Raw genomic sequence first — 53887 nt, 5'->3', positions numbered from 1 at the left:
GTGACTCCCTCGGTGACGGCACAATCGCGAGTAGCTGTTAGTTCACTCGAGTAACTGTTGCGTAGGGGAAAGTAGGAGTTGGATAGGAGTGCGTGTTTCGGGTAGCGAGGCCATAGACCGCCCGTAAAATCGAGATTCGGTCGTCCATCGTTGTCGTAATCTCAACCCAGTTTTGGTATGGTGGTCACGATCGACCGATTGTCTGTAATTTCGAATATCAGTCGAAACAGTGCGGTCAAACTCGAGATATCGGCTGAAACCGTGGTTTGGGTTCATATGAACCACCGGTGAGAGCCTCGACCGGGAGACGCGCCACGAACGGCGGGTGAATCGCGGATGAAGACGACCAGCGGCAGCCATCCGCGACGAACCGTGTCCCGTCCGACCGCACGTGCGCGTCCACCCGGACAACCAAAAACCATGAAACGACACACAGTACTGACGCTCGTAGTCGTCGGAAGCCTGCTGCTTGTTGGCTTCGCCGGAACGGCGGCTGCAGGCGCTGACGGAGATACATCGGATGGCGACCACGCAGTTGCAACCGTCGATCAGGATCAGGACGTGAAACAGGGGAACATCGTCGTACAGAACGCTGACCAGGATGCCGAGCAGGAATCCACTGGACTCGAGGTCGACGTCGATATAAGTGAGGATGACAACAACAACGGCCAAACTTCTGCTGCGGGGACCTCGAGTCTCCTGGATCCGAACGATGGCGACGGATTTAACCTCGAAATCGGCACCACTGGTGACCAGACGGTGAACCAGAACGTCACCCAGAACGCCGATGCGTCGAACAGGAACAGCCAGACCGGCACCGCGACGGCTGTCAACCTCGGCTGAACCGATTTCCCCGATCGATTAGCGATTTTATTTTTTGCCGTCTGATCGGTCCCCGAACTATCGCTGAGTAACACGAATTGATAGCTTGACTCGCCAATCGACGTTACCTCGAGACGCCGTCGAGTGGCGTCGTCGGACCGTCCTCGAGCGGTGTAGCCAGCCCCTCGAGTCGGAAGGCACTCGTTGACGTGGTGTGATGTGTCCGCCTTGAGGTAATGACTGACACGGCTACTGCGTCGACGACGAATCACCCGTTCGGTTCGTCTCTCACCGACTCGACGTGAGACGCGTGTAGCAACGGTCTATACGCTGACAGAGATGTTATAATTACAGTGATATAATCCACAGAAGCGATTGAATGTCTGTAATCTGGGACAATTCCCGAATCAATACGCCGACAGAGACCGTATAATTCCAGTAACTGAACAGTATGAAACTATCGAACGTCTGTAATTTCGGATGGTAATAGGGATTGAATAATATAGTTAGTGGATATCAGTTTGAACGGTGTTCAGCCTTCATATGGCCTGCTACGGTCGATTTCGACCGGGAAACGCGCACGCGACGCAGGGTGCAGAGACACGATCGGCAAATTACGCGCGGTGATCTTCGCCGATCCGCGTTCCATCGAATCACCTGCCGAGTGCGTGTGCGTTCACCCGGACAAACAAGAACTATGAAAAGGTCAATCACAGTGCTACTGACGCTCGCGCTCGTCGGCAGCATGGTGTTCGCAGGTTTCGCCGGCACAGCTGCCGCAGGTGGCGACAAGCACAAGACTGGCGACGGCGACAAGCGGTCGTCAGCGGCTGGCGTCTCGCAGTCCCAGGAGGTAACGCAGGCGAACACGATCGAACAGAACGCGAATCAAATCGGTGTCCAGAACGCATTCGGCGATCTCGTGGATGGCGATAACGGCGATAACGGCAACGGAGCGCCGTTCGAGGGAACGGTCCTAAACTGTGACTACCCTGACGGCGCGGCGATTAGCAACATCCAGTTCTACGATACGGATGGCGACCTCCTCGTGAAATTCGAGTGGAACGGGAACGAGTTCGTTCCAGAAGGTGGCGACGATATGGGCGTTACGATTACCGACGTCCAATTCAAAGAACCGAACGAACCGAATCAGGCCAGTTGGACGTCTGAAGAGCCAATCTCGGAGGTTATAGTCAAAGCAGGCACTGACGAGTGTACGTTCCCGGGTGATACGTCCGCTGACGGCGACGGAGATGGCGACGGCGACGGCGACGGCACCACCGGCGACCAGACGCTCGACCAGACGATCGAGCAGAACGCTGACGCCTCGAACGTCAACGAGCAGAACGCCGACGCGACGTCCACGGCCGGCGACCTGACCACGCTCATCTTCGGCTGAGACGGTCGCTTCCCGACCAATTGGAACACCTCTTTTTATTTGGTATCGGCCTCGAGTCGACGGAACGACGCCGATAGCCGACCGGTCGTCACGCGACGCGAGGAGTGCCGTCTCGAGCAGCGGCCACGTAACAGCCGACAGGGTCGTACTCGAGTCACCGATCGTCTGCCTCGAGCAGACCTCGAGGAATCACTCCGCCGTACGATCGGAACGGACGGTCGCCTCTGCTCGCTCCGCTACGACTCGAGTCGGCAATCCGGTCTCTCGTGCGACGGCTGCCGCGTCGTCGTACTCTGCGCTCACGTCGTATATCGTGCCGTCGGCGTCACTCGCCACTTTCACCGTCACCTCGTGGGTCTCGCCGTCGACCTCGAGGTCGACCGTCTCGAACGCCCGGTCGGCGATCCAGCGGGAGGTCACGCCGGTATCGCGAACGCCCAGAGTGCCCGTCTCTTCGGCGAGTCTCCGGGCGACGCGCTCGCTGTCTTCGGGTTTGCAGATCACCTTCACGAGGTGGCCGGGGCGGGACTTCTTCATCGTCGCCGGGAGGATCGAGACGTCTCGTGCGCCCGCGCCCGCGAGAGATTCTTGCAGGCCGCCCAGCACCTCCGGGGTCGCGTCGTCGACGTTCGTCTCGAGGACGGTGATCTCGTCGCGGATCAGCTCGCCTTCGGCCTCGCCGACGAGCGCCCGGAGGACGTTCGGGTGCGGATCGAGGTCGTAGCCGCCCGCGCCGTAGCCCGACGACTCGAGGTCGATCGCGGGCAGGGAGTCGACGCCGTCGGCGACGTGCCCGAGGATCGCCGCGCCCGTGGGTGTGAGCAGTTCGGCCTCGACGGGGCCGCCCTGGAGCGACCAGTCCGCGCGTTCGGCGATCTCGACGACCGCCGGCGTCGGGACGGGGTACTCGCCGTGGCTCATCGTCGCCGTGCCGCCGCCGGTCGACAGCGGCGTCGTCACGACGCGCTCGGGTTCGAGGTCCTCGAGCAACAGCGCCGCGCCGACGACGTCCGCGATGGCGTCGTCCGCGCCGACCTCGTGGAAGTGGGTCTCCTCGAGGTCGGTGCCGTGGACGCTGGCTTCGGCCTCGCCGAGCAGTTCGAAGATCGCGAGGGCGTCGCGTTCGACCGACGCGGGGAGGTCCATTCCGGCGACGATGTCGACGACCTCGCGATAGCTGCGGTGGGGGCCATGCCCTTCGGCGTGGACGTGGTCGTGCTCGTCGTCGCCGTGGTCGTGGTGGTGATGGTGGTCCCCGTCGTGCTCGTCGCCGGCTTCGTCGTGATGGTGATGGTCGTGATCGCCGCCGTGATGGTGGTGTGCGTGACCGCCATCGTCACCGTGCTGGCGCTCGTGGTGTCTCTCGCCGTGTGCGTGCTCGTCATCGCCGCTCTCCTCGTCGGTCAGCAGGACGTCGACGGTCGTCGACGTGATCCCGCACTTGGTCGTCGTCCCGATCCGGTACTCGAGGTCCAGTGCATCTTCGACCGGCTCGAGTGCGTTGGGATCGCCGCCGGCCGCGAGCAACGCGGCGAGGATCATGTCGCCACTCGCCCCCATCCGTCCGTCGAACGCCAGTAGTCGCATGGTTCCACTGGGGTAAGCAGTGCCAAAAACCCACCTCTGTCCAGCGAAAACACACCGACATCGGCCGGGGTCGGTACTTCTATGTACTTCCGTCCCTGACCTCTATGTGACAGTGACTAGCACGGGACTAAAACTCAACCCGAGCAAAAAACCTATCCGACCCCGAGTCGGAGTCACGAACATCGTCGCCACTTTGCAATCATGAATGAAGTCCAACTGGAGGTCGCGAAGGCGTACCCGAACGATTCGGGTCGTGGAATCGCCCGACTCGACCCGGACACGCTCCTGCATTTGAAGCTCAGTCCGGGCGATATCATCGAGATCGAAGGGGCCGATACCACCGCCGCGAAGGTGTGGCGGGCCGACCGGCAGGACTGGAACACCGATACGGTCCGCATCGACGGCTTCACCCGTCAGAACGCCGACGTCGGCATCGGAGAACGCGTCACTATCCGGAAAGCGGAGGCGACGAAAGCCAACAAGCTCGTCCTCGCTCCGCCAGAGGAGGCGTCGGTGCAGTTTGGCTCCGACGCTGCCGGGATGGTCAAACGCCAGATCCTCAAACGGCCCGTCGTCGGTCGCGACATCGTCCCCGTCATGTCCTCGACGAATCACCCGTTCATGCGATCCCCGGGCCAGGCCATCCCGCTGATCGCCGTCGAGACCGATCCCGAAGGCGTCGTCCTCATCACCGAGGACACCGACGTCGAACTCCGCGAGGAGCCGATCAGCGGCTTCGAGAAGACTGGCGGGGGGATTACCTACGAAGACATCGGCGGGCTCCAGGGTGAGATCCAGCGGGTCCGGGAGATGGTCGAACTCCCGATGAAACACCCCCAGATCTTCAAGAAACTGGGCATCGAGCCGCCACAGGGCGTCCTCCTGCACGGCCCGCCCGGGACGGGCAAGACCTTACTGGCGAAAGCAGTCGCCAACGAGACCTCCGCGAGTTTCTTCTCTATCGCCGGCCCCGAGATCATCTCGAAGTACTACGGCGAGTCCGAACAGCAACTCCGGGAGATCTTCGAGGACGCGAGCGAGGAGTCACCTGCGATCATCTTCATCGACGAACTCGACTCGATCGCGCCCAAACGCGAGGACGTCACCGGCGAGGTCGAACGCCGGGTCGTCGCCCAGCTGTTGACGATGATGGATGGCCTGGAGGCCAGGGGCCAGGTCATCGTCATCGCGGCGACCAACCGCGTCGATAGCGTCGACCCCGCCCTGCGCCGGCCGGGTCGGTTCGACCGCGAGATCGAGATCGGCGTCCCCGACGAGACGGGCCGCGAGGAGATCCTCCAGATCCACACCCGCGGGATGCCGCTGTCCGACGACGTCAACCTCTCGCACCTGGCCGACGAGACCCACGGCTTCGTCGGCGCGGACATCGAGTCGCTGACGAAGGAGGCGGCGATGAAGGCCCTGCGGCGGTACCTCCCCGAGATCGACCTGGACGAGGAGGACATCCCGCCGAGTCTCATCGATCGGATGATCGTCAAACGCGAGGACTTCCGCGGCGCGTTAAACGAGGTCGAACCGAGCGCGATGCGGGAGGTCCTCGTCGAACTCCCGAAGATCTCGTGGGACGACGTCGGCGGCCTCCACGAGGCCAAAGAACAGGTCCAGGAGAGCGTCGAGTGGCCGCTGTCGTCACCGGAGAAATTCGACCGGATGGGGATCGACCCGCCGGCCGGCGTCTTGCTGTACGGCCCGCCGGGGACGGGCAAGACGCTGATGGCCAAAGCGGTCGCCAACGAGACCAACGCCAACTTCATCTCCGTGCGCGGTCCGCAACTGCTCAGCAAGTGGGTCGGTGAGTCGGAGAAGGCGATCCGCCAGACCTTCCGGAAGGCCCGGCAGGTCTCCCCGACGGTGATCTTCTTCGACGAGCTCGACTCGCTGGCACCGGGCCGGGGCGGTGACGTCGGCTCCAACGTGAGCGAACGGGTTGTCAACCAGCTGCTGACGGAACTGGACGGCTTAGAGGAGATGGAGAACGTGATGGTCATCGGCGCGACCAACCGGCCTGATATGATCGATCCCGCACTGCTGCGCTCGGGTCGGTTCGACCGCCTCGTGATGATCGGCGAACCCGACACCGAGGGTCGCGAGCGCATCCTCGAGATCCACACCGACGATACGCCGCTTGCCGCCGACGTCAGCCTGCGAGAGATCGCCGAGATCACCGAAGGCTACGTCGGCTCCGACCTCGAGTCGATCGCCCGCGAGGCAGCCATCGAGGCCCTGCGCGAAGACGACGACGCCGACGTCGTCGAGATGCGCCACTTCCGAGCGGCCCTGGAGAACGTCCGCCCGACGATCACCGACGACATCTTAGACTACTACGAGCGGATGAAAGAGGAGTTCAAAGGCGGCACGAGTACGGTCGAACCCGGCGCTGGCCGCCGAGGCAGCCGGATCGGCTTCCAGTAGTCGGCCGCCGTTTTCGCGTCTCGTCACGACTCGAGTGTTCTGCCATCGGTTCGATGTCCTCTCAGAGCCGGCGTTCCGTCGGCAGGCACCGTCTTCTCCCGGTGATAATCACGGTGACGAACCTCTCAGATCGGTTACCACCGTCATAACGTCGCGATCGTTTGATTCAACGTGGTATTGCGTGTCATTCACTCACATTGATCCTGTAGAGAGTGGAGGGACGGTTATAAATCGTTTCGTTCGATCTCGAACTGTCTTTGGAACACGTTAACCGCCGTGTATTCGCGTGAATCGGCTACAACCTCTCGAAACGCTCGGGGGCATATATGTGACAGTATTAGGAAAATGTGATATGTCTCCAGGTGTTCCAATGCCGGGTTCCCCAACCACGCACGACCGCCCCACGTCCTCGGTTCGCGAGGCATCGTCTGACCCGAAGCAGTCCGACCAGGGCAGACTCGAGCGCGTCTCTCCAGCGCTTGCGAAACCAGTTCGAATGACGAGTTTCTGGACAGCGATCGTACTACCGTTCTTGCACGTCCCGTTGCTCGCGACGGGACTGTCGAACGCTGCCGAGACGTTCACGTTCGTCGGACTCCTCGCGTTGAATCTCGTCGCGCTCTACGTCGGCCACTCCTACCGCCGCTGATCGGCCCTCCGTTCTGTGCGTCCGCCTCTAACTACGAAATTCGAAGTAATTTGATTCGAGATAAAAAGTAACGCTACCCTCCCGAGCGTAGCCGTCGGACGTGGCTGAACTCCTCTCGCAGCGCCCGACGTTTGACGAGCACGAAACCGACGGCGATGACGACGAAGCCGGCCGCGGTCGCGACGTCGACGACCTCTCCGAGGTAGAGCCAGCCGAAGACGGCGGCGAAGATCGGCGCGACGTACGAGACCATGTTGATCTCGACGGCACCGAGGCGCTCGAGCAGGTCGAAATAAAGCAGGAAGCCGAGCGCGCTGGCGACGAGTGCGAGGTACGCGAGCGCGCCGAGCGCTTCGGGCTGGGTAAACGCCTCGAGGTCGACCGGTTCGCGGAGGGCGAGGCTCACGACGTGCATCACGACGGCGCCGCCGACCATCGACCAGGCTTCCATCGTCTCGATCGGCAAGGTGGCGTCGATGCGCCGGGTGAGGACGCTCCCGAGCGCGAACGACGCTGCGGCGAGGAAGACGAGCAGTTTCGCGACCACGTCGGTAGCGAGCAGGTTCGACGGGTCGGGACGAGCGATGATGGCGACGCCGACGAGTCCGATCAGGACGCCGACGACGCCTACCGACGACAGCGCGTCCGACGGCACGAGCGCCCGGGCGAAGCCGGTCGTCAGCACCGGCGAGAGGCTCACCAGCACGGCGGCTGCGGCCGCCGTCGTGTGCTGTTGGCCGACGAACAGGAACGCGTGATAGGCGGCGATCATCAGGACCGCACCGGCGGCGACCGTCGCCCACTGGTCGCGCCCTCGTGGGATCGGGTCGTCGACCGCGTAGGCCGCGTACCCGAGCATCAGGACGCCCGCGACGTCGTAGCGCAAGGCGGCGAACAGGACCGGCGGAAAGTACTCGAGTCCGGCGCTGATGGCGACGAAGGCCGTTCCCCAGACTGCAGCGAGCACCAGAAAGAGGACGAAGCTTCGATAGCGGCTCACAATCGGTGTCTCTCGTTCTCGCTCCTATCTGTTTCGCTTCGAAATGGCGTGGTCGTCGACGGTGGCTGCCAGTGTTTGACATCCTCCTCCGCGTTCACGCGGAGGAATCCCGAGCGGTGGGAGTTTCAGGTTTGCAGTCCAATCGGCGGACTACCAGCCCTTTTGGGTACGGGTAGTCCCACACTCTTGGACTGGTGGACTGCTGGCGGTGCCAAACCGCCGTTACTCCTATCCTCGACCGTGTACGGCGTCCCGGTGTTGTTTTTGCCACGGGGACGCCAGCAGGCGTCAGCAGAGTCGGAGGTATCGTGGTGCTCGCTTTGAGCAGTCGGCACGGACACACTCTTCTGGAATATGCGTTCACCGGCTGCCCTTTTCGGATATTGCCTCGTTACGTGGGCGGACAGGCCGCCTCCGTAGGACGGTTCGGAATCCGCTCCGTTCCGACCGATTCCTGCCTACTAAGGGGGTCGCCTGTCACTTAAACGTCATCGTGGCAAACTCGGAGAAGCATTTGAACGGTGGTCCGTTACCACAAGTGACGGCGCGTACCCACGCCGTGAACGGCGTGGTATTGCGCCTGTTTCCCCGTATAACTGTGTCATGCGAGACGTTACCGTAGACAGTACAGTTAAGTAGCCCTGTGGCTTACAGCCGATTATGGCCGCTCACGGCCGCCCCGCACTGCGGGATCTGTTCGACGAGTCGCCGACGCCCCACATCGCCCACCCCCCTCGCACCCATCACCGTGACTTCTACGTCGCCACCGACGGGTCTTTCCGCGAGTCTGGTGGGGGACTGGGTGCCGTGATCGAAACGCGCGACGGGACTCGCGTCGCTCGCGTCGCGACGACCGACACGCCGCCGGACAACAACGTCGCCGAGTACCGGGCGTTGCACCTCGGGCTCGACGTTCTCGCGGCTCGTGCCCCGCCCGACGCCCGTGTCGGCGTCCTCGTCGACCACGACGATCTCGCCAGCAACGTCAACAACGCCGTCCTCGCCGCCGGCCATCCGGATCGAAAGCCGCCGCGCCCGTTCTCGATCCCGCCGGCCAGCACGAACCACTGGCGTGGCATCCGCGCTCGAGTCAACGGCTTCGAGGAACTTCGCGTCGCGCGCATCGACAGCGACCAGAACCCCGCACACCCCCTCGCGAACGCACCCGATCAGTACGCACACGTCAACGACGAACTCGACCGGTGTGTCCTCCCGGAGTGTCCGGAACCCACGGCAGCGGAGTTTCCGCCGCCGTCGCGAGCGAACCGTAACGGCAGCGGTAGCCACGCCTCCGACTAGCGTCTGCTGGCTGTCGTTCGATCGTTCGATCCAGTAAATCGCCAGCGTTAACCCGACGGCTCGCAGATTCCGTGGCGATGAGCCTCCGCGTCGCCGTCGCAGCGCCGTTCAAACAGAACGGCACTCGAACGCTTCGAGAGAACGAGTTCGTCGTCGCGCTCTCGCTGGACAGAGACTGGTTCTCGCCCGACCAGTCGAAGCGACTGATCGACGTCGCGACCGAACGGGAACTCGTAGAGCGAGACGGTGCCGAACTCCGCGCTGCATTCGACCCCGCGGCGGTGACGGTCCCCGAGGAGTTCACCCCTGACGAAGACCTGCTGCGCGAGCGATCGGCGTTCGAGCAGGTGCTCGACGCGCTCGTGGCGGAGGGCCTCGAGAAACACGAGGCCGTCGGCGCGATCAACGCGTTGCAGGGCGACCTCGGCGTCACAATCGAGGTCGCAGCGGTCGTCTACGCTCGCCGACAGGGACTCGACGTCTCGGAACTCGTTCCCGTCGCGCGGTCGGCGCTGACCGAAGACGATTAACGACGGGCGACGGAGGGACGGGTATGGTCGAAGATCGGATCACGGACGGTCGACGCATCGCCGAACTGCTCGCCTCGGAGATCGACGGGCGCGAGGACGGCGAACTGGCCCACTTTGCCGTGACCAACGCCGACCGCGACGTCGAACCGACGGTCGACGGCACTCGCGCGTACGACGTCGAGCGAGACGGCGACCGCTTCGCACGCGCGTTCGTCCACGAAGACAGGGCTCACCTCGAGCTCGAGGCGGGTCGCGACGCGACGCTCGAGGCCGCCGAAGACGCCGACCTCCGGGTGCGACCGAAGGCGACGACGCCGCCGAAGACGCTTTTGTTCGTCGAGAGCGGTGCGGAGGTAAAGCGAGCGACGAGCGTCCTCGAGGCCGCGAGTCGGGCGGCTGGAACCGACGGAGACGACGAGTAGCTGCGAGCGGCGACGACGCGACGATCGGGGACGTCTCGAGGCTGCCGGCTGTGAGCCGGCGCGGCCTCGGCGACTCGTCCCCGGCCCGTATTTTTACGTGACCCGCCGCCGTCTGTCTCCCTCGAGTACGCTACGATGGATGTTCCCCGAGAAGGAGACGTTCACACGGTCGAGCGGACATTTACGACCGAGGACGTACGCCGGTTCGCAGAACTCTCCGGAGATACACAGCCCCAGCACGTCGAGCCCGACGAGGACGGTCGACTCGTGGTTCACGGACTGCTGACGGCGACGCTGCCGACCGCCATCGGCGGCGACCTCGAGGTGCTGGCCCACACGATGGAGTTTACGTTCCACCGGCCGGTCTACACGGGCGAGTCGATCACCTGCACGTGGACCACCGAGGACGTCGCGGAACGCGACGATCGCTACGAACTCGCGGTGTCGATCGCCTGTCGAAACGACGCCGACCTCGTGTTGAGTGGCTCGGTTACGGGACTGATCTGGAAGTGACATCCTCCTCGCCGTAAACGGAGAGGGATCGAAGATCCCTCAGGCAGTCGGGCTACGCCCGACGACGGCGAGGCTTCCCGTACCGCAGGTTGGGATATTTGCTGGTCTACGATACGGCCTGTTCTCTCGTTTTGAACGTCCCGCTCTCGCGGTCGAACAGGTGTACCGATGGCTGTGCCACACAGCCGTTACTCCTATCCTCACCGTGAGGACTCGGAGTTATCTTCTGACGCATATTCTCCGCCCCGTTACAATCCGCGTTCCCGACCAACTCGCACGACGAGCAGACGTACAGCCCACGTTCGACCCGGTTTGATTTCGTGTCGTCTCCACACCGTGAGCAGGTCTTCGACGTCTCCCACTCGTTCTCTTTCAGCACCTCGACACCACGAATCTCGCCCTTGTATTCGAGGTACTGGTAGATACGGTCAAACGCCCACGAGTGCAACTTCTTGTTACCGGTCTTGCCCCAGTCGGACTCTCGCACGTCTTCGGGCCAACTCACCGCGAGTGTTCCAACACCGCGTTCGACACACTCCGTGATGATGGTGTCCGTGAGAACGTGGTAGAAGTGTGTCTCTCGGTCAGCGAGTTTCCGGCGTGCCCACCTCGACTTCTCCGAGGGGCCGTTCTCCCCTTCGGTGTCGTACTCGGCACGTTTGAAGTAGTGCTTGTCCTGTTTGAGCGAGTTGCCTGGGTACAGGACGTACTCGTCGGGGAACGCGACCGTGGCGATGTTCTTGATGCCGAGGTCGATCCCTGCCACGCCATCTCCTGATGAGTCGTTGGTTTCGAGTTCGACTTTGCAGACGAAGTGCAGTTCCCACTCGTCGCCGTTCCAGACGGCTCGAACGTTCTGCACGCTGTTGACTTCTGTGAGGTCAACGTCTGGGCGTGTCAGGTACTCGCAGAGGATGAAGTCCGACCAGTTCTCTTTCAGGTTCGAGCCTTTCGAGAGGCGGACGCGGTTGTTCTCTGGATCGTGTTTGAACCCGTCTGCCTTGAACGTGACCGTACTCCTGGGGCGTGTGTCGCCATGTTTGCGGTAGCCGGGCGGATTCGCCTCGTCGTCCTTGTGTCGCAGGTCGAACCACGACTGAAAAGCGTCAGAAAGTTCTTCGGTGACTTTCTGACTGGATTGTGCGTTCAGGTCTTTCCAGCAGGGTTGGTTCTTCATGTACGCTTTCAGCGTTCCGTCATCGGGGATTTCGCCGGTTACCTCCCAGAGACGATCAGCTGTCCAGCGTGCGACGTTCCAGATCTTCGAGGCGGAGTCGCCGAGCGAATCGAGGCCATCGCTGACCTGCTGGTGGTTCTGGATGGAACCAACGTAGGTGCGCGTGACCTCAATCGCCATACATAGCCCATGTAGAGAAATTTACTTAATGGTTTGGGTTAACGTGGAATATCCGGTCTGCTGTCGAGCGGTGGTTCGCGTAGTTGAGTGACGCGATTCACGCCCGGCGTAAACGCCGGGATTCTCTCGCTGTAAGAAGATAGCTCGTCCCGTCGCCCTGTCGTCTCATTCGAGCCTGGCGACGACCGCCGGCACTTCCTCGGGAACGGCAGGCTGGTCGACGTGTGCGACCGCCCGCGGGTCTGGAGCGGGGCCGTCCTCGAGTAACACCTGGACGGCGTGCATGTCGGCGTTGGTCGCGCCATAGACGTCGGCTTCGACCTCGTCGCCGACGTACACCGCGTCCCCGGGGGCGACCTCGAGTTCGTCGAGCACCGCCTCGAACGCCCGTCGGTCGGGCTTGCCGGCCTCGAGTTCGCCGGTCACGACGGCGGCGTCGAACGTCTCCTCCCAGCCGAGCGTCTCGAGTTTGTCCCGCTGGGCGCGGACGGGGCCGTTCGTCAGCAGGCCGACGCGGTACTCGCGTCCGAGGTCCTCGAGCATCGCCTCGACGCCGGGAACGGGCGCGAGCGCGTCGGCGATCGTCTCCCGGTAGGCCGCGGCGACCGCACCGGGGTCGACGTCCGCGTCGCAGTCCTCGAGCAGGTCGGCGAAGATCGGGCGGCGGGTCTCGCGGGTGAGGTTGTGCCGGTGTGCCTCGAGGTAGGCCTCGCGCGAGAGCGGCGGTGCACCGGCCGTCCGCGCCGCCTCGGCGAGGATCGTTTCGCGGTCCCGGTCGGGGACCGCCAGGGTGTAATCGAGGTCGAAGACGACCGCCCGTGGCATGTGTCTACGCATACGGCCGAGAGGATTTGAAGATGTCTGTTCTGCGCGTTAGACCGTCCCGTCCGACTCGAGCCACGGGACGACGCGCGACTCGATCGGACTCGAGTACTGCATGAGCGAGGTCCCGAGGATACTCATTACCAGGACGTAGCCGACCGCAAAGGCGTAGATCGTGTTTGCAACGTCTTCCGGAAGGCCCTCGCCGGCGCCGGTGAGGGCGATGCTCGCGATGATCAGCGAGAACTCCCCGCGCGTGACCATGCCGAGTGCGACCCGCGTCGACCGGCGCGCGTCGAGGTCGTAGATACGCCCGCCGAGGTAGCCGCTCGCGAGTTTCGTCGGCGTCGTCACGAGCGCCGCGATCGCGACGAGCGACGCCACGCCGGCGAACAGCGTCGGGTCGGTGACCAGCCCGATCCAGAAGAAGAAGACGGCGGCGAAGGTGTCCCGAACGGGCTCTAACAGTCGCTCGAGTTCGTGGACGTGGTCGGTCGAGCTGAACGCCATGCCGACGAAGAAGGCGGCGACGGCCTCACTGACGCCGAGGGCGAGCGCACCGCCAGCGATCAGGGCGGTGATGCCGACCGCCCGGAGGACGACGAACTCGTTCGAGTCGGTGTCGAGGCTACGCTGGAACAGCGCCGTGCCGAAGTACACGAGCAGGGAGAGCCCGAGCAGGAACGCCATCGCGAGGCCGATCGACCGTGCGGCCTCGCCGACGCTCCCCCCGCCGAGGACGAGCGCGGCCGCGATCGAGAGGTAGACGGCGATGACGAGATCCTCGAAGACGAGCGTGCCGAGCATCGGATTGGCCTCGTCGTTTGCGATCCAGCCGAGGTCGATCAGCGACTTGGTGATGATCGCAGACGAGGAGATGTAGACGACGCCCGCGACGAGGAAGGCGGGCAGGAACGCCCGAAAGAGCGCGTACCCGACGACCAGGCCGACGCCGAAGTTGACGACCAGGTCGACGACGCCGGCTCTCCCGATGCGGTCTCTGGCCGCCAGGAGCCGGTCGACGTTGAACTCGAGGCCGAGGAACAAAAGCAGGAAGACGATCCCGAGTTCGGCTCCGAGAGCGACGAAGTCGGTCTCGGCGAGCGCGAGGGAAGATCCGTGCGGCACGGCGTCGGTCCCGAGGAGCGCGGGGAAGTCGAGTCGTCCGAGGACGTGCGGGCCGAGTCCCATGCCGACGAGGATGTAAAACGGGATGACCGACTGATCGATCCGGTTCGCCACGAGGCCGGCGAGCGCGACGGCCCCGAAGAGGACGCCGACGTCGACCAGGGCGGTTTCAGTAGCCACTCTGTCTCACCTCCGACGGTGTCGTCATCGTTCGGTCACTGTTCGTCGCTGCTCCCGAGTCGTTTTTCGAACTCTTTGCAGTCCTCGCGCGAGCCGACGACGACGAGCGTGTCCCCGACCTCGATTCTCGTCTCGGGCGTCGGCGGCGTGATCACCTCGTCGTCACGCTGGATCGCGATGATCGAGACGCCGGTCTCCTCGCGAATCCTGGCGTCGCCGATGGTCTGGCCGGCGAGTTCGCCGTCCGACGCGACGCTGTACCACTCGATGTACGTCCCCTCGGTGAGCAGCGTCTCGACGCGCTCCGTCTCGACGGGCTGGAAGTACGCCCCCTCGAGTATCGTCCCGACCGTCCGGGCGAGCCGATCCGACAGTTCGAAGAGTTTGTCGGAGTCGGCGTCGGCCTCCGGCTTCAGGAACACCTCCCGCTTGCCCGTGTTGTGCGTGACGACGACGAGCCGCTCCCCGTCCTCGAGTTCGATCTCGTACTTCTTTCCCACGCCGGGGAGGTCGCTCTCGTAGACCGTCATACGAAGACGACGGGCGGGAGACATAATAAAACGCGTGACGACGGGACGGCCAGACCGGTCGCGCTGGCGCTTCGAGACGATCCGCGGCAAACGAGTCACAGCGTTTATGAGTGGTCTGCGAGTCTACGCAGATACGGCAGACCGCGCCGACGTCGACCGGCGGGGTGTGGACGCAGTTCGACGACACCGTTCGATCCAGACGAGAACCGATGAGCAGGAACCTACACGTCGATTATCGCTCGAGTGTCAGTTACGTCGGGACGGTACTGAAGTACCTCTCGCTGACGCTCCTGTTTCCGACCGCCGTCGCAGTGTACTACCGCGAGAGCCCCGTGCCGTTTCTCGTCGCGCTGGTCGTCGCCGTCGCGGTCGGGCTGGCGCTCGAGCGCCTCGAACCGGAGCCGATGCTCGGCCACCGGGAAGCGTTCTTGCTGGTCTCGCTCACCTGGCTGGTCGTGCCCCTCGTCGGGACGATCCCGTACCTCGTCGCCGGTCAGGGGACCGTCGCCCACCCGGTGGACGCGCTGTTCGAGAGCATGAGCGGGTTTACGACGACCGGCGCGACGGTTCTCGGCGAGATTTCCGTCGAACGCCACTCCCGGTCGATGCTGCTGTGGCGACAGCTCACCCAGTGGCTCGGCGGCATGGGAATTCTCGTGTTGATGGTCGCGATCCTCTCGGAGCTGTCGGTCGGTGGCACCCAGCTCATCCGGGAGGAGGCCCCCGGCATCGAGGTCGAGAAGCTCACGCCGCGCATTCGAGACACGGCGCGGGCGCTCTGGGCGATCTACGCCGGGTTCACCGTCCTCGCCGTCGCCGTCTACTACGGGCTTCACCTCGTGGGGCTGGCCCCGAACATGACCTTCTACAACGCGGTCGCACACGCGCTCACGACGTTGCCCACGGGCGGGTTCTCGCCCGAGGCGCGAAGCGTCGAGGCGTTCACGCCGGCCGTCCAGTGGGCCGTCATGCTGTTTATGATCGTCGCGGGGACGAACTTCGCGCTGTACTGGTACGCGGTACGGGGCCAGCCCGACCGACTGCAGCGAAACCCCGAGTTCCGCACGTACCTCTTCGCGATGGGCGTCGTCGGCGTCCTCCTGTCTGGCCTGCTGTTTCTGGGCGTCGGCCTCGCCGAGACGCCGGCGATCGACCCGCTCCCGGGCGACCTCGAGCACTCGCTTCGTCAGGGGCTCTTCCAGGCGATCGCGATCGTGACGACGACCGGCTACGCGAGCATGGACTTCAACACCTGGGACCCGTCGACGAAGGTGATCCTCCTGTTCGCGATGTTCCTCGGAGGATCGGCCGGTTCGGCGGCCGGCTCCGTCAAGATCGTCCGCTGGTACGTCATCCAGGCCTCGATGCACCGCGAGATGTTCAAGATCGTCCACCCGCAGGCGGTGCGTCCGGTTCGAATGGGCAAGGCTGGTGACGTCGTCGACGAGGACACGATCCACAGCATCTTCGTCTTCGTCGGGCTGTTCCTGACGCTGTTCGTGGTCTCGACCGTCCTCCTGTTTCTCGACGCCCATCGCACGGGACTGTCGCTGTCGGCGCTCGAGGCGACGAGCGCCACGATCGCGACGCTCGGGAACGTCGGCCCGGGGTTCGGCCTCGTCGGGCCGATGGAGAGCTACTACCCGTTCTCGAACGCAGCGAAACTCTACATGGTGTTTCTCATGTGGATCGGCCGCCTCGAGATCCTCTCCGTGCTCGTCATCTTCACGCCGGCGTACTGGCGGTCGTGACCGTGACGTGGCGTGCACGCGAAGGTCGACCGCTCGTCGACCATCCGTGACGTCGAGGCGGCCGTCGCCGATCGACTCGCGTCTCGAGTGTCCCCCGAACCGGGCCACGGTCGGGTTCGTAACCTACTTGGAACGCACGCGCGCTACCTCGTTCATGAACTTCTTCGACCGGCTGCACGACCGCATCCGGACGGTCGACAGCGTCGTCTCGGTCGGTCTCGACCCCGACCTGGATCGCATCCCCGATCACCTGCGCGACCACGACCTCCCCCGGTGGGCGTTCAACCGCCGGATCATCGACGCCACCCACGAACACGCCGCCGTCTTCAAGCCCAACGCCGCCTTCTACGAGGACCCCGACGGCTGGCGCGCACTCGAGGAGACGATCGCCTACGCCCACGGCAAGGACGTCCCCGTCCTGCTGGACGCGAAACGAGCGGACATCGGAAACACGGCCCGCCAGTACGCGAAGACCCTCGAGACGGCCGACGCGATCACCGTCAACCCCTACATGGGACGGGACTCGCTGCAGCCGTTTCTCGCCGACGAGGAGTCGGGCGTCTTCGTCCTCTGTCGGACCTCGAACCCCGGCGGGGCCGACCTGCAGGACCTCGAACTCGAGACGGGTGAACCGCTCTACGAGCGTGTCGCCGCCCTCGCCGACCTCTGGAACGAGAACGACAACGTCGGCCTCGTCGTCGGCGCGACGAAGCCAGAAGAACTCGAGGACCTCCGCGAGCAGGTGCCCGACCTGCCGTTTCTCGTCCCCGGCGTCGGTGCCCAGGGTGGCGACGCCGAGGCCGCCGTCGAATACGGCCTCGCAAACGGCGTCGGCCTCGTCAACTCCTCGCGCGGGATCATCTTCGCCGGTGAAGACGCAGGTGAGGAGTTCGCCGCCGTCTCCGGGCAGGCTGCAAAGCGGCTGAAACAGCGGTTGAATCAGTACCGCGACTGATCGGCGCGTGGAAACCGGTCGTCGCCTCGACGACCACGCCGGTCCCTACATCGTCGCGGTCACGACGACGGCGATACCGGTGACACCAGCGAGAACGCCGACCGCCCGCGCCAGCTGTTCTCCCCGCGCGACCGTCCGCTCGAGCGAGAGCGCGACTGCGATGAGCGCCATCCAGACGACGTTCATCGAGCCCACGATCACCATGAACGCGAACAGCGCCCAGCAACACCCGACACAGAACACGCCGAACTGCCAGCTCGTCCGGACGGCACCGCGAACCCCCGATCGGTGGTGGCTCATGAGAAAGCCGAGCGGCGACCGACAGTATCGCAGGCACCGGTACTTGTACGGCGAGAGCTGATAGCCCGACAGGAGGAGCAACGTCCCGCCCATCAGGAGTCCGCCGTGGGCGTTCGCGAGGGTGGCGATCGGCACCAGCGCGTTGACGGCGAGCGGGACGACTCCCGTCAGCGTCCACACGAGCGAGTACGTTCCGACGAACGCCCCGACGCGTACCGCTTTCCCCGCGGTCGTCGTTCCCTCGAGCGTCCTGGCGTATAGCCGAAACAGCGGGACCGACGACGGGTACATCATGGCGATCATCATCACGCCCCACATGCCCAGGTAGAGGCCGATACCTGTCGCGCCGTTCGAGAGTGCCATCGCCTCCGGCACTCCCGGATCGGACATTCGCATCCCCGTGCCCATCTCGCCGCCTGGCATCGGAAGCCAGCGGCCGACGACTGCCGTCCACGCGAGCAGCGCGGTCACGTAGGTAACGAGCGCGACGATCGGGCCGGGACGGACGCGAACCCAGTCTCGAAACGAATCACGTGTCCCCATGGCTGATCGGTTGGATCGGTGCCCCGCCCGCCCTCATCAGGCGTTCGCCAGTTCGAAGTCGCCGAGGTAGGCGTTGTTCTCCGAGACGTCCCACGTGAACCGGTCGTCGTAGGAGACGGTCGCCGTCGTCGACTTGCCGGTCTGCATCTCGTGGTTTGCCGTCAGCGGGTGGGGTGCGATCGTGCCGACTTCCTCGTTGAACCCGACCACACCGCTCGCGTCCATCTCGACGACGTCCCCGACCTCGACGGCGAAGTCCGATCCGTCCCTGGAGAACCTGATCGGCACGGTCGCGACGTCGGCGGACCTGACGTGCGCGTCGGCGACGGCCGCCCAGATTCCGCCGGCGCGACCGAAGTAGATGTCCTCGAGGGCCTCGCGCTGGTCGTCGTCGGCCGTCTCGTCGACGAGGAGTACGACGTCCCACTCCGTCTCGGGATTGAACATGACGCCCTCCTCTGTCGAGATGAGCATCCCGACGTCTAACCCGTCCAGGTCCACGTCGCCGTAGCGTCCCTCTTCGATGTGCCACGCCAGCGAGGCGTTACAGACGCCGTCGTCCGGTTGCTCCATCCAGATACACTGGCACGCGACGTCGCAGTTGCAGGCTTCGACGTAGTCCCCCTTGAGGGTCCATTCCTGCGTCATTGGTGAAAACCATGGCACACGACAACGTGCAACACGATAAAGCTATCACCCCCCTCACTGCGCCAGAACTGGCGGCGCTCTCACCGCTCACTCGCAGTGACGCCGACGCGATCCCCTCTGGTCGAGTCGTCGTCGCACTCGAGTCCGACGACGCGGCCGGCGATCCGGTCGTCGACGATCCGGCCGACGATCTCGACCTCGACCGGGTCAGTGGGCGGGCGTTCCTCGAGCCGCTCTACCCCCTCGACGACGGCGACGTCCATCGGACTCGCGGCGTACGGGTGGTCGGCGACGAGCAGGTCGTCTCGTTGCTCGAGTTCGAGACAGAACGTCTCGCCGATGGCGAGCGACTCCGACAGCAGGTCGCGAATCGAGACCATCAGAACCGGTAGGTGTCGGTCTCGTCTCGCTCTCGAGCGGGCCGCGCCTGGGCGGCGCAGTCTGCACACAGGCCGAGGTCGGCGTCGTAGTGTACCTCACAGACGAGGGCCCCGCAGTTGTCACACCGGTGTTCGGCGGAGCGGGATTCGCAAATCTGGCACAGGCCAGTGATGCTCATGGCGAGACGTACGGTCTCGAGCGGCTTGAAACCGGGCCGTAGTCACCACCTCGCGGCGCGAACGCAACCCGCCTCGAGGTGCGACCTCGTCGCCGCCTATCCGGCCGTTGGCGTGAACTTTAGGAGTGTGCACTCCGAAGAATAGGTCGTGCAACGGTCGCCGTTCGTTCTCGCATTGGCCGCGGTGTTCGCAGGCATGGCAGCGCTGCTGGTAGGCGGCGCTGCCGTCAGTGGTCAGCCGTTCGCGCTGGTCGTCGCCGTCCCGCTCGGACTGACCAGTTACTTCATGTACTACCACGGCAGCGGGAAACTCGCGGAGGCAGTTTACCAGCGACAGCAGGGCCGCCGTCGCGACGACTTCGAGTCGCAATCTCGCACTCGATCGCGTGGGGGTTTCGGTGCGGGACCGCGCTCGCGCGGACGTGCTCGCACTCGAGCCGAACGCGAGGCGCGTGCCCGGTTCGGCGTCGGGGCCGACTCGAGAGCACGCAGGGGCGGTGCCCGGAATCGTCCACCCCGCCCGGAGCAGGGCCCGTCGCGTGCCGAAGCCCGGAAGGTACTCGGCGTCAGCACCGACGCCGATCCCGCGGAGATCAAACGCGCCTACCGCCAGAAGGTCAAGGAGGTCCACCCCGACCGCGGCGGCGACGAGGAGACGTTCAAACGTGTGACCGCAGCGTACGAGCGTCTCAACGACTAGCTCGGGACCGCAACTGTGTCATCGATTGACGAACGACGGGAAGCCTTTTGCTGTGTGGCCCTCTAGCGGGGCACATGAGCCGTGACCGGGCCCTGCTGGAGCGGGCCCTGGAACGTGGCGAACAGGACGGTGGCAGCATCGAGTTCAAGGAACGACTCCTGCAGGACGTCCACCTCGCGGACGGCCGACGGGAGAGTCTGGCCGCCCAGCTTCGACACCGCGTTCTCTCCGGCGACGGCGAGGCGACGTACGTCGTCGGTGTGACCGACGACGGCGGCCTCGCTGGTATCGATCCCGACACCTTCTCCGAGACGATGGACGTCCTCTCGCTGCTGGCCGAGGAGGCCGGTGCCCACATCGACGACGTCCAGACGTGGGGCGTCAAAGACGGACTCGTCGGCGTCGCGACGATCTGTGACGGTGCCGTTCTCGAGACCGACGACGAACACGTCGTCGTCGGGACGGCCGGCCACGTTGACCACGGCAAGAGCACGCTGGTCGGGTCGCTGATCACCGGAACCGCGGACGACGGCGACGGCGGGACGCGGGCGTACCTCGACGTCCAGCCCCACGAGGTCGAACGGGGGCTCTCCGCCGACCTCTCGTACGCCGTCTACGGCTTCGACGACGACGGGCCGGTCCACGTGCGAAACCCCGACCGCAAGGCCGACCGCGCACAGGTCGTCGAGGAGGCCGACCGCCTCGTCTCCTTCGTCGACACCGTTGGCCACGAGCCGTGGCTGCGGACGACGATTCGCGGACTCGTCGGGCAGAAACTCGACTACGGCCTGCTCGTGGTCGCCGCAGACGACGGACCGACCCGGACCACGCGCGAACACCTGGGCGTCTTGCTCGCCACCGACCTCCCGACGATCGTCGCGCTCACCAAGACCGACCTCGTCGACGACGAGCGGGTCGCCGAGGTCGAACGCGAGGTCGAGCGCCTGCTGCGCGACGTCGGCAAATCCCCACTGCGGATCGAGCGCCACGGCGTCGACGCGGCCGTCGAGGAGATCGGCGACACCGTCGTCCCGATCGTCGAGACCAGCGCCGTCACGATGGCGGGACTCGAGACGCTCGACGAACTGTTCGATCGCCTCCCGAAGACCACCGACGACGACGGCGAGTTCCGGATGTACGTCGACCGAAGCTACTCCGTCACCGGCGTCGGTGCGGTCGCCTCCGGCACCGTGATGGCCGGCGAGGTCGAGGCCGGGGACGACCTCCTGCTCGGCCCGATGCCCGACGGTCACTTCGAGGAAGTCGAAGTGCGCTCGATCGAGATGCACTACCACCGTGTCGACCGGGCACAGGCCGGCCGGATCGTCGGCATCGCGCTCAAGGGGATCAAAGAGTCCGTCATCGAGCGCGGAATGGTTCTTCTCCCCGCCGACGCCGACCCCACGCCGGTCCGCGAGTTCGAGGCCGAGGTGATGGTGCTCAACCACCCGACCCGGATCGGCGACGGCTACGAACCCGTCGTCCACCTCGAGACGATCGGCGAGGCCGCGGCGTTCTACCCCGAAGACGGCCGCCTCCTGCCGGGCGACAGCGGGAAGACCCGCGTTCGGTTCAAGTTCCGGCCGTACCTGGTCGAGGAGGGACAGAAGTTCGTCTTCCGTGAGGGCCGGAGCAAGGGCGTCGGGACGGTGACTGACGTCGACCCGGTCGACTGACGGGCCGACTACGCCGCCGTCCGTTCGCGACGATACCCGCTTTCGCTACGCTCGGCGAGATCCAGCACGACCGCCCACTCGAGGATCCGCTCGACGCGCTCGCGCCAGATCTCGTCGACCCGGTCGCCGTACCGGTACTGCTCGTACTGGGGAATCTTCTCGCGAAATCGTTCGTACACTTCGTCGGCCGCCAGCGGCCCGTCGGCGGCCTCGAGCGTCTCGAGGACGTCCTCGACGCCGTAGATCTGTTCGCGAACCGTTCGACGCAGGTCCTCGGGGTCCGGATCGCGCTGCGTCCGGGTGAATCCGGACGACCCCTCCTCTGCCAGCCCGAGCGCACGCAGGAAGGTGAGCCATGTCCGGGCCTCGTCTCGCGGCGCGATCTCGGTCCGGCGCATGATCCGCGCACAGCAGTCGTCCTCGTTCGCGGGGATCAGCGGCACCGCCTGCTGGACGGCCGCGACAGACTCGAGGTCCTCGGGCGCCTCGGGAACGAGTTTGAACTGCACGGTTACAGGTCGAAGGAGTCGGCGACCAGCGACTCGTTCGTCTCGCCGTAGACGTGCGTCGGACCGCCCAGCACGTCGACGGTGACTTTCGCCGGGGCGAACAGCTCCGCGGGCGTCTCCGCGAACGACCACTCGAGATCCTCGAAGATTTCGGCGAACGGCCGGCCGTGTTCGTCGGCTGCAGTCGAGGGAATCTCGTCGAAGCGGTCGAACTCCTCCCGGACGACGAGGTGGGCCGTCCCGCCGTATGCGAGCGCGTCGTTCGTCCGCGCGATGGCCGCTCGTTCGTCGGCCGCGACGGGTGCGACCGGCGCACGGCCGGAGGCCGAGACGACGTCGAGCGGGTCGTAGCCCAGTTCGGCCAGCCGGAACGTGGCGAGTTCGGCGGCTCGAGCCGCGTTCGTGACGCTCCCGACGAGGCTCGCGGTCGGGTAAGCGAGCAGGAAGACCCCGTTCGTCTCGACGTCGGCGAAGTCGGCGACCTGTTCGGCTGCCGCCTCGGTCGGGTGCTCGTCGGTCTCGACGGCGAGTGCGGTCAGGTCGAATGCGTCCGTGTAGCCGATCCGCTGGAACTCGTCCTCCTCGGCGACGAGCGCGCGGGCCGGACCGCTGCCGAGTCCCTCGAAGTCATCGGTCGCCAGCTCCCAGCCGGCCTTCTGGGAACACAACAGCGCGAGCGCAGGCTGGTCCGTCGAGAGCTCTACGTGCGGGATCGGTGCACCGTCGAGCTCCGCCAGCTCCCGCGACGGCGTCGCCAGCCCCGCCGTCTGAATCTCGGCCGCCAGCAGACCCGCCTCGAGTCCACCGTCGAACTCGACGCCGAAGTCGAGCACCGTCGCCTCGTTCTCGAGTTCGTACGCGCCGACGTTCAGCTCCTCGGCGTACTCGAGGGCTTCGTCGACCAGCTCGATCGCCATCCGGTTGAGACTCTCCATGAACGGAGGTTCTCCCTCCCGCCTAAAACAGTTTGCCAGTTCGTCTGTTGGCGAGACGCGTCGGGCGACGTGCCCGTCAGTCCGCCACGTCGTATCCGGCGTCCTCGATCGCGTCGCCGATCGCGGCCTCGTCGACCGTCGACGGGTCGTGTTCGACGCGGAATCTCGTCGCGCTCGTGGTCTGCCGTCGCCGAGGAGACGCCCGAAATCGCCTCGAGTGCGTCGCGGACGTTCTGTTCGCAGCCGCCACAGGCCATGCCGTCGACCTCGAGTGTCGTCTGTTCCATATCGTGACTCTCGTCCGATCTGTTTTGAGCGTTCTGCTCTCGTCTGCTGGCCGGAAGGCGATTCCTTTTGGGCCATCGAGGCACGGCGTCGTCGACTGGATCGGTCGCGCTCGCCCGGCCCGCTTTGGGGAGTTTGATATATCTCCTCTCTGTGGTGGCGCACATGTACCGCGTACTGCTGCCGATCGACGCCGACGAAGCGCGAGCGAGTGCACAGGCGGAGGCAGTCCTCGATCTGCCACGGAGCGCCGACGAGGTGCGCGTCGACGTCCTGTACGTTTACGAGGAGATCGACGCGCCAGCCGACGAAGCCGGGTCGTCGTACATCGACGAGATCAACGCGAACATCGAAGACCTCCAGGGACTCCCGGACACCGCAGATCTCGTCACCGACCTGTTCGCCGACGCCGGCGTCGAGTCGACCATCCACGACGTCGCCGGCGATCCGGCATCCGCCATCCTCGAGCTGGCAGGCGAGTTCGACGTCGACACGATCGTCCTCGGCGCACGACGTCGATCGCCCGTCGGGAAGGTACTGTTCGGGAGCGTTACCCAGGCAGTCATCCTCGACAGCGACCGGCCGGTGACCGTCGTTCCGGTGTGACCGCCGTTCCCCGCCGTGGCGACGCCGGTGGCAGTACGCATCCGGCCACTTGTGTACCGTTCGTGGCGAGACGGACTACTCGAGTGAAGACGATGAGAGACGACCAGAGAAACGACAACGCCAGTCGACTGGAATCCGAAGCACAGGTACGCAGACGATGAGCGGCGTGTTCGAAACCGGTGTTCGAGTCCGAGGGTGGAAGGGGTACACGGCGCTAATCCTCCTCTGGCAGGTTACCGCCAGCGTCTGCTTTTACGCGATGTACGCGGTGACGCCGTTCGTCAGGGACGAGTTCGGCGTCTCGGCGACGTTCGTGGGCGTGATGTTGACGGCGCTGACGTTCGGGTATACGCTCTTTCTGGTCCCGGTCGGGTCGATCACCGACGAGTACGGCGAGGATCGGGTGCTGGTCGTCGGACTGGTCGGCCTCGGAGTGGGCGCGGCCGGGGTCACGCTTGCACCGTCGTACCTCGCGCTGCTCGGTGCGGTGTTCGTGCTCGGTGCGTTCTACGCGACGGCGATGCCGGGGACCAACAAGGCCGTGTTCAACGCGATTCCGCCCGAGCGGCTCAACACGTCGATGGGGATCAAGCAGGTGGGCGTCACCGCCGGAAGCGGGATCAGCGCCGTCCTCGTCCCGTGGTTCGGCGCGACGCGATTCGGCTGGGAGGTCGCCTTCCTGCTCGCAACGGCGGCCGCAGCGATCGTGAGCGTCGTTTTCTGGGCGGTCTACGAGGCGAGCGGCGACGGCGGCGATACCGACTCGGTCGGCATTCGGAGCCACTTCCGGAACCGGGCGTACGCACTGTTGACGGCTGCGGGCTTCTTCCTCGGGGCGGGGCTGTTTACGACGATCGGGTACACGATCCTCTACGTCGAAGAAGCCGTCGGCGCGAGCGTCGTCTTCGCGGGTCTCACTCTCGCCGCTGCACAGGTCTTCGGGAGCGTGGGTCGCGTCGGCTTCGGCTGGCTCGCCGACAGGCTCTCGGTGCCGCTTACGACCTCGACGCTGTACATCCTCGTCTCGCAGGCGGGCGCGTCGTTCCTGCTCTTTCTTGCGGTCACGGTCGTCGACACGCCACCGCTCGCGCTCGTCCTCTTTTCGCTACTCGGCTTTTTCATCCTCGGCTTCACGGGGATCTACTACTCGTGTATCGGATCGCTCGTCCCCACCGAGGGTGTCGGCAGTGCGACCGCGGGCGGCCAGATCGCGCTCAACTGCGGGGCCTTGCTCGCACCGCCGGCGTTTGGCTACCTCGTCGACGTCCGTGGGTACGCGACGGCGTGGACGATGTTGGCTCTGGCGGCGCTCGTGGCGCTCGTCCTGCTCGTGGCCCTCGTCTATCGCCACTAGCGGGCGATCTGCGAACTCTTATAATCGGTCCAGATACAGCGTCTCTATGGAGCTCATTCACACCGCACTGTGGGTCGACGACATCGACGCGGCGAAAACGTTCTACCTCGACGTGCTCGACCTCGAGAACACGTGGGGATTCACCGGCGACGACGGCGTCGAGAACGTCTACGTCGGCACTCCCGACGGCGCGGAGATCCAGTTCAAACACGATCCCGACGAAACTGCTCCCGAACCCGCGGGTATCGATCACGTCGCGATCGGCGTCGAGGACACGGATTCGGTCGTCGACCGCGTCCGCAAGGAGACCGACTGTGCGATACTCGAGGAACCGACGACGATGACCGAGATCGATCGGCGAGTGGCGTTTGTCCGAGATCCGAACGGATACGTCGTCGAGTTCGTTCAACGCGTCTGAATTTTGCGTGAAATCTGACGTCGGTAACCGTTCGACGAGTGAATTTGATATTTATCTGGGTATTGATGATATTACTCGGGAGCCGGAGCCGGCTTCAGCACGAGTATATTGCTTGAAATTTCGTGGATACCCACACCTATAGGCGAATATTGATGTAGATATTTAACGATTTTCTACTCGGAATTCAATATGCTTAAATCGGAGAGGCGTCTGGATCAGTCCAGATGGCAACGATGAACTCATCTACCCGACGTGATATGTTGAAGGGAATCGGTGCAGCAGGCGTCATTAGCCTTGCAGGCTGTCTCGGTAGCGACGATACGATTACCGTGACGATCGGTGCGACGTCGCAGAACAGTTCGAGTCAGGCGGCTGCTCAGGCGCTCGCTCGCGGTCTCAACGAACACAGCGACACGGTGCGGGTCGATCCGCAGGTCACGAGCGGATGGACGGCGAACCTCCAGGAGTACGACGGCGGCAACATCCCGGCGATGGCCGTCGACAACAATTCGCTGTCGAAGGCGATGAACGAGGAGGGGCCTTTCGCGGACAATCCCGTCGACGAGTTGCCGATGCAGGGGTTCGTTTTCACGCAACTCCAGATCTACTGGGTCGCGACCGAGGACTCGGGCATCGAGTCGACCGCCGACCTCGCCGAGGGCGGCTACACGATCTACCCGATCCAGCCCGGCTTCGGTACCCGGCTCCTGACCGAGGAAGTGATCCAGCGTGCCGGCCTCTGGGAGGACAACGAAATCTACAACGGTGACACGACGGACGTTCCCGGCACCGTCGAGGAGGGCAACGTCGACGCACTGTGTGTCTACGGCGCCAACGGCGTCGACCTCTCGGGCTGGGTCCAGGAAGTCGACGCGCGTGCGGACGGTCTTCGGGCGATCGAAGTCGACGAGAACTTCGAGCAGGCAATCGACGACACGCCCGGCGCGCTCAAGCAGACGTTCGAACCCTACGGCTGGAACCAGGACGTCACCGGGATCACGAACGAAGTCACTAGCTGGGCACTGGCCGCCCAGTGGGCGTTCGGTCCGGATATCCCCGCCGAGGCGACGAAAGAAATCGCTCGCGTCGCCAGCGAACACCACGATACGCTCCGCGAGTCCGACCCGACGACGCTCGACCACTCCGACCCCGAAACGATGACCGCGGCGGTCATGGAGGGCCTCGAGGTCCACCCGGGCGTCGCCGACTTCTTCGATGAGGAAGGCGTCTGGGACGACGCCTGGACCCGCGGCGAAGCCGAGTAACGGGCGTTAAACTGCATCATCGATTGTTTAGCTATGCTGATAACTGATAGACAGTCAACTGCTGGCGGCATCGCGCGCACGATAAGGTGAAATAGGTATGGGTACTCTCGATACCGAACGGAACCAGCGACCTCTCGACACCGTACTCACTATCGGTGCACTCCTCTTCTGGGTCGGCGTCATCGCCTACGCCCACACCCAGATGATCGCTACGGCCAAGTACGGGATCGCGTTCCTCGGGGGTGTTCTGATCCTGTACGTCATCGACGACCTGCGGGACGTCATCGAAGAGGAGAACTATCTCTCGCTGGCGTTGCTCGCGGTCTCGTCCGTCGTAATCGTCATCACGACGGCGTACATGTTCTCCAACTTCAAGTCGTTGTACCAGGAGACCCTCGGAACTGCGACGACCCCCCAGCTCGCGCTCGCACTCGCGTTCACGCTCGTGATCGTTTACCTGACCTGGCGGTCGTTCGGAATGACCTTCCTGGTCGTTTTGCTCGCCGGGATCGCGTACGGGCTGTTCGGTGACCTCGTTCCGGGTATGCTCGGACACGGTGGAATCACCCCCGAACGGATGCTCCGGACGCTCGTCCTCGAGGTCCAGGGCTTCTTCGGATCGCTCAACCGCCTCGTCGCGACCTGGATCGCCCTGTTCTTGCTGTACGCCGGTCTGCTCAAAGGGTACGGCGCGTTCGACCTCATCCTGCGACTCGCGGTCCGTTCGGCGAAGTACGTGAGTTCGGGCGTCGCACAGACGGCGGTCATCGCGAGCGCCGTCATCGGCTCTGTCAACGGGAGCCAGACCGCAAACGCCGGGATGACCGGTTCGTTCACGATCCCGATGATGAAAGAAAACGGCGTCAAACCGGCGACCGCAGGCGGAATCGAAGCGGTCGCGTCGACGTCGGGACAGGTGCTGCCGCCCGTCATGGGTGCGGCGGCGTTCATCATGGGCTCGCTGATCATGGAGATCACGTACGTCGACGTGATCGTCGCGGGACTCATCCCCGCGGCCATCCTCGTCGTCTCGATCGCCGTCGCGGTCCACTACGTGGCGGCACCCCAGATCGACGATCCCGAGATGGAAGGCTACTTCGAGGAGGCGAAGTCGACCGGCGAATTAGCCTTCGACGGTCTCAAGTTCCTCATCCCGCTCGCCGTCCTCATCTACGTGCTCGGGATCATCCAGTACACGGTCCAGACTGCCGCGCTCTACACCACGATCGCGATGATCGCGACCGGGACGACGTTCCCGATCGTGAAATCCGTCTACAAGGGCTCGGACGTGACGGCGGCGTTCGTCGACGTCCTCAAGCAAACCGTCGACGGTGCTCGCGAGGGTGCAGTGGTTCTCGCGCCGGTCGCGATCATCCTCGCGGCAATCAACGGCGTCGTCGACATCCTGATGACCACCGGCGTCCCGACGTCGATCTCGCTCGCGCTGATGGACCTCTCCGGTGGTGTCCTGCTCGTCGCGGCGATCATGTCGATGGTCATCTGTATCATTCTCGGCCTGGGAATGCCGACCACCGCGGCCTACACCGTCGTGGCACTGCTGGTCGCGCCGACGCTGGTGAACCAGTTCATGCTCCCCGATCTCGCGGCCCACTACTTCGTGTTCTACGCGGCGATCCTCGCGGGACTGACGCCGCCGATCGCCACGTGCGCCGCCGTCGCCTGCGGCATCGCAGGGGCGGACTTCATGGAGACGGCCTGGGAAGGGCTCAAGATCTCGGCACCGCTTTACGTCCTCCCGTTCGTCTTCATCTACCACCCCGAGGTCGTCTCGGGCGAGTTCACCACGGCCTCACTGTCCGCCGGATTCATCGCCATGCTCGGTGCCCTGGCGATCATCCACGGGATCAACTACCGGTTCTCCTTCGGCCGAGGCGGCACCGCGGGTTCCCGGGTCATCTTCTTCGTCCTGGGTATCGTGGCCATGGTCCACCCCGATCTGTTCGTCCAGATCGGCGCGCTCGTCGCTGCCATCGGCCTCTACGCGGTCCAGAAGGTTGTCGGTGAACCCGAACTCGATGCGGCGGGGGCTACCGCGACCGACGGACGGAGCGATCCGTCCGACACCAACCGGTAACGCTCGAGTCGGTCGGACTCCACTCTTTCGCCGTTTCTCCGCGATCGACCGGATTCCCACGACGTCGTCGCTCCCCAGCGCTGTGGCTCCGATCGCATTCGAACGAGAAAATCCGCGGCGGCGATTCCCGGACGTTACTCGTCGCGATTCGTCGCTTCTCTCCCGAGGTGTTCCTCCACCGCCGCGACTTTCTCCTCGGCGGTTCCCTCACTCGTTCGTTTGTCGTCGATCTTCAACACCGTACTCACCCGGTCTGCGTCGACTGCCTCGTGGGCCGCCCGTGCGGCGGCGAACAGTTCGGCGACGTCGTCGGCTTCGATCGTCGTCCCCATCGGCGTCGTCTCGTAGGCGACGTCGAACTCGTCGAGTGCGTCGACTGCCTTCGCGACCTCGCCGGCCATACTCCCCTCGACGACCGGTGCGACGCTCAGAAACGCGATGACCGTCATACGAACCTCGAGAACGTCGAGGGGAAAAGACCTGTCGGAGGGGTGGCCGGACTACCGTCGTCTGCGGCCGTCGTCAGCGGGGAGGGGTGGGCGGGAGGCGTCAGCGGGCGGGTACACGAAGATGTCGCCGTTCGCGTACACGTAGACGTCGTGATCGAGGGCGGTGAACGCGACGTGTCCGATCGTTCGCTCCGATCCGTCGGCTTTCGAGCCGAAGATGTGCTCGAGTGCGTCCGGATCGACGCAGTCGTACAGCGAGAACTCGCCCTGGGTGACGTTGATGTCCGCGATGGCTGCGAGCCCGTGTACGATCGTCGTCGTTAACGTCGCGCTACCGTCCTCGTCGTAGTGGAGGACGTACCGATCGTTCGCTCGGTCGTACCGGGGACCGTACTGCTCGTCCGTGGAAGATACTTTCGTTTGCATTGCGATTCCTATCGTTCAATCGTCCATTGATGCGTAGAGACTCATACTACAAAAGTCAATCGGCGACGAGATTAGTGACCGAACGTTACATTCGTGATGTCATTACTATCGTTCACACATGGCTTTCAGCAAGTTAATACTGTTTCGACGGCCGAACTCTCGGTTGCCGACGACGACACAGACGTGTGAAACCCTGACGAAATACGTTGTTACTCGAGTGCGAGCGCCGACGCTCGCGGGTAATCAATTCTTTCTCGGCTGGTCGGCTCTGGTCGGCCCCCCCGAGTCGTTTCTCGGGTGGGACACTCGAGACGCGTATCGCGGTCGCTCGTGGGATTGAATTCAGAGAAGTGCGCTGGCTGGGATTTGAACCACACCGAGACGCTCCGGGCGTGTGGCTCGCTTCGCTCGCCATTCCGGGCTGCGACTCGTCTGATTCAAATTCAAAGCCGATCTATCCGAACACGAATACTCGCGTTGCTACGCAACGCTCGTGACGTTGTGTTCGGAGAAATGCGCTGGCTGGGATTTGAACCCAGGTTGTGACCATGGCAAGGTCACGTGATACCACTACACTACCAGCGCCCTACTTCCTTGCTGCACTCTCATCTAATTCGGCATGGATGTATAAGGGTTGCGAATCGGTCGGGCTGTGGATGGCGACGACGTATCATACCAGATCGCCGATTCGATTCTTTCGAATTCGCATCAGACAGCTATCGTACCGCTGTCTCGTGGTTTCGTGGCGCTCCTCGAGTCGCTCGTGGGTCGTGATGACAACCTGCGAGACGAGACGTGAGAAGCAGCCGGTAGCAAACGGTGTCAGCCGAAGAACGCGCGCGACTGGCTACTGTTCTGGCTCGAGTGCGTCGTCGACCAGCGCCATGAACCGATCGACGAGGCGGTCGACGGTCGACGGCGTGACCTCCTCGAGGAGGTCTCTGGTCTCGTCGGGCCGGGTCAGGTCGAGGATGACCCCCTCTGCGGTGTGGCGTTTCCTGACGACGTCCTGTTCGATGAGGCGATTCAAGTGCCACTCGAGTGTGCTCCGGGCGATGCCGATCGAGTCTGCCACGTCGTCGGGCCGGGCAGGACCGTTGGCGAGCAGATAGCAGAGGAGTTCGCGGCTGGTTTCGCGGCGGAACAGAGCGATGGCGGCCCGCTCCCATTCCGAGTACGTCGGCGGATAGTAGTGGGTCTGCCCGTAGACGTGCTCGTCGACGATCTCGCTGGCACGGCTGAGTTTGCGGACGTGGTACTGTACCTGTCCCGACGCGAGGTCGAGCTCGCGCACGAGCGCGTTGAAGTGAATGCCGGGATTGGATTCGATGTAGTCGTGGATCTGTCGGCGCGTATCTGTCATGGGTCAGCTCTCAGGGTCGGTCCGTATGCGTGGCCGAGAGCGCAGTCGCGGTAGACGTTGGGGACGTCGACCACCGACGAGATCGACTGCCATCGGTGGCTGGTCGCTCTTGGCCGTTATGCGAATCTTGTAACCTCTTTAGAGTAGGTCTGACGCGCATTTTCACTGCGTGGGAATCGGAAGACAGGTTAATGTCGAGTTAGTACGAGAACCAACATTGAAAATCGTCGAGTGCTGGTGGCGAATGTTCGGCGTTATCGATGCGACGATGCCGCTCGGTGCCTACCCGGAAGTGAGCGGGTCACCCCTGCTGATTTCGGTGATACTGCTGGCTGCGAGTGGGACTGGTGCGCTGTTCGTCGTCGGACTCTTCGCATGGTACAGACGCCGAAGCGTCACCTACCTGCTGATCACGACGGCGCTTGGACTCCTCGTACTGCGCGCCGTCGTCGGACTCGGAACGGTGATGGAACTGGTGCCGATGTTCGTCCACCACCTGACTGCACACCTGTTCGACTTCCTGATCTCGCTTTTGCTGCTCGGTGCGGTGTTCGTCGGTCGGAGGGAACGTCGACGATCGTGACCGTCTCTCGTTCTATCGTGACCGTGCCCCGAATTATCACGAATTCTGGACTGTGAACCGCTCACACCCGGAAACGAATCCGCTACCCTTTTAAGACCCTGTACGCAAGAATCGCTACAGTCTAGTGACGAGGCGCCGAAGCGTCACGGCATGACCGTCAGCGTACTCGTGCCGTCGTCGCTCGCTCGAGAAGCCGAGGACAAACGCGAGGCGACTCGCAAACTCGGCTACGTCGCCCGCGCGGCGACGATCTTCCGGGCTGATCGCCTGGTCGTCTTCCCCGATCGGGACGGCGAATCCGGGCGATTCGACGGCGGGTTCGTAAGCACCGTACTGCGGTACGCCGCGACGCCACCGTACCTCCGAAAGGAGGCGTGGGGCAAGCGGGACGAACTGGAGTACGCGGGCGTCTTGCCGCCGCTCCGCGCCATGTCACAGACCGGCTCCGAATCGAACGGTTTGGGGTCGTTAAGACAAGGAATCGTGACCGAGGTCGGACCTGATCAACGCGTGCGGGTCAATTGCGGCTTGCAACACCCGATCTCACTCGTCGTCCCGCCAAAAATGGCGGTCGACGAGGGAGAGCGCGTGACCGTCAGGATCTCTTCGCGACGACCGGTCCGGGCAAAGCTCGTCGACGAGCCCCTCCCGGGGTTTGCAGTCGAGCAGACGGACCTCTCCGCAGCACTCGGCCGTGAGGACGCCGGCGTCTGTATCGCCGCCTCCCGATTCGGTGAGGAACTCACCGTGGGACGGCTCGAGACGCTGGCCGGGCGCGTCGACCGCGACGGGATGACCGTCGCGTTCGGCGCACCCGAGCGAGGGCTGCCGGACATCCTCGGAGTCGAGGCGTCGACCGTCGGCGTCGACCCAGCGGGGCGACGAGACGGCGACGACAGCAACGTCGAACCCACAGCGGATCCGGGGTTCGACCTCTGGTTGAATACGGTTCCGAACCAGGGCAGCGAGGTGGTGCGAACGGAGGAAGCGATGTTCGCCACCCTCGCTGCTCTCTCACTGAGAGCGTGATAGAATGCCACAACAACACGCACCACGCAAAGGCTCACTCGGGTTCGGCCCACGGAAGCGGGCGACCAGCGAGGTCCCTCGCTTTAACTCGTGGCCGGACGACGAAGGACAGCCGACGCTCCAGGGCTTCGCGGGCTACAAGGCCGGCATGACCCACGTGGTGATGATCGACGACGAGGCTAACTCGCCGACTGAAGGGATGGAACAGACCATCCCCGTCACTATCGTGGAGACGCCGCCGATGCGCGCCGTCGCCCTGCGTGCGTACGAAGACACGCCGTATGGAATGAAGCCGCTAACCGAGGTCTGGACCGACGAGTTCGCTCCCGAACTCGACCGCGTCCTGGACCTTCCCGGAGACGACTACGACGCAGACGCCGCGGAGGACGAACTCCGTGGCTACCTCGAGGGGGGTCGCGTCGCGGACGTGCGGGTCATCACCCACACTGTTCCCGGCGAGATCCAGTCGGTGCCGAAGAAGAAACCCGACGTGATGGAGACCCGTGTCGGCGGCGGCTCGATCGACGAGCGCGTCGACTTCGCACTCGAGGTCCTCGCCGACGGCGGCGAACACGTCATGAACGACGTGTTCCGCGCCGGCGAGTATCTCGACGCGAGCGGCGTCACGAAGGGGAAAGGGACCCAGGGTCCCGTCAAACGCTGGGGCGTCCAGAAACGCAAGGGCAAACACGCCCGGCAGGGCTGGCGCCGCCGCATCGGGAACCTCGGCCCCTGGAACCCAAGCCGCGTCCGCTCGACGGTCCCCCAGCAGGGGCAGACCGGCTACCACCAGCGGACGGAACTGAACAAGCGCCTCATCGACATCGGTGACGGCGCGGACGCGACGGTCGACGGCGGCTTCGTCAACTACGGCGAAGTCGACGGCCCGTACGCGTTGATCAAGGGCTCGCTCCCCGGGCCACAGAAGCGTCTCGTGCGCTTCCGCCCGGCGATCCGACCCGGAGACCAGCCGCGCCTCGATCCCGAGGTTCGGTACGTCTCCACCGCATCTAACCAGGGATAAGCCATGGACGCAACAGTACGCGACCTGGACGGTGCCGACGCGGGAACGGTCGAGCTCCCGGCGATCTTCGAGACCCAGTATCGCCCGGACCTCATCGCCCGCGCCGTTCGCGCCGCCCAGGCCAACCGAAAACAGGACTACGGCGCCGACGAGTTCGCCGGCCTTCGAACGCCGGCCGAGTCGTTCGGCAGCGGTCGCGGTCAGGCACACGTCCCCCGACAGAACGGGCGCGGTCGCCGCGTCCCCCAGACCGTCAGTGGGCGACGGGCCCACCCGCCGAAAGCCGAGAAGGACTGGACTGAATCGCTCAACACGAAAGAGAAGAAGCTGGCCGTTCGCAGCGCCATCGCTGCGACGACCGACGCCGACCTCGTCGCCGAGCGCGGCCACGAGTTCGACGACGACGCCGAACTGCCGGTCGTCGTCGACGACGAGTTCGAAGACCTACAGAAGACGAAGGAAGTCGTCGCGTTCCTCGAGGACGCCGGCCTCGCGGACGACATCGAACGCGCCGACGAGGGTCGCAGCGTCCGCTCGGGTCGCGGGAAAACCCGCGGTCGCAAGTACAAGACGCCGAAGTCGATCCTCTTCGTCACCTCGAGCGAGACCGGCCCGTCGAAGGCGGCCCGGAACCTCGCCGGAGCCGACGTCGCGACGGCGGCGGAGGTCAACGCCGAAGACCTCGCACCTGGCGCACAGCCGGGTCGGCTGACTGTCTGGACCGAAAGCGCACTCGAGGAGGTGGCAGACCGATGAGCGTGATCGACTACCCACTCGTGACCGAGAAAGCGATGAACGACATGGACTTCGAGAACAAGCTCCAGTTCATCGTCGACGTCGACGCCGCCAAACCCGAGATCGCAGCGGCTGTCGAGTCGCAGTTCGACGTCTCGGTCGAGAAGGTCAACACACAGGTAACGATGGACGGAACGAAGAAAGCAACCGTCAGACTCTCTGAGGACGACGACGCCCAGGAAGTCGCCTCGCGGATCGGGGTGTTCTAACGATGGGACGACGCATCCTCGGACAACGACGCGGACGCGGCACGCCCACGTTCCGGGCGCCGTCGCACCGCTACAAGGCGAAGCTCGACCACAAAAAAGAAGAAGACGACGACGTCGTGCGTGGCACGGTCGTCGACATCGAGCACGACCCCGCTCGCTCGGCGCCCGTCGCGGCCGTCGAGTTCGAAGACGGCGACCAGCGACTCGTCCTCGCTCCCGAGGGCGTCGCGGTCGGCGACGAGATCCAGGTCGGCATCTCCGCGGAGATCAAGCCGGGCAACACGCTCCCGCTCGCGGAGATCCCCGAAGGGGTGCCGGTCTGTAACGTCGAGGCCAAGCCGGGCGACGGCGGCAAGTTCGCCCGGTCGTCGGGCGTCAACGCGGACCTGATCACCCACGATCGGGACGCCGCGGTCGTCCAGCTGCCAAGCGGCGAAGTCAAGCGGCTCGACCCGCAGTGTCGCGCCACGATCGGCGTCGTCGCCGGCGGTGGCCGCACCGAGAAGCCGTTCGTCAAGGCAGGGAACAAATATCACAAGATGCGTGCACGCGGCACGAAGTGGCCGCGCGTTCGCGGGGTCGCGATGAACGCCGTCGACCACCCCTTCGGTGGTGGCGGTCGCCAGCACCCCGGTCGCCCCAAGTCCGTCTCGCGGGACGCTCCGCCGGGACGGAAGGTCGGCGACATCTCCTCGCGCCGTACCGGCCGAGGTGGTAACAAATGAGTCAGGAGTACAGAACCGGCCGCGAAGGTGAGGAGTTCACCTACCGCGGCTACACGCTCGACGAGCTGCAGGAGATGGAGCTCGAGGAAGTCGCGGAACTGCTGCCCGCACGCAAGCGGCGAAGTATCGAACGTGGGCTCGGCGTCGAGCACCAGAAGCTGCTCGAGAAGGCCCGCGAGAAAGACGAGCAAGAGACCGCCAACTCGCCGATCCGGACGCACCTGCGCGACATGCCGGTGGTGCCGGCGTTTGTCGGACTGACCTTCGAAGTGTACAACGGTCAGGCCTTCGAGCGCGTCAGAGTCGAACCCGAGATGCTCGGCCACTACCTCGGCGAGTTCCAGTTGACCCGCAAGTCCGTCGAACACGGACAGGCGGGGATCGGCGCGACCCGCTCGTCGAAGTTCGTCCCACTGAAGTGATCTACGCATGGGAATCAACTACTCGGTCGACGCGGATCCGGACACCACCGCGAAAGCGATGCTCCGGGAGCGTCACATGAGTCACAAGCACAGCAAGGAGATCGCCCGCGAGATCAAAGGGCGAACCGTCGGCGAGGCTGTCGAGTACCTCGAGGCCGTCGTCGCCGGCGAGCGCTCGGTCCCGTTCAAGTCGCACAACACCGGCGTCGGTCACCGATCGGACGTCGACGGCTGGGACGCCGGCCGCTACCCCGAGAAGGCGAGCAAGGCGTTCCTCGAACTCCTCGAGAACGTCACCGCCAACGCGGACCACCAGGGCTTCGACGGCGAGTCGATGGAGATCGCTCACGTCGCCGCCCACAAGGTCGGCGAGTCGGTCGGCCGCAAGCCCCGCGCGATGGGGCGTGCGTCGGCGTGGAACACGCCGCAGGTCGACGTCGAGATCGTCGTCGAGGAGCCGGAGGACGAACGAGCGGAGGGTGACGACTAATGGCAGACGAACACCAGTTCATCCAGGACGGCCTGCAGCGGTCACAGATCGACGAGTTCTTCGCAGAAGAACTCGGTCGCGCAGGCTACGGCGGTATGGACGTCGCCAAGACGCCGATGGGAACCCAGATCGTCCTCAAAGCGGAGAAGCCGGGGATGGTCATCGGCAAAGGCGGTGAGAACATTCGGAAGGTCACCAGCGAACTCGAGGAGCGGTTCGACCTCGACGATCCGCAGATCGACGTCCAGGAGGTCGACGAACCCGACCTGAACGCACGTATCGTCGCGGATCGGCTGGCGAACGCACTCGAGCGCGGCTGGTACTTCCGGAAGGCCGGCCACACCACGCTCGAGCGGATCATGGACGCCGGTGCCCTCGGTGCGGAGATCGTCCTCTCCGGGAAGGTCACGGGTGCGCGCTCGCGCGTCGAGAAGTTCAACGCGGGCTACATCAAGCACAACGGCGAACCCGCCGAGGAGATCGTCGACGAGGGCCAGGGCGTCGCCGTCATGAAGCTCGGGACCATCGGCGTGACGGTCAAGATCATCCCGCCGGGAGCCGAGCTGCCCGACGACTTCCGTATCCACGAGGACATGGACCCCGAGGAAGTCGTCCCCGAGGCCGTCGAGGCCAACGAGGGCGTCGAGGAACTGCTCGAGGCCGAACCCGAGGCCGAGGCCGAGGAGGTCGAGAAGGCTGAAGCGGAAGCGGAAGCCGAAGCTGAAGCTGAAGCCGCCGACGAGGAAGTCGTCGAGGAAGTCATCGAGGACGAACTCGAGGGCGACGAAGACGAGGAGTTCGAGGACGTCGACGTGCCGACCGACGAGGACGTCGAGGAGGACCTCGAGGAACTCGAAGAGGACGTCGAGGCCGAAGCTGAAGAACTCGTCGCCGAGATGGAAGAGGAAGACGAAGACGAGGGAGGTGAGGACTGATGGCGATTCTCCACACCGAAGAGATCCGCGACATGACGCCCGCAGAACGCGAGGCGGAACTCGAGGAACTCGAGACGGAACTGCTGAACGCCAAAGCAGTCCTCGCAGCCGGCGGCGCGCCGGAGAACCCGGGCGAAATTGGCGAGCTGAAACGCACCATCGCGCGGATCAAGACGATCCAGCGCGAAGAGGGCGACCTCGAAGAAGCAGACGAATAATATGGCACTGACACCCGAGACGCTGCCGCGACACGAACTCAACGGCCTGCCCGTGCGAGTCGCCGAGAGCGACGACCCCGGGACGGTCGGACTCGAGGGGATCGTCGTCATCGAGACGACGAACACCCTCCAGATAGAGGTTCGTGACGACGGCGGCTCTCGGGTGGTACAGGTGCCGAAATCGGGCTCGGTATTCGAGTTCGCGATCACAGATGACGCCGCCGATCTCGAGAAGGGATCGGGGACCACGTTCAAACTGGCCGACTCCCAACCCGATTCGTCCGGACTGCACTCGGACGAATCGGACCGAGCTGGCGAGGGCGTGGCCTACGTTACGGTCGATGGATCGCGGCTGCTCTCACGACCCGCCCGACGCACCGAAACGAACGGTGATTCACCATGGCAATAGGACTGGACGTAGAAACCCCTCCGGAACCTGAAAACCCGGAGGAATACGACTACGAGAAGTGTCCGTTCTACGGCGAGCTGTCCGTTCGAGGTCAGATCCTCGAGGGCACCGTCGTCTCGACGGACATGGACAAGACCGTAGTCGTCGAACGAGAGTACGATGTGGCGGTTCCGAAGTACAACCGCTACATGAAACGTCGCTCGCGCATTCCGGCACACGTGCCGGGCGTGCTCGAGCCGCTCTCGGTCGGTGACACGGTCAAGATCGCAGAGTGCCGACCACTGTCGAAGACCAAATCGCACGTGGTCGTCGAAGTAACCGAAGAAGCGACTGCGGAAGACATCGCCGAACTGACCCGCCAGGCCGAACCCGAGCGGGAACTCGCGAGCGGCGACGTCACCGAAGGCGCAGAAGAAAACGCGGGTGATCAGTGATGGAGGCGATGAAAGCCGACGTCACGCAGGGTCTGAAGAAGGGCTCGCTGGTCACCTGTGCCGACAACACGGGCGCGCGAGAGCTGAAGGTCATCAGTGTCTCGGGCTACCACGGCACCAAGAACCGCCAGCCGAAGGCGGGGATCGGTGACAAAGTGACCGTCTCGGTCACGAAGGGTACCCCCGAGATGCGCCGGCAGGTCCTCGAGGCCGTCATCGTCCGCCAGCGGAAACCGATCCGCCGGCCGGACGGCACGCGGCTGAAGTTCGAGGACAACGCGGCGGTCATCGTCGACGAGAACGAAGAGCCCCGTGGCACGGAGATCAAGGGCCCGATCGCCCGCGAGGTCGCAGAGCGCTTCGGAGCAATCGCGAGTACAGCTACGATGATCGTATGACCCGACAACCACGCAAACAGCGAAACAACGCAGAGCGTGCCCCGCTGCACCAGCGACAGAAGCAGCTTCACGCGACCCTCTCCGAGGAGCTCCGCGAGGAGTACGACACACGTCGAACCCGCGTCAACGCGGGCGACACGGTCGAAGTCATGCGCGGCGACTTCGCCGGAGAGGAAGGTGAAGTGCTGAACGTCGATCTCAGAGAGGAGGTCATCCACGTCGAGGACGTCACGATCGAGACGGCCGACGGGGAGGAAGTCCCCCGGCCGCTCGAGCCGTCGAACGTCCGGATCACGGACCTCGACCTCGAGGACGACCGTCGCGAGGCACGCCTCGAAGGTGATAACGAATGACGAACCACCAGAAGCGACTCTCGGTACCGAAGTCCTGGCCGGTCGAGCGCAAGACCGACACCTTCACCGTGAAAGCCGGCGCCGGCCCACACGGTGAGGACGGCGTCCCGCTGCTCATCTTGCTGCGGGACGTGCTCGGCCACGTCGACTCCCGGAAGGAAGCGCGCTACGCGCTCAGTCAGGACGCGATCCTCGTCAACGGCCAGCCGGTCAACGACGAGGGCCGTCCGATCGGGATGTTCGACATCATCGCGCTCGAGGGACTCGAAGAGTACTACCGCGTCTTCCCGGACGAGGGCGGACGGCTCGCACTGACGCCGATCGACGCCGACGCCGCGGACAGCCGCCTCGGCAAGGTCGAAGACAAGCGCCAGGTCAAAGGCGGCGACACGCAGCTGTCGCTACACGACGGAACGAACGTCACCGTCGACTCCGAGGAGTACGGCGCGAAAGACTCGGTCGTCATCGACAACGAGAACAAGGAAATCGTTGCCCACTTCCCCTACGAGGAGGGGGCGCTCGTGACCGCCGTACGCGGCAACCACGCCGGCAAGATCGGCGAGATCGCGTCGATCGACGTCACGCTCGGCAGTGGCTCGAACACCGTCACCGTCGAGACCGACGACGGCGAGTTCGAGACGATCGAGGAGTACGTCGTCGTCATCGACGAGAACTTCGTCGGAGGTGAGGACGATGAGTGAAGCCGAGGCCGACTTCCACGAGATGCGCGAACCGCGCGTCGAGAAGGTCGTCGTCCACATGGGCGTCGGTCAGGGTGGCCGCGACCTCGGCCGTGCCGAGGACATCATCGAAGACGTCACCGGCCAGCAGAGCGTCCGCACCCAGGCGAAACGAACCGAACCCGACTTCGGCATTCGCCAGGGCGAGCCCATCGGCACGAAGGTCACGCTTCGCGGTGAGGACGCCTCCGAGTTCCTCGAGACCGCCCTGCCGCTTGCGGACCTCTCGTCGAATCAGTTCGACGAGACGGGCAACTTCAGTTTCGGTATCGAGGAGCACACGGACTTCCCGAGCCAGGAGTACGACCCGAACGTCGGGATCTACGGACTGGACGTCACCGTCAACCTGGTGCGCCCGGGATACCGCGTCACCAAACGCGACAAGGCGTCCCGATCGATTCCGTCGAAACACCGCCTCACTCCCGAGGACGCGATCGCGTTCCTCGAGGCGAACTTCGACGTGGAGGTCACAGAATGAGCGAAAGCGAGAACGAGCAGACGGGCGAACACGCCACGAAGCGAACGGGCCAGGACGAAGAGTGCCCACGCTGTGGCCGCAAGCAGGGGTTGGTCGGTAAGTACGACATCAACCTCTGTCGGCAGTGCTTCCGCGAGATCGCCCGCGACATGGGATTCAAGAAGTACAGATGACAGGGAACGATCCACTCAGCAACGCGCTCTCGGGGCTCGACAACGCCGAGAGCGTCGGGCATCTCACCCACGAGGTACAGCCCGCCTCGAACGAGATCGGCAGCGTACTCGAGGTCTTCTACGACCGCGGGTACATCGACGGCTTCGAGTTCGTCGACGACGGCAAAGCCGGTCGATTCGAGGTCGAACTGACAGGAGCGATCAACGAGTGCGGCCCCGTCAAGCCCCGTTACTCGGCCGGCGCCGACGACTTCGAGAAGTGGGAGAAGCGATACCTCCCGGCTCGAGACTTCGGCGCGCTCGTCGTCACGACGAGCAGTGGCATCATGAGCCACTACGAGGCCCGAGAGCAGGGGATTGGGGGCCAGGTGATCGCGTACGTCTACTAACCATGCGAGTTGAACTCGAAATACCCGAGGACGTAACCGCCGAGGTAGACCACCTCGATCTGACCGTCGAGGGACCGAACGGCAGCGTCATGCGCCGTCTCTGGTACCCCGATGTCTCCGTCGAGGTCGAAGACGACCACGTGGTCATCGAGAGCGACGCCGACGACGCGAAGACGAACTCGACCGTCGGCACGTTCGAGAGCCACGTCGAAAACGCCTTCCACGGCGTGACCGAGGGCTGGGAGTACGAGATGGAAGTCTTCTACTCTCACTTCCCGATGCAGGTCCGCGTCGAAGGTGAGGAGGTCGTCATCGAGAACTTCCTTGGCGAGAAGGCAGAGCGACGAACGACTATCCACGGTGACACCGACGTCTCCGTCGACGGCGAACAGCTGACGCTGTCGGGCCCGAACAAAGAGCACGTCGGGCAGACCGCCGCCGACATCGAGCAGTTGACGAAGGTGAAAGGCAAGGACACCCGCGTCTTCCAGGACGGCGTCTACATCACCCAGAAGCCACAGAAAGGAGGTGCCTGATAGATGGCTGACGACGAAAACGGTGCCGAGGAATCGGGACCACAGGAACTAGAAGACATAAGCGGTGTCGGCGCGAGCAAGGCCGAGGCGCTCCGCGAAGCCGGCTTCGAGTCCATCGACGACGTCAAGGAGGCGTCCCAGGACGACCTGGCCGAAGCAGACGGCATCGGTAACGCACTCGCCGCCCGTATCAAAGCCGACGTCGGTGACCTCGAGGTCACCGAGGAGACCGAGGCCGAGATCGAAGACGAGGCCGCCGAGGAGGCGGAGCCGGAGGAAGAAGTCGAGACGGAACTCCGTCCGCGCGGGCTCACCGAGAAGACGCCCGACCTCTCCGAGAACGAACAGCGGCTGCTCGATCGGCGCAAGCGCGAGGGCAAACCGCAGTTCAACCGCCAGGACTACCACATGAAAAAGCGCACGCCGGAGTCGTGGCGTCGCCCCCGTGGTGGGCTCTCGAAGCAGCGCCGCGGAATCAAAGGCAAGGGCCCGAAGGTCGAAGCCGGCTACCGCACGCCGACGGCGGTTCGCGGCAAGCACCCGAGTGGCTTCGAGGAGGTCCGCGTCGAGAACGTCGACGATCTGGAAGGCGTCGACGGCTCTCGTGAGGCGGTTCGTATCGGTTCCTCGGTCGGTGCGCGCAAGCGCGAGCGGATCGAGGAGGAAGCCGAGGACGCGGGCATTCGCGTCCTGAACCCGACCTACGTCGAAGTGGAGGTTGACGAATGACTGACCTGAGCGCACAGAAGCGGCTCGCGGCCGACGTCCTGGACGTCGGGAAGAACCGCGTCTGGTTCGACCCCGACGCCCAGGCCGACATCGCCGAGGCCATCACGCGCGACGAGATCCGCGATCTCGTCGACGACGGCCTCATCAGGGCGAAAGACGCCAGCGGCAACTCGCGCGGTCGCGCCCGCCAACGAAACGAGAAACGCGCCTACGGCCACCAGAAGGGGCCCGGCAAGCGCCGCGGCAAGAAAGGCGCACGCCAGAACCAGAAAGAACAGTGGCAAAACCAGATTCGCGCACAGCGCCGGAAGCTCCGAGAACTCCGTGACAAAGGCGAGATTACGCCGACGCAGTACCGCCAGCTCTACCGGAAGGCAAGCGGCGGGGAGTTCCGTAGCGTCCGGTACCTGTTGAACTACATCGACGACAACTACGGTGACGAATAATGGCGACAGGACCACGATACAAAGTGCCGATGCGCCGTCGCCGCGAGGTCCGGACGGATTACCATCAGAGGTTGCGCCTGCTGAAATCGGGCAAGCCCCGGCTGGTCGCTCGCAAGAGCAACAAGCACACTACGGCGCAGCTGATCTCCCCCGGCCTCCAGGGCGACGAGACGCACGCGAGCGCACACTCGAGTGACCTTGCAGAGTACGGCTGGGAAGCCCCGACGGGTAACCTCCCAGCAGCGTATCTCACCGGCCTGCTGGCCGGCAAGCGAGCGCTCGAGGCGGGCGTCGAAGAGGCTGTGCTCGACATCGGCCTCAACACGGCGACGCCCGGCAACAAGGTGTTCGCGGTACAGGAAGGAGCGATCGACGCTGGCCTCGAGATCCCGCACAACGACAGCGTGCTGGCCGACTGGTCGCGTACTCGCGGCGAACACATCGCCGAGTACGCCGAACAGTTAGACGAGCCGCTGTACGGCGGTGACTTCGTCGCCACCGAACTACCCGAGCACTTCGACGAAGTGCGAGAGGCAATCCTAGAATCATGAGCGGAAACGACTACGAAGACGGGTGGCAGCCCGTCACCCGACTCGGCAGGAAGGTACAGGAGGGCGAGATCGACACGATGGAGACCGCCCTCAACTCGGGGCTCCCGCTGAAGGAACCCGAGATCGTCGACCAGCTCCTCCCCGGACTGGACGACGAAGTGCTGGACATCAACATGGTCCAGCGGATGACCGACTCCGGCCGGCGGGTGAAGTTCCGCTGTGTCGTCGCCGTGGGCAACCGCGACGGCTTCGTCGGCTACGCCGAAGGCCGCGACGACCAGGTCGGGTCTGCCATCCAGAAGGCAATCGGTATCGCCAAGCTGAACATGATCCAGGTTCCCCGCGGCTCCGGGTCCTGGGAGGACCGCTCTGACCGACCGCACTCGCTGACCCACCGGACGACCGGGAAGGCAGGTTCCGTCGAGGTCGAGCTCATCCCCGCACCCGAAGGACTGGGACTGGCCGCGAGCGACACCGTTCGCGCCGTCCTCGAGCTCGCCGGGATCGAGAACGCCTGGACCAAGAGCCACGGCAACACCCGGACCACGGTGAACCTCGCGAAGGCGACGTTCAACGCACTCGAGAACGCCTCGCAGTCGCGCCGACCGCAGACGCGTGAGGTGGTCGAACGATGAAAGCGATCGTCCAGCTTCGCGGTGAAGTCGACCGATCAGGAGCCGTCGACGACACGCTCGACATGCTCAACGTCCCCAAGGTCAACCACGCGACCGTCGTGCCGGACACCGACGCCTACCGCGGGATGATCACGAAGGTCAACGACTACGTCGCCTACGGCGAGCCCAGCGCGGACGTCCTCGAGACGGTGCTCACGAAGCGCGCCGAACCGCTCGAGGGCCGACAGTCGGACGTCGACGAGGAGTGGCTCGCCGAGAACACCGACTACGACGACTTCGCCGACCTCGCCGAGGCGCTGTTGGCCGAAGAGACGACGCTTCGCGAGCAGGGGCTGTCGCCGACGCTGCGACTGCACCCACCGCGTGGCGGTCACGACGGCATCAAACACCCCACGGTCGAAGGAGGCCAACTCGGAAAGCATACAACCGAGGAAATTAACGCCCTCCTAGACTCGATGCGATAACCATGACGAGCAAGAAACGACGCCAGCGCGGCTCGCGAACGCACAGCGGCGGCACCCACAAGAACCGCCGTGGTGCAGGCCACCGTGGCGGACGCGGTCGCGCCGGGCGGAGCAAACACGAGTTCCACAACTACGAACCGAAGGGCAAACACGGCTTCAAGCGGCCACACGACATCCGCGATGAGGTCCTCGAGATCGACGTCCAGAAGCTCGACGAGGACGCGATCCTTTACGCCGCAGACGGCCTCGCCGAGGAGACCGGCGACGGCTACCAGATCGACGCTCGTGACGTCGTCGAAGACGGTCACGAGGCCGACGTCGTGAAGGTACTCGGCGGCGGCCAGGTCCGCAACACGCTCGAGGTCACGGCGGACGCCTTCTCCGAGGCGGCCCGCGAGAAACTCGAGGCGGCCGGCGGCGAGGCGGTCCTCTCCGACCGGGCGGAAGAAGCCGCCGACGAAACAGAACAGGACGAGGAGTAAACTATGGGATGGAAGGAAGCTGCCGAACCGGTCCTGACGCGGATGCCCGCGGTTCGTCGTCCGGAGGGGCACGTCCCCTTCAAGCGCAAGCTGGCGTGGACGGCGGGCATTCTCGTGTTGTACTTCTTCCTGACGAACATCGCGCTGCTCGGTCTGCAGACCGGCGAAGCGAGCGACCTCTTCGGTGAGTTCCGCTCGATCCTGGCCGGTCAGCAGGGCTCGCTCCTGCAGGTCGGTATCGGACCGATCGTCACGGCGAGCATCGTCTTGCAACTGCTCGGCGGGGCGAACCTGCTCGGCCTCGACACCGACGATCCGCGTGATCAGGTGCTCTACCAGGGCCTGCAGAAGCTGCTCGTGATCGTGATGGTGGTGCTGACCGCGCTGCCGATGGTGTTCGCCGGCGGCTTCCTCCCAGCCCAGCCGTCGCTCCAGCTCGGCGGGCTCTCGCTCGGACAGACCGGCGTCCAGCTGTTGCTGTTCGCCCAGATCTTCGCTGGCGGTGTCCTCATCCTCTACATGGACGAGGTCGTCAGCAAGTGGGGCGTCGGCAGCGGTATCGGACTGTTCATCATCGCCGGCGTGAGCCAGAAGCTCGTCACCGGTCTGATCCAGCCGAGTACCGGCGGGTTCTTCTACAACTGGTACGCGATCATCACCGGCCAGATTACCGTCGGGTCGATCGTCGGTGGTGACGGGCTGAACACGCTGTTGCTCGGCGAGGGACAGATCGTCGCGCTGGTGACGACGGTGCTGATCTTCGGCATCGTCGTCTACGCGGAGTCCGTCCGCGTCGAGATTCCACTGAGTCACGCCCGGGTCAAGGGCGCTCGCGGTCGCTTCCCCGTGAAGCTCATCTACGCGAGCGTCCTGCCGATGATCCTCGTTCGTGCAGTGCAGGCGAACGTCCAGTTCATGGGCCAGATCCTCCAGAGTCAGTGGGCCGGTATGCCCGCCTGGCTGGGAGTCTACTCCGAGGGCCAGCCCGTGAGCGGGTTCTTCTACTATCTGGCACCGATCTACTCCCCACAGGACTGGATGTGGTGGACTGGCGCCGTTACCCAGGAGTGGTGGATGATACTGATCCGCGTCGCGATCGACGTGACGGTCATGGTCGCCGGCGGCGCGATCTTTGCCATCTTCTGGGTCGAGACGACGGACATGGGTCCGGAAGCGACCGCACGGCAGATCCAGAACTCCGGGATGCAGATTCCCGGCTTCCGCCAGAACGTCGGCGTCATCGAGAAGGTCATGGAGCGGTACATTCCGCAGGTGACCGTCATCGGCGGCGCGCTCGTCGGCCTGCTCGCGGTCATGGCCAACATGCTCGGCACCATCGGGGCCGTCACCGGGACGGGACTGCTGCTCGCCGTGTCGATCACCTACAAGCTCTACGAGGAGATCGCCGAAGAGCAACTCATGGAGATGCACCCGATGATGCGCCAGATGTTCGGAAACGAGTAACGGCTTCTCTCTTCGCTTCTCGTCGGCCACATACTCGAGCGTCGCGACGGTTCGCGTTCGAAAAATCGAGTTATGCCATCAGTGCAGCGTCGGCCCAGCTATCGGACTGGATCCAGGCGTCTTCCTCCCGTTCGTCGTAGACGATCAACTCGAGGTCGTCGGTCTCGACGGCCGAGTAGTACTCGAGTGAGACTGCGTCGACGCCGACCGACGGGTGGTGATCGGTGTGGTCGCGGGTGTCGAGTGTCATGGTTTTTCTCCCCTCGTAGGTTACCCTACAGTACTAGCTTACGTGTGGTAACTCATAAGCACTCGCACACCCCGGAGTAAGGTGGTTACCGCCGGGAAAGTCGGTCGACGCTGGCAGTCGATCACTCGCTCGCCGGGGGACTCGAGACGGTGTAGATCGACTTGCGCGCGTCGCGGAAGTAGACGTCCTCACTGACGATGCTGGCGTCGTCGAGGCGACCGAGGGCATCCCGAACCGTTCGCGGGTTCAGGAGCGTCGCATCGGCGATCGCCCCCTGTGTCATGGGGCCGTCGACCTCGAGGACTTTGAACACGAGTTTCGAACTCGGTGGGAGTTCGAGGAGTCGGTCGGACGCGTGTGTCACGTTCGACGGGTGGGCGGAGACGTCGAAGTCGCTTCGCCGCTCTGGCGTCGCGCGTACACGACCGTCACGCGAGGTCGTCGAGCTGCGCCAGGAGATCGTCGACGGTCGGTCGATCGGCCGGATGGCTCCCGCGGTGGATCCATTCGATCGTCGGCGCGTCCGACCGCGCGTCGACGACGACCGCTTCGGGCATCCGGCCGACCACGTCGTGGATCGAGCCGAGGACGCCAAAGCGCGTCGGCTGATCGTACTGGTCGCTCGTCGTCTTCGATTCGTCGGCGAGCAGCGGATACGGAAGGTCGTACTGTCGTTGCCATCGCCGGACTCGTTCGACTGGCTCGGGGAGAATCGACACGACCGTCGCGTTGCGAGCGCGAAACTCGTCGTACCTCGAGGCGACCGTCTGTACCTGCTCGCGACACTTGAGACAGTGGTAGTCCCGCTGGAAGAGCAAGACGATGGCGTCCGTCTCGGACGCTGCGGCGTGTTCGGACAGTCGAAACGGATCGGTGCCGGTCGCGACGTTCGGGAGTTCGAAATCGGTGGTCGTGGTCATGGTAGATCAGCGACGAAAGGGGGGTGGAGGCCCGAGACGTGTGCACGGCAGTGCGTACCGACGGCCGCTTCGGTTCGGCCGTCGACGGCGCGGCGGGATCGTGCATGGCGAGTCCGGGAGAATGCGACGGGCGGATCGTAACGGCTGCTGTACTCGTTTCCGGCGCAACCGTGACCGTTCGGCGGTTGCGCCGGAAAATAGCGACAGCAGGCATTATCGGTGGTGGTTCGACGTGGCTCGAAACCGCGCTACTGTGGCCGGTCGCGAGCTCGCCGTGTTCGTCGTCGACGGGTGCCTCCAGTCGACGGTACGAGTCCGTGGACGATAAATGAACGCTAACTGATGAGTAAGGTCGTTACGCACCCGTACCCGATCGAGTAGCGGGAAGACCACGAGACGCGACCTGAGGCCGGTCGCGAGTATCGAGCACCGCACCGTCGCGGGCACAGACCGATTACCGTCGAACGCGTACGAGCGGTATGCGACCGAACGCGTACCGAACGCCGGACGGAGTTGGCGTACCGGCAGTCACCGCCGACGAGATGCGCGACGTCGACCGAATCGCGACCGAAGACCTCGGGCTCTCGCTCGCACAGATGGTCGAACACGCCGGCCGTACCCTGGCTCGTCACGCACTCGAGTTCGACGGCGGGCCGATCGTCGTCCTCGCTGGCGGCGGTGGTAACGGGAGCGGCGGACTCGCCTGTGCTCGCCACCTCGTCAATCGAGGACGGCCCGTCACCGTCGTCCTCGACCGCGATCCTGCCGATCTCGAGGACGTCGCCGCGAGCCAGCACGGTATCCTCGACGCGATGAACGTCCCGGTTCGCGTCGACGCCGACGAAGTGCCGGGCCCGTCGCTCGTCGTCGACGCGCTCGTCGGCTACGGCCTCGAGGGAACGCCCCGTGGGACGGCCGCGTCGCTGGTCGAGTGGGTGAATCGGTCGGGTGCCGACGTCCTCGCGCTCGACGTCCCCACTGGAACGAACGCGACGACCGGTGAGACGCCCGGCGTCGCGATCGATCCCGATCGGACCCTCACGCTCGCGCTCCCGAAGACGGGCCTAGACGAGACGGTCGACGAGTTCTTTCTTGGCGATGTCGGCATTCCGCCGCTCGTCTACGACCGCCTCGAGATTCCATCCGTCGTACCGTTCGGGCGAGCGTTTTCCGTTGCACTCGAGCGCGTTCGCGAGTGACCGATCGGCACCGCACTCTACGCGATCGAACTGTCCTTGTCGCTTGCAGGCTCGAGGTACTCGAGTCCCCAGTCGCGCATCTCCATGACGATCGACTCGAGGGATTCGCCGAGATCGGTCAGCGAGTATTCGACGCGAACCGGCTTCTCGTTGACGATCTCGCGGTTTACCAGCTGTTTTTCCTCGAGGTCGTCGAGCGCGTCCGAGAGCACCTTGCTCGAGATCCCGTCGACCTCCTCCTTGAGAGCGTTAAAGCCCAGTGGACCGTTCACGAGCAGCCGATGAATGATCACGCAGTGCCACTTCTTTCCGATAAGCGTCGCCGTCGAGGTGAGCGGGCACCACTCCTCGCCCTCGCACCAGACAGCGACTCGTGGTCGACTTTCGTCCATACGCTTCTGTCGTGTCCAACGCCCAAATAGTTACCTCTAGAAATCAGGTTACGTATAGTAATTACATCGTGATGCATCGGTCGCGACGTCAGTAGCGCGAGAACCGACGCGAGTGGGACTCGAGCTCGTTCGCCGACGATCTGACGTCGCGACCGCTGTTCGCCAGAATCACGCTCGTTCTCGTCAGAGCCCCACTACTCGACGACGACCGCTGTGTTCCGGATTACCGTCCAGTAACCCGACTACCAATCGGTTAGCTGATACTTATTACTAACCGGAGGTAACCCAGTTACAGATGGTGACTCAAGACGCGACTCGATCCGACGAGGAATCTGACACCGACAGCTACGAGGTGGTCGTCGTGGGCGGCGGTCCGGCGGGGCTCACGACCGCGCTCTACACGGCTCGACTCGGCCACGAAACGGCGGTGATCGACCGCGGCGGCGGTCGCACCGCGATGATCCTCGACACGCACAACGTCCTCGGCGTCCCCGAGTCCGTCTCCGGCAACGAGTTCCTCGAGACGGCCGTCGAACAGATCCAGTCCTACGGCGCCGACTACCGTCGGGAGTTCGTGACCGCGATCGAGCGCCGTGGTGGTGACGACCCGCGGTTCGAACTCGAGACGACCGATGGCTCCGTCGTCGCCGATCGGGTCGTACTCGCGACGGGGTTCTCGGACGGTCGTCCCGATCCGCCGTTGCCCCGAACTGGTCGCGGACTGCACTACTGCCTGCACTGTGACGCCTACCAGTTCGTCGACGAGCCGGTGTACGTGATGGGCCACGGCGAGAGTGCTGCCTACGTCGCGATGATCATGCTCAACTTCACCGCCGACGTCGACCTCCTCCTGCGCGGCGATGAGCCGACGTGGAGCGAGGACACTGACGCCTTGCTCCGGGCTCATCCGGTCGACGTCGTCGAGGCCGAGATCGACGCGACGTTCGCGGACGACGACGATCCGACCTGGCTCGGCGGTTTCGAGTTCGCCGACGGGACACAACGTGAGTACACCGGCGGCTTCGCGATGTACGGGGCCGACTACAACGACGACCTGGCAGCGGCGCTCGGTGCCGAACGCGACGAGAGCGGTGCCGTCGTCGTCGACGATCACGGCCGAACCACCGTCGACGGACTCTACGCCGTCGGCGACCTCACGCCGGGCCACAGCCAGATTCCCGTCGCGATGGGTCAGGGCGCGAAGGCCGGAATCGCACTCCACAAAGGGTTGCGGACGTTCCCGAAGTCGCTCGCCGACCTCGAGGCGGACGAGACGGTTTCGACCCGGGACGTCCCGGCCATGTCGCTGGCGCTCCGCGAGCAAGCGAGACATCGATCGTCGATCGCCGACGACTGACCCTGTCGGTGCGCTCGTGTTTGTAGGCGTCTCTGTGTCGTCCTCGAGGGAGCGGGTCCACGTCACGGCCATCGACGACCGCTCACAGCCGGGAAGCCAACCGACGAAACGCCTCGCCACCGCCTGGAGAGATCGGCTCCCCGTGGCCGACACACGCGATCTCGAACGACGGCGCGTCGGCATCCAGCCGCTGGATGCTCTCGCGGACGTCGTCCGTATCGTAACTGACGAACCAGCTCGACGCCTCGAGGTCGCCGTCCGACTCCCGGACCAGGTCGCCGAGCATCGCGACCTCGAGGTCGCGGCTGACGTACGCGACGTGGCCCGGCGTGTGCCCGGGCGTGTGGTAGGCGGTGAACGGACCGAGGGCGGCGCCGTCGGCGACGGGTTCGATCGCGAGCGACGGGTGGGTGCTCGCCACGCCGAGGACACGCTGGAGGGCACCCTTGTGGTTCGTCCACGGCGGTTTGCGCCGGTTCGCCAGAATTTCGGCGTCGAACCTCCCGGCGGCGTGGACCGTTGCCTCGAGGTCCGGCGTCAGCGCAGCGAGCGTGCCGACGTGGTCGAGGTCGTAGTGCGTGAGCAGAACGCGGTCGATCTCGGCGACGCCGACGCTGGCATCGGCGAGTTCGTCCCGGATCCGGTCGCCGTCCCAGGGGGTTCCCGCGTCGATCAGCGTCGTGTCGTCACGGTCGACGAGGTAGGCGTTGACGCCCCGGAGGCGTAACCACCAGATGCCAGATGCGAGTTCGACTGCCATTGGTCGTTGTCGACCTCGCGTCACTCCTCGCCCAGCGCGGGGGCCGTCTCCGGCGATCGTCGGGGGTCTACGGCCTGTTCGTAGGCGTAGGCTAACTCGAGCAGTCGCGGCTCGTCGTAGGGTCGTCCGAGGAGTTCGACGCCGACTGGGACGCCGTCGTCAGTGAACCCGCCGGGGATCGAGACGGCCGGACACAGCGTCTGCGCGCCGATGACCGTGTTCGTCGGGAAGGTGGCCGTCGTGTACGTCTCGCCGAGTTCGGCGTCGGTCGGCGGTACCACCTGCACGTCCGGGAATAGGATCGCGTCGAGATCGTGGTCGGCGATGGTGTAGAGCAGGTCGCGCCGGAACGACCCCTGGGCGGCGACTTTCCGCCAGTAGCCGGGCTCGTCGGCCGGATCCGCCGGTCCCTCGGCGATCGCCTCGAGCAGATCCAGCCCCTCGTAGTACTGTCCACTTTCGTAGATCTCTTCGACTGACCCCACGGGTGCGTCCTCGCGGTCTGCCAGAAACTGGTCGAGGTCGTGTTTCGACTGTAAGACGTACAGCATCGTCTCCTCGATCTGCCCCATCAGGTCGGGGACGGAGACGGGATCGACCAGTTCGGCACCCGCGTCCACCAGTTCCTCGAGTGCCTGCTCGACGACGTCGTTCACCGGGGCGGCATTGGGATCGTCGTCCGACCCGAAGGCGTCGCGCAGGACGCCGATTCGCGCGCCCTCGAGTCCCGCCTCGTCGAGGTGGTCGACGTACGATCCCTCCACGCGAGCCAGTTCGGTGGCGGCCGTCCATTCGTCATCCGCGTCGTAGCCGACGAGAACGTCGAGTAGTAACGCCATGTCACGAACCGTCCGCGCCATCGGGCCGGCGGTGTCCTGGCGCGTTACGAGCGGTGCGAGGCCCGTCCTGCTGATCAACCCGGTCGTCACGCGGATGCCAAACAGGTTACAGAAACTCGAGGGGAGGCGAATCGAACCGCCGGTGTCTTCTCCGATGCCGACGGTTCCGAGGTTCGCGGCGACGCCCGCGCCGGTGCCGGCGCTCGAGCCCCCGGGGTCTCGATCCAGCGCGTACGGGTTTTTCGTCCGGCCGATCACAGACGAGGTGCCAAACCACGAGGACGCCCAGTCCGGGAGGTTCGTCTTGGCGAGGACGATCGCTCCCGCCTCCTCGAGGTTGGTCACGATCGTCGCGTTCCGCTCGGGGACGTAGTCGTCGAAGGCTTCGGAGCCGAACGTCGTCGTGATCCCCGCGGTCTCGGCCTGATCTTTCACGAGGACGGGGACGCCGTGGAGGGGACCGACGAAGCCGTTCTCGGTGAATTTCTCGTCTAGCTCGTCGGCTCGCTCTCGGGCGTCCGGGTTGACGGTGATGATCGCGTTCAGCTCCGGCCCGTCGCGATCGTACGCCTCGATTCGCTCGAGGTACTGCTCGACGAGTTCGCGACTCGTCACCTCGCCGGCTTCCATCGCGTCGTGGATCTCGAGGACAGTCGTCTCGAGGACGTCGAATTCCAGCGTCATACGGTAACAATGATCGAGAGACGCGGAGAAAAAGCTTCGTCAGGCGGTCGACCTGGCTACTGCTGGATGGTCTCGACGGTGCCGTCACGCTCTCGGAACGTTCACGCTTCTCCGATCTCTTTTTCGACATCCCCGTCGTGACAACGAGCACCTAACTGTTCACTATCGACCGATGCCGTCCTGGCGAAGCGAATAATGTCTGATTTCGAGGATGAGGATATAAATAGTTGAGGACACATTGTGTGTCAAGGGTTGCCCAATGACATCGATATACCTGATCAGTACGCTCCTGATGGGTGTACTCCTGATCGCAGTTGCGTTCGCGCTCACGCGGAGTGGACAGCGAGCGACTCCGGCCGGCGGCGCTGGCGTTTCCGGCGGTCAACGAAGTTACAGAGAGTGGTCGCCACGAGCAGACGACGCGTCGAATCGTCTCGTCAGACTCGCGAACGAACCCGTCGTCTGGGGCGTGACGTTCGTCACGCTGGCGCTCGTCTTCCTCGCGGGCGCGATACTGTTGATCGCAGACGTCTCCATTGCCGGCGGCATCCTGGGAACGGCGATCATCGCCGTCGGAGCGGCCGTGTTGGTCGGATACGTCTTCTTCGGTTCGTACTTTGCGGCTCGAGACCGGATCGGTCAGCCCGCCGCAGCGGTTGCCGTCGCGTCGGTGACAATTGGAATCACGGTACTGCTGGTCGTCGTCGTCATGCTGTTGCTGGCCTGATCTATCGGTCCCACGTTTCGAGCGGCTCCCGTTCGTTTTCTCTCAGCCGATGCGAGACGCGTCCGTCCCTCGAGCGAACGGCAGTTCGAGGAAAGCGGTGTCGCCCCGCCGAAGCCTCGCGGCTTCCTGGTCGCAGCAGC

67 protein-coding genes, 1 tRNA gene and 1 pseudogene are annotated in these 53887 nt (G+C 64.5%); 46 read left to right on the top strand and 23 right to left on the bottom strand.

Annotated elements, in window-relative coordinates:
• Positions 1-420 precede the first annotated feature (420 nt).
• Complete coding sequence (locus MU558_RS00620) at positions 421-843, top strand: hypothetical protein (RefSeq protein WP_246971018.1); 423 nt, start codon at positions 421-423, stop codon at positions 841-843.
• Positions 844-1519: 676 nt separating this feature from the next.
• Positions 1520-2221, top strand: coding sequence for a hypothetical protein (locus MU558_RS00615; protein ID WP_246971016.1), 702 nt, complete (start codon positions 1520-1522; stop codon positions 2219-2221).
• Between the two features lie 189 nt (positions 2222-2410).
• Here the strand turns inward: MU558_RS00615 and larC are convergent, their stop codons facing one another.
• A complete protein-coding gene (gene larC / locus MU558_RS00610) occupies positions 2411-3808 on the bottom strand; it encodes a nickel pincer cofactor biosynthesis protein LarC (RefSeq protein ID WP_246971013.1) in 1398 nt (465 codons plus the stop codon).
• A 201-nt stretch (positions 3809-4009) separates the two neighbouring features.
• Between larC and MU558_RS00605 the strand changes: the two genes are divergently transcribed.
• Positions 4010-6241, top strand: a complete 2232-nt coding sequence (locus MU558_RS00605; protein ID WP_246971011.1) for a CDC48 family AAA ATPase — start codon at positions 4010-4012, stop codon at positions 6239-6241.
• Positions 6242-6611: 370 nt separating this feature from the next.
• Positions 6612-6890 (top strand): DUF8028 family protein, encoded by a 279-nt coding sequence (locus MU558_RS00600; RefSeq protein ID WP_246971009.1) that lies wholly within the window; start codon positions 6612-6614, stop codon positions 6888-6890.
• 73 nt (positions 6891-6963) lie between these two features.
• Here MU558_RS00600 and MU558_RS00595 read toward each other — a convergent pair whose 3' ends face one another.
• Positions 6964-7890 (bottom strand): DMT family transporter, encoded by a 927-nt coding sequence (locus MU558_RS00595; protein ID WP_246971007.1) that lies wholly within the window; start codon positions 7888-7890, stop codon positions 6964-6966.
• A 660-nt stretch (positions 7891-8550) separates the two neighbouring features.
• On the opposite strand from MU558_RS00595, the gene MU558_RS00590 reads away from it, so the two are divergent.
• The 4 genes from MU558_RS00590 to MU558_RS00575 all read left to right on the top strand — a co-directional run bounded on the left by MU558_RS00590 (position 8551) and on the right by MU558_RS00575 (position 10654).
• The gene (locus MU558_RS00590; RefSeq protein ID WP_246971004.1) at positions 8551-9189 is read left to right on the top strand and encodes a ribonuclease H family protein; all 639 of its coding nucleotides are present in this window, start codon (positions 8551-8553) and stop codon (positions 9187-9189) included.
• Between the two features lie 77 nt (positions 9190-9266).
• Positions 9267-9719, top strand: a complete 453-nt coding sequence (locus tag MU558_RS00585) for a DUF2240 family protein (protein ID WP_246971001.1) — start codon at positions 9267-9269, stop codon at positions 9717-9719.
• A 23-nt stretch (positions 9720-9742) separates the two neighbouring features.
• Positions 9743-10141, top strand: coding sequence for a DUF7993 family protein (locus MU558_RS00580; RefSeq protein ID WP_246970998.1), 399 nt, complete (start codon positions 9743-9745; stop codon positions 10139-10141).
• Positions 10142-10276: 135 nt separating this feature from the next.
• Positions 10277-10654 (top strand): MaoC/PaaZ C-terminal domain-containing protein, encoded by a 378-nt coding sequence (locus MU558_RS00575; protein ID WP_246970996.1) that lies wholly within the window; start codon positions 10277-10279, stop codon positions 10652-10654.
• Positions 10655-10760: 106 nt separating this feature from the next.
• On the opposite strand, the gene MU558_RS00570 is transcribed toward MU558_RS00575, so the two are convergent.
• From MU558_RS00570 to MU558_RS00555, 4 genes are all read right to left on the bottom strand, one after another.
• The gene (locus MU558_RS00570) at positions 10761-12011 is read right to left on the bottom strand and encodes an RNA-guided endonuclease InsQ/TnpB family protein (protein ID WP_246970994.1); all 1251 of its coding nucleotides are present in this window, start codon (positions 12009-12011) and stop codon (positions 10761-10763) included.
• A 165-nt stretch (positions 12012-12176) separates the two neighbouring features.
• Positions 12177-12836 (bottom strand): HAD family hydrolase, encoded by a 660-nt coding sequence (locus tag MU558_RS00565; protein WP_246970992.1) that lies wholly within the window; start codon positions 12834-12836, stop codon positions 12177-12179.
• Between the two features lie 48 nt (positions 12837-12884).
• Entirely contained in the window at positions 12885-14141 is a 1257-nt protein-coding gene (locus MU558_RS00560) for a cation:proton antiporter (protein WP_246970990.1), read from the bottom strand.
• Positions 14142-14176: 35 nt separating this feature from the next.
• Positions 14177-14671, bottom strand: a complete 495-nt coding sequence (locus MU558_RS00555) for a cation:proton antiporter regulatory subunit (RefSeq protein WP_246970988.1) — start codon at positions 14669-14671, stop codon at positions 14177-14179.
• Positions 14672-14880: 209 nt separating this feature from the next.
• On the opposite strand from MU558_RS00555, the gene MU558_RS00550 reads away from it, so the two are divergent.
• Together MU558_RS00550 and pyrF are read left to right on the top strand one after the other, a co-directional pair.
• Complete coding sequence (locus MU558_RS00550) at positions 14881-16422, top strand: TrkH family potassium uptake protein (RefSeq protein WP_246970986.1); 1542 nt, start codon at positions 14881-14883, stop codon at positions 16420-16422.
• A gap of 154 nt (positions 16423-16576) precedes the next feature.
• On the top strand, positions 16577-17377 hold the full coding sequence (gene pyrF, locus MU558_RS00545; RefSeq protein ID WP_246970983.1) for an orotidine-5'-phosphate decarboxylase: 801 nt from the start codon (positions 16577-16579) through the stop codon (positions 17375-17377).
• Between the two features lie 45 nt (positions 17378-17422).
• Here pyrF and MU558_RS00540 read toward each other — a convergent pair whose 3' ends face one another.
• The 4 genes from MU558_RS00540 to MU558_RS00525 all read right to left on the bottom strand — a co-directional run bounded on the left by MU558_RS00540 (position 17423) and on the right by MU558_RS00525 (position 19427).
• Positions 17423-18220: a DUF2182 domain-containing protein gene (locus MU558_RS00540; protein WP_246970980.1), complete on the bottom strand. Its 798-nt coding sequence runs from the start codon at positions 18218-18220 to the stop codon at positions 17423-17425.
• Between the two features lie 36 nt (positions 18221-18256).
• A complete protein-coding gene (locus tag MU558_RS00535; protein WP_246970978.1) occupies positions 18257-18868 on the bottom strand; it encodes a DUF1326 domain-containing protein in 612 nt (203 codons plus the stop codon).
• 80 nt (positions 18869-18948) lie between these two features.
• Positions 18949-19248 carry a hypothetical protein gene (locus tag MU558_RS00530; RefSeq protein ID WP_246970975.1) on the bottom strand — a complete coding sequence of 100 codons (300 nt, stop codon included), beginning with the start codon at positions 19246-19248 and terminating at the stop codon, positions 18949-18951.
• Positions 19248-19427, bottom strand: a complete 180-nt coding sequence (locus tag MU558_RS00525) for a hypothetical protein (protein WP_246970973.1) — start codon at positions 19425-19427, stop codon at positions 19248-19250. Before MU558_RS00525 ends, MU558_RS00530 begins: the two co-directional genes overlap by 1 nt.
• A gap of 148 nt (positions 19428-19575) precedes the next feature.
• Between MU558_RS00525 and MU558_RS00520 the strand changes: the two genes are divergently transcribed.
• Together MU558_RS00520 and MU558_RS00515 are read left to right on the top strand one after the other, a co-directional pair.
• Entirely contained in the window at positions 19576-20127 is a 552-nt protein-coding gene (locus MU558_RS00520; protein ID WP_246970971.1) for a J domain-containing protein, read from the top strand.
• Between the two features lie 74 nt (positions 20128-20201).
• On the top strand, positions 20202-21803 hold the full coding sequence (locus MU558_RS00515; RefSeq protein ID WP_246970969.1) for a GTPBP1 family GTP-binding protein: 1602 nt from the start codon (positions 20202-20204) through the stop codon (positions 21801-21803).
• A gap of 8 nt (positions 21804-21811) precedes the next feature.
• Here the strand turns inward: MU558_RS00515 and MU558_RS00510 are convergent, their stop codons facing one another.
• The 3 genes and pseudogenes from MU558_RS00510 to MU558_RS00500 all read right to left on the bottom strand — a co-directional run bounded on the left by MU558_RS00510 (position 21812) and on the right by MU558_RS00500 (position 23534).
• Positions 21812-22312: a double winged helix-containing putative transcriptional regulator gene (locus tag MU558_RS00510; protein ID WP_246970967.1), complete on the bottom strand. Its 501-nt coding sequence runs from the start codon at positions 22310-22312 to the stop codon at positions 21812-21814.
• Between the two features lie 2 nt (positions 22313-22314).
• A complete protein-coding gene (gene mch, locus MU558_RS00505) occupies positions 22315-23247 on the bottom strand; it encodes a methenyltetrahydromethanopterin cyclohydrolase (RefSeq protein ID WP_246970965.1) in 933 nt (310 codons plus the stop codon).
• Positions 23248-23323: 76 nt separating this feature from the next.
• Positions 23324-23534 (bottom strand): annotated as a pseudogene (locus tag MU558_RS00500) (heavy-metal-associated domain-containing protein).
• 163 nt (positions 23535-23697) lie between these two features.
• Here MU558_RS00500 and MU558_RS00495 point away from each other — a divergent pair.
• The 5 genes from MU558_RS00495 to MU558_RS00475 all read left to right on the top strand — a co-directional run bounded on the left by MU558_RS00495 (position 23698) and on the right by MU558_RS00475 (position 29270).
• On the top strand, positions 23698-24138 hold the full coding sequence (locus tag MU558_RS00495; protein WP_246970963.1) for a universal stress protein: 441 nt from the start codon (positions 23698-23700) through the stop codon (positions 24136-24138).
• 157 nt (positions 24139-24295) lie between these two features.
• Positions 24296-25492 (top strand): MFS transporter, encoded by a 1197-nt coding sequence (locus tag MU558_RS00490; protein ID WP_246970960.1) that lies wholly within the window; start codon positions 24296-24298, stop codon positions 25490-25492.
• Positions 25493-25538: 46 nt separating this feature from the next.
• On the top strand, positions 25539-25910 hold the full coding sequence (locus MU558_RS00485) for a VOC family protein (RefSeq protein WP_246970957.1): 372 nt from the start codon (positions 25539-25541) through the stop codon (positions 25908-25910).
• Positions 25911-26170: 260 nt separating this feature from the next.
• Positions 26171-27175, top strand: coding sequence for a TAXI family TRAP transporter solute-binding subunit (locus MU558_RS00480; protein ID WP_377071389.1), 1005 nt, complete (start codon positions 26171-26173; stop codon positions 27173-27175).
• Between the two features lie 97 nt (positions 27176-27272).
• The gene (locus tag MU558_RS00475; RefSeq protein WP_246970953.1) at positions 27273-29270 is read left to right on the top strand and encodes a TRAP transporter permease; all 1998 of its coding nucleotides are present in this window, start codon (positions 27273-27275) and stop codon (positions 29268-29270) included.
• A 134-nt stretch (positions 29271-29404) separates the two neighbouring features.
• Here MU558_RS00475 and MU558_RS00470 read toward each other — a convergent pair whose 3' ends face one another.
• The 4 genes from MU558_RS00470 to MU558_RS00455 all read right to left on the bottom strand — a co-directional run bounded on the left by MU558_RS00470 (position 29405) and on the right by MU558_RS00455 (position 31508).
• A complete protein-coding gene (locus tag MU558_RS00470; RefSeq protein WP_246970951.1) occupies positions 29405-29719 on the bottom strand; it encodes an MTH1187 family thiamine-binding protein in 315 nt (104 codons plus the stop codon).
• A 51-nt stretch (positions 29720-29770) separates the two neighbouring features.
• A complete protein-coding gene (locus tag MU558_RS00465) occupies positions 29771-30145 on the bottom strand; it encodes a HalOD1 output domain-containing protein (RefSeq protein ID WP_246970949.1) in 375 nt (124 codons plus the stop codon).
• A 514-nt stretch (positions 30146-30659) separates the two neighbouring features.
• A tRNA-Gly gene (locus MU558_RS00460) sits at positions 30660-30730 on the bottom strand.
• A 262-nt stretch (positions 30731-30992) separates the two neighbouring features.
• A complete protein-coding gene (locus MU558_RS00455) occupies positions 30993-31508 on the bottom strand; it encodes a winged helix-turn-helix transcriptional regulator (RefSeq protein WP_246970947.1) in 516 nt (171 codons plus the stop codon).
• A 244-nt stretch (positions 31509-31752) separates the two neighbouring features.
• On the opposite strand from MU558_RS00455, the gene MU558_RS00450 reads away from it, so the two are divergent.
• The 26 genes from MU558_RS00450 to secY all read left to right on the top strand — a co-directional run bounded on the left by MU558_RS00450 (position 31753) and on the right by secY (position 46619).
• The gene (locus tag MU558_RS00450) at positions 31753-32091 is read left to right on the top strand and encodes a DUF7471 family protein (protein ID WP_246970944.1); all 339 of its coding nucleotides are present in this window, start codon (positions 31753-31755) and stop codon (positions 32089-32091) included.
• Between the two features lie 150 nt (positions 32092-32241).
• Positions 32242-33120: a putative RNA uridine N3 methyltransferase gene (locus MU558_RS00445; RefSeq protein ID WP_246970941.1), complete on the top strand. Its 879-nt coding sequence runs from the start codon at positions 32242-32244 to the stop codon at positions 33118-33120.
• A gap of 4 nt (positions 33121-33124) precedes the next feature.
• Positions 33125-34144 carry a 50S ribosomal protein L3 gene (locus MU558_RS00440; protein ID WP_246970938.1) on the top strand — a complete coding sequence of 340 codons (1020 nt, stop codon included), beginning with the start codon at positions 33125-33127 and terminating at the stop codon, positions 34142-34144.
• A gap of 3 nt (positions 34145-34147) precedes the next feature.
• Positions 34148-34900: a 50S ribosomal protein L4 gene (rpl4p, locus tag MU558_RS00435; RefSeq protein WP_246970936.1), complete on the top strand. Its 753-nt coding sequence runs from the start codon at positions 34148-34150 to the stop codon at positions 34898-34900.
• Complete coding sequence (locus MU558_RS00430; protein WP_246970934.1) at positions 34897-35148, top strand: 50S ribosomal protein L23; 252 nt, start codon at positions 34897-34899, stop codon at positions 35146-35148. The genes rpl4p and MU558_RS00430 overlap by 4 nt, the downstream gene beginning before the upstream one ends.
• Positions 35149-35150: 2 nt before the next feature.
• A complete protein-coding gene (locus tag MU558_RS00425; RefSeq protein ID WP_246970932.1) occupies positions 35151-35873 on the top strand; it encodes a 50S ribosomal protein L2 in 723 nt (240 codons plus the stop codon).
• The gene (locus tag MU558_RS00420) at positions 35870-36295 is read left to right on the top strand and encodes a 30S ribosomal protein S19 (protein WP_246970930.1); all 426 of its coding nucleotides are present in this window, start codon (positions 35870-35872) and stop codon (positions 36293-36295) included. The genes MU558_RS00425 and MU558_RS00420 overlap by 4 nt, the downstream gene beginning before the upstream one ends.
• Positions 36296-36302: 7 nt before the next feature.
• Complete coding sequence (locus MU558_RS00415) at positions 36303-36785, top strand: 50S ribosomal protein L22 (protein ID WP_246970928.1); 483 nt, start codon at positions 36303-36305, stop codon at positions 36783-36785.
• Positions 36785-37720 carry a 30S ribosomal protein S3 gene (locus MU558_RS00410; protein ID WP_246970926.1) on the top strand — a complete coding sequence of 312 codons (936 nt, stop codon included), beginning with the start codon at positions 36785-36787 and terminating at the stop codon, positions 37718-37720. Before MU558_RS00415 ends, MU558_RS00410 begins: the two co-directional genes overlap by 1 nt.
• Positions 37720-37938 (top strand): 50S ribosomal protein L29, encoded by a 219-nt coding sequence (gene rpmC / locus MU558_RS00405; protein WP_246970923.1) that lies wholly within the window; start codon positions 37720-37722, stop codon positions 37936-37938. The genes MU558_RS00410 and rpmC overlap by 1 nt, the downstream gene beginning before the upstream one ends.
• Before the next feature lies 1 nt (position 37939).
• Positions 37940-38347 (top strand): ribonuclease P protein component 1, encoded by a 408-nt coding sequence (locus MU558_RS00400; RefSeq protein WP_246970921.1) that lies wholly within the window; start codon positions 37940-37942, stop codon positions 38345-38347.
• Positions 38338-38781 (top strand): 30S ribosomal protein S17, encoded by a 444-nt coding sequence (locus MU558_RS00395; RefSeq protein ID WP_246970919.1) that lies wholly within the window; start codon positions 38338-38340, stop codon positions 38779-38781. The genes MU558_RS00400 and MU558_RS00395 overlap by 10 nt, the downstream gene beginning before the upstream one ends.
• Positions 38781-39179: a 50S ribosomal protein L14 gene (locus MU558_RS00390; protein ID WP_246970917.1), complete on the top strand. Its 399-nt coding sequence runs from the start codon at positions 38781-38783 to the stop codon at positions 39177-39179. Before MU558_RS00395 ends, MU558_RS00390 begins: the two co-directional genes overlap by 1 nt.
• Positions 39176-39532, top strand: coding sequence for a 50S ribosomal protein L24 (gene rplX, locus MU558_RS00385; protein ID WP_246970915.1), 357 nt, complete (start codon positions 39176-39178; stop codon positions 39530-39532). The genes MU558_RS00390 and rplX overlap by 4 nt, the downstream gene beginning before the upstream one ends.
• Positions 39529-40233, top strand: coding sequence for a 30S ribosomal protein S4e (locus MU558_RS00380; RefSeq protein ID WP_246970913.1), 705 nt, complete (start codon positions 39529-39531; stop codon positions 40231-40233). Before rplX ends, MU558_RS00380 begins: the two co-directional genes overlap by 4 nt.
• Entirely contained in the window at positions 40226-40750 is a 525-nt protein-coding gene (locus MU558_RS00375; protein ID WP_246970911.1) for a 50S ribosomal protein L5, read from the top strand. Before MU558_RS00380 ends, MU558_RS00375 begins: the two co-directional genes overlap by 8 nt.
• Positions 40747-40923: a 30S ribosomal protein S14 gene (locus MU558_RS00370; protein WP_246970909.1), complete on the top strand. Its 177-nt coding sequence runs from the start codon at positions 40747-40749 to the stop codon at positions 40921-40923. The genes MU558_RS00375 and MU558_RS00370 overlap by 4 nt, the downstream gene beginning before the upstream one ends.
• The gene (locus MU558_RS00365; protein ID WP_246970907.1) at positions 40920-41312 is read left to right on the top strand and encodes a 30S ribosomal protein S8; all 393 of its coding nucleotides are present in this window, start codon (positions 40920-40922) and stop codon (positions 41310-41312) included. The genes MU558_RS00370 and MU558_RS00365 overlap by 4 nt, the downstream gene beginning before the upstream one ends.
• A gap of 2 nt (positions 41313-41314) precedes the next feature.
• Complete coding sequence (locus tag MU558_RS00360; RefSeq protein WP_246970904.1) at positions 41315-41848, top strand: 50S ribosomal protein L6; 534 nt, start codon at positions 41315-41317, stop codon at positions 41846-41848.
• A 3-nt stretch (positions 41849-41851) separates the two neighbouring features.
• Positions 41852-42577 (top strand): 50S ribosomal protein L32e, encoded by a 726-nt coding sequence (locus MU558_RS00355; protein ID WP_246970902.1) that lies wholly within the window; start codon positions 41852-41854, stop codon positions 42575-42577.
• The gene (locus MU558_RS00350; protein ID WP_246970900.1) at positions 42574-43023 is read left to right on the top strand and encodes a 50S ribosomal protein L19e; all 450 of its coding nucleotides are present in this window, start codon (positions 42574-42576) and stop codon (positions 43021-43023) included. Before MU558_RS00355 ends, MU558_RS00350 begins: the two co-directional genes overlap by 4 nt.
• Positions 43023-43574 (top strand): 50S ribosomal protein L18, encoded by a 552-nt coding sequence (locus MU558_RS00345; protein ID WP_246970898.1) that lies wholly within the window; start codon positions 43023-43025, stop codon positions 43572-43574. Before MU558_RS00350 ends, MU558_RS00345 begins: the two co-directional genes overlap by 1 nt.
• Entirely contained in the window at positions 43571-44209 is a 639-nt protein-coding gene (locus MU558_RS00340; RefSeq protein WP_246970896.1) for a 30S ribosomal protein S5, read from the top strand. Before MU558_RS00345 ends, MU558_RS00340 begins: the two co-directional genes overlap by 4 nt.
• Entirely contained in the window at positions 44206-44673 is a 468-nt protein-coding gene (locus MU558_RS00335; RefSeq protein ID WP_246970894.1) for a 50S ribosomal protein L30, read from the top strand. Before MU558_RS00340 ends, MU558_RS00335 begins: the two co-directional genes overlap by 4 nt.
• 2 nt (positions 44674-44675) lie before the next feature.
• Entirely contained in the window at positions 44676-45155 is a 480-nt protein-coding gene (locus tag MU558_RS00330) for an uL15m family ribosomal protein (RefSeq protein WP_246970892.1), read from the top strand.
• Between the two features lie 3 nt (positions 45156-45158).
• Complete coding sequence (gene secY / locus MU558_RS00325) at positions 45159-46619, top strand: preprotein translocase subunit SecY (RefSeq protein ID WP_246970891.1); 1461 nt, start codon at positions 45159-45161, stop codon at positions 46617-46619.
• Positions 46620-46689: 70 nt separating this feature from the next.
• Here the strand turns inward: secY and MU558_RS00320 are convergent, their stop codons facing one another.
• The 3 genes from MU558_RS00320 to MU558_RS00310 form a co-directional block, all read right to left on the bottom strand.
• A complete protein-coding gene (locus MU558_RS00320) occupies positions 46690-46869 on the bottom strand; it encodes a hypothetical protein (protein WP_246970889.1) in 180 nt (59 codons plus the stop codon).
• 121 nt (positions 46870-46990) lie between these two features.
• Complete coding sequence (locus tag MU558_RS00315; protein WP_246970886.1) at positions 46991-47233, bottom strand: helix-turn-helix domain-containing protein; 243 nt, start codon at positions 47231-47233, stop codon at positions 46991-46993.
• Between the two features lie 64 nt (positions 47234-47297).
• Positions 47298-47789, bottom strand: a complete 492-nt coding sequence (locus tag MU558_RS00310) for a redoxin domain-containing protein (protein ID WP_246970884.1) — start codon at positions 47787-47789, stop codon at positions 47298-47300.
• Between the two features lie 479 nt (positions 47790-48268).
• Between MU558_RS00310 and MU558_RS00305 the strand changes: the two genes are divergently transcribed.
• Complete coding sequence (locus MU558_RS00305; RefSeq protein ID WP_246970882.1) at positions 48269-48988, top strand: NAD(P)H-hydrate epimerase; 720 nt, start codon at positions 48269-48271, stop codon at positions 48986-48988.
• A gap of 17 nt (positions 48989-49005) precedes the next feature.
• Here MU558_RS00305 and MU558_RS00300 read toward each other — a convergent pair whose 3' ends face one another.
• Positions 49006-49380, bottom strand: a complete 375-nt coding sequence (locus MU558_RS00300) for a winged helix-turn-helix transcriptional regulator (RefSeq protein ID WP_246970880.1) — start codon at positions 49378-49380, stop codon at positions 49006-49008.
• 295 nt (positions 49381-49675) lie between these two features.
• Here MU558_RS00300 and MU558_RS00295 point away from each other — a divergent pair, with 295 nt between their 5' ends.
• The gene (locus tag MU558_RS00295; protein WP_246970878.1) at positions 49676-50737 is read left to right on the top strand and encodes an NAD(P)/FAD-dependent oxidoreductase; all 1062 of its coding nucleotides are present in this window, start codon (positions 49676-49678) and stop codon (positions 50735-50737) included.
• An 82-nt stretch (positions 50738-50819) separates the two neighbouring features.
• Here MU558_RS00295 and MU558_RS00290 read toward each other — a convergent pair whose 3' ends face one another.
• Both MU558_RS00290 and MU558_RS00285 read right to left on the bottom strand, forming a co-directional pair.
• Complete coding sequence (locus MU558_RS00290) at positions 50820-51497, bottom strand: MBL fold metallo-hydrolase (RefSeq protein ID WP_246970876.1); 678 nt, start codon at positions 51495-51497, stop codon at positions 50820-50822.
• 20 nt (positions 51498-51517) lie between these two features.
• Positions 51518-53020: an amidase gene (locus MU558_RS00285; protein ID WP_246970874.1), complete on the bottom strand. Its 1503-nt coding sequence runs from the start codon at positions 53018-53020 to the stop codon at positions 51518-51520.
• 259 nt (positions 53021-53279) lie between these two features.
• On the opposite strand from MU558_RS00285, the gene MU558_RS00280 reads away from it, so the two are divergent.
• The gene (locus MU558_RS00280) at positions 53280-53747 is read left to right on the top strand and encodes a hypothetical protein (protein WP_246970873.1); all 468 of its coding nucleotides are present in this window, start codon (positions 53280-53282) and stop codon (positions 53745-53747) included.
• Positions 53748-53887 lie beyond the last annotated feature (140 nt).

The sequence above is a fragment of the Natribaculum luteum genome, assembly GCF_023008545.1.
In the GTDB taxonomy this organism is placed as follows: domain Archaea; phylum Halobacteriota; class Halobacteria; order Halobacteriales; family Natrialbaceae; genus Natribaculum; species Natribaculum luteum.
The sequence above is the reverse complement of the archived record's forward strand: the minus strand, read 5'-3'. Positions and strand labels throughout refer to the sequence as shown.

Excerpts from the sequence above, each read along its gene's own strand:
- MU558_RS00620 (WP_246971018.1), top strand. The coding sequence starts at position 421 with ATGAAACGACACACAGTACTGACGCTCGTAGTCGTCGGAAGCCTGCTG.
- MU558_RS00615 (WP_246971016.1), top strand. The coding sequence starts at position 1,520 with ATGAAAAGGTCAATCACAGTGCTACTGACGCTCGCGCTCGTCGGCAGC.
- larC (WP_246971013.1), bottom strand. The coding sequence starts at position 3,808 with ATGCGACTACTGGCGTTCGACGGACGGATGGGGGCGAGTGGCGACATG.
- MU558_RS00605 (WP_246971011.1), top strand. The coding sequence starts at position 4,010 with ATGAATGAAGTCCAACTGGAGGTCGCGAAGGCGTACCCGAACGATTCG.
- MU558_RS00600 (WP_246971009.1), top strand. The coding sequence starts at position 6,612 with ATGCCGGGTTCCCCAACCACGCACGACCGCCCCACGTCCTCGGTTCGC.
- MU558_RS00590 (WP_246971004.1), top strand. The coding sequence starts at position 8,551 with ATGGCCGCTCACGGCCGCCCCGCACTGCGGGATCTGTTCGACGAGTCG.
- MU558_RS00585 (WP_246971001.1), top strand. The coding sequence starts at position 9,267 with ATGAGCCTCCGCGTCGCCGTCGCAGCGCCGTTCAAACAGAACGGCACT.
- MU558_RS00580 (WP_246970998.1), top strand. The coding sequence starts at position 9,743 with ATGGTCGAAGATCGGATCACGGACGGTCGACGCATCGCCGAACTGCTC.
- MU558_RS00575 (WP_246970996.1), top strand. The coding sequence starts at position 10,277 with ATGGATGTTCCCCGAGAAGGAGACGTTCACACGGTCGAGCGGACATTT.
- MU558_RS00570 (WP_246970994.1), bottom strand. The coding sequence starts at position 12,011 with ATGGCGATTGAGGTCACGCGCACCTACGTTGGTTCCATCCAGAACCAC.
- MU558_RS00565 (WP_246970992.1), bottom strand. The coding sequence starts at position 12,836 with ATGCCACGGGCGGTCGTCTTCGACCTCGATTACACCCTGGCGGTCCCC.
- MU558_RS00555 (WP_246970988.1), bottom strand. The coding sequence starts at position 14,671 with ATGACGGTCTACGAGAGCGACCTCCCCGGCGTGGGAAAGAAGTACGAG.
- MU558_RS00550 (WP_246970986.1), top strand. The coding sequence starts at position 14,881 with ATGAGCAGGAACCTACACGTCGATTATCGCTCGAGTGTCAGTTACGTC.
- pyrF (WP_246970983.1), top strand. The coding sequence starts at position 16,577 with ATGAACTTCTTCGACCGGCTGCACGACCGCATCCGGACGGTCGACAGC.
- MU558_RS00540 (WP_246970980.1), bottom strand. The coding sequence starts at position 18,220 with ATGGGGACACGTGATTCGTTTCGAGACTGGGTTCGCGTCCGTCCCGGC.
- MU558_RS00535 (WP_246970978.1), bottom strand. The coding sequence starts at position 18,868 with ATGACGCAGGAATGGACCCTCAAGGGGGACTACGTCGAAGCCTGCAAC.
- MU558_RS00530 (WP_246970975.1), bottom strand. The coding sequence starts at position 19,248 with ATGGTCTCGATTCGCGACCTGCTGTCGGAGTCGCTCGCCATCGGCGAG.
- MU558_RS00525 (WP_246970973.1), bottom strand. The coding sequence starts at position 19,427 with ATGAGCATCACTGGCCTGTGCCAGATTTGCGAATCCCGCTCCGCCGAA.
- MU558_RS00515 (WP_246970969.1), top strand. The coding sequence starts at position 20,202 with ATGAGCCGTGACCGGGCCCTGCTGGAGCGGGCCCTGGAACGTGGCGAA.
- mch (WP_246970965.1), bottom strand. The coding sequence starts at position 23,247 with ATGGAGAGTCTCAACCGGATGGCGATCGAGCTGGTCGACGAAGCCCTC.
- MU558_RS00495 (WP_246970963.1), top strand. The coding sequence starts at position 23,698 with ATGTACCGCGTACTGCTGCCGATCGACGCCGACGAAGCGCGAGCGAGT.
- MU558_RS00490 (WP_246970960.1), top strand. The coding sequence starts at position 24,296 with ATGAGCGGCGTGTTCGAAACCGGTGTTCGAGTCCGAGGGTGGAAGGGG.
- MU558_RS00485 (WP_246970957.1), top strand. The coding sequence starts at position 25,539 with ATGGAGCTCATTCACACCGCACTGTGGGTCGACGACATCGACGCGGCG.
- MU558_RS00475 (WP_246970953.1), top strand. The coding sequence starts at position 27,273 with ATGGGTACTCTCGATACCGAACGGAACCAGCGACCTCTCGACACCGTA.
- MU558_RS00470 (WP_246970951.1), bottom strand. The coding sequence starts at position 29,719 with ATGACGGTCATCGCGTTTCTGAGCGTCGCACCGGTCGTCGAGGGGAGT.
- MU558_RS00465 (WP_246970949.1), bottom strand. The coding sequence starts at position 30,145 with ATGCAAACGAAAGTATCTTCCACGGACGAGCAGTACGGTCCCCGGTAC.
- MU558_RS00455 (WP_246970947.1), bottom strand. The coding sequence starts at position 31,508 with ATGACAGATACGCGCCGACAGATCCACGACTACATCGAATCCAATCCC.
- MU558_RS00450 (WP_246970944.1), top strand. The coding sequence starts at position 31,753 with ATGTTCGGCGTTATCGATGCGACGATGCCGCTCGGTGCCTACCCGGAA.
- MU558_RS00445 (WP_246970941.1), top strand. The coding sequence starts at position 32,242 with ATGACCGTCAGCGTACTCGTGCCGTCGTCGCTCGCTCGAGAAGCCGAG.
- MU558_RS00440 (WP_246970938.1), top strand. The coding sequence starts at position 33,125 with ATGCCACAACAACACGCACCACGCAAAGGCTCACTCGGGTTCGGCCCA.
- rpl4p (WP_246970936.1), top strand. The coding sequence starts at position 34,148 with ATGGACGCAACAGTACGCGACCTGGACGGTGCCGACGCGGGAACGGTC.
- MU558_RS00430 (WP_246970934.1), top strand. The coding sequence starts at position 34,897 with ATGAGCGTGATCGACTACCCACTCGTGACCGAGAAAGCGATGAACGAC.
- MU558_RS00425 (WP_246970932.1), top strand. The coding sequence starts at position 35,151 with ATGGGACGACGCATCCTCGGACAACGACGCGGACGCGGCACGCCCACG.
- MU558_RS00420 (WP_246970930.1), top strand. The coding sequence starts at position 35,870 with ATGAGTCAGGAGTACAGAACCGGCCGCGAAGGTGAGGAGTTCACCTAC.
- MU558_RS00415 (WP_246970928.1), top strand. The coding sequence starts at position 36,303 with ATGGGAATCAACTACTCGGTCGACGCGGATCCGGACACCACCGCGAAA.
- MU558_RS00410 (WP_246970926.1), top strand. The coding sequence starts at position 36,785 with ATGGCAGACGAACACCAGTTCATCCAGGACGGCCTGCAGCGGTCACAG.
- rpmC (WP_246970923.1), top strand. The coding sequence starts at position 37,720 with ATGGCGATTCTCCACACCGAAGAGATCCGCGACATGACGCCCGCAGAA.
- MU558_RS00400 (WP_246970921.1), top strand. The coding sequence starts at position 37,940 with ATGGCACTGACACCCGAGACGCTGCCGCGACACGAACTCAACGGCCTG.
- MU558_RS00395 (WP_246970919.1), top strand. The coding sequence starts at position 38,338 with ATGGCAATAGGACTGGACGTAGAAACCCCTCCGGAACCTGAAAACCCG.
- MU558_RS00390 (WP_246970917.1), top strand. The coding sequence starts at position 38,781 with ATGGAGGCGATGAAAGCCGACGTCACGCAGGGTCTGAAGAAGGGCTCG.
- rplX (WP_246970915.1), top strand. The coding sequence starts at position 39,176 with ATGACCCGACAACCACGCAAACAGCGAAACAACGCAGAGCGTGCCCCG.
- MU558_RS00380 (WP_246970913.1), top strand. The coding sequence starts at position 39,529 with ATGACGAACCACCAGAAGCGACTCTCGGTACCGAAGTCCTGGCCGGTC.
- MU558_RS00375 (WP_246970911.1), top strand. The coding sequence starts at position 40,226 with ATGAGTGAAGCCGAGGCCGACTTCCACGAGATGCGCGAACCGCGCGTC.
- MU558_RS00370 (WP_246970909.1), top strand. The coding sequence starts at position 40,747 with ATGAGCGAAAGCGAGAACGAGCAGACGGGCGAACACGCCACGAAGCGA.
- MU558_RS00365 (WP_246970907.1), top strand. The coding sequence starts at position 40,920 with ATGACAGGGAACGATCCACTCAGCAACGCGCTCTCGGGGCTCGACAAC.
- MU558_RS00360 (WP_246970904.1), top strand. The coding sequence starts at position 41,315 with ATGCGAGTTGAACTCGAAATACCCGAGGACGTAACCGCCGAGGTAGAC.
- MU558_RS00355 (WP_246970902.1), top strand. The coding sequence starts at position 41,852 with ATGGCTGACGACGAAAACGGTGCCGAGGAATCGGGACCACAGGAACTA.
- MU558_RS00350 (WP_246970900.1), top strand. The coding sequence starts at position 42,574 with ATGACTGACCTGAGCGCACAGAAGCGGCTCGCGGCCGACGTCCTGGAC.
- MU558_RS00345 (WP_246970898.1), top strand. The coding sequence starts at position 43,023 with ATGGCGACAGGACCACGATACAAAGTGCCGATGCGCCGTCGCCGCGAG.
- MU558_RS00340 (WP_246970896.1), top strand. The coding sequence starts at position 43,571 with ATGAGCGGAAACGACTACGAAGACGGGTGGCAGCCCGTCACCCGACTC.
- MU558_RS00335 (WP_246970894.1), top strand. The coding sequence starts at position 44,206 with ATGAAAGCGATCGTCCAGCTTCGCGGTGAAGTCGACCGATCAGGAGCC.
- MU558_RS00330 (WP_246970892.1), top strand. The coding sequence starts at position 44,676 with ATGACGAGCAAGAAACGACGCCAGCGCGGCTCGCGAACGCACAGCGGC.
- secY (WP_246970891.1), top strand. The coding sequence starts at position 45,159 with ATGGGATGGAAGGAAGCTGCCGAACCGGTCCTGACGCGGATGCCCGCG.
- MU558_RS00320 (WP_246970889.1), bottom strand. The coding sequence starts at position 46,869 with ATGACACTCGACACCCGCGACCACACCGATCACCACCCGTCGGTCGGC.
- MU558_RS00310 (WP_246970884.1), bottom strand. The coding sequence starts at position 47,789 with ATGACCACGACCACCGATTTCGAACTCCCGAACGTCGCGACCGGCACC.
- MU558_RS00305 (WP_246970882.1), top strand. The coding sequence starts at position 48,269 with ATGCGACCGAACGCGTACCGAACGCCGGACGGAGTTGGCGTACCGGCA.
- MU558_RS00300 (WP_246970880.1), bottom strand. The coding sequence starts at position 49,380 with ATGGACGAAAGTCGACCACGAGTCGCTGTCTGGTGCGAGGGCGAGGAG.
- MU558_RS00295 (WP_246970878.1), top strand. The coding sequence starts at position 49,676 with ATGGTGACTCAAGACGCGACTCGATCCGACGAGGAATCTGACACCGAC.
- MU558_RS00290 (WP_246970876.1), bottom strand. The coding sequence starts at position 51,497 with ATGGCAGTCGAACTCGCATCTGGCATCTGGTGGTTACGCCTCCGGGGC.
- MU558_RS00285 (WP_246970874.1), bottom strand. The coding sequence starts at position 53,020 with ATGACGCTGGAATTCGACGTCCTCGAGACGACTGTCCTCGAGATCCAC.
- MU558_RS00280 (WP_246970873.1), top strand. The coding sequence starts at position 53,280 with ATGACATCGATATACCTGATCAGTACGCTCCTGATGGGTGTACTCCTG.